Origin of the sequence: Burkholderia sp. Bp8963 (assembly GCF_003854275.1) — a bacterium.
Taxonomy (GTDB): Bacteria; Pseudomonadota; Gammaproteobacteria; order Burkholderiales; family Burkholderiaceae; genus Burkholderia.
Genome location: NZ_QTQP01000020.1, coordinates 57,539 through 113,959, shown reverse-complemented (window position 1 = coordinate 113,959; position 56,421 = coordinate 57,539). Strand labels below are relative to the sequence as shown.

56 protein-coding genes, 1 tRNA gene and 1 pseudogene (2 of these 58 only partly in view) are annotated in these 56,421 nt (G+C 67.3%); 29 read left to right on the top strand and 29 right to left on the bottom strand.

The window, feature by feature from the left end; genetic code table 11:
- On the bottom strand, positions 1–1,523 hold the 5' portion of the coding sequence (locus DID96_RS18760; protein ID WP_124600772.1) for a GMC family oxidoreductase. The gene continues 115 nt to the left of window position 1, outside the view; 1,523 of the gene's 1,638 nt are visible here — the first part of the coding sequence; its start codon is at positions 1,521–1,523; the stop codon falls past the left edge of the window.
- A gap of 233 nt (positions 1,524–1,756) precedes the next feature.
- Here DID96_RS18760 and DID96_RS18755 point away from each other — a divergent pair, with 233 nt between their 5' ends.
- Both DID96_RS18755 and DID96_RS18750 read left to right on the top strand, forming a co-directional pair.
- Entirely contained in the window at positions 1,757–2,305 is a 549-nt protein-coding gene (locus DID96_RS18755) for a hypothetical protein (RefSeq protein WP_124600771.1), read from the top strand.
- Positions 2,306–2,344: 39 nt separating this feature from the next.
- Positions 2,345–3,763: a coniferyl aldehyde dehydrogenase gene (locus DID96_RS18750; protein ID WP_124600770.1), complete on the top strand. Its 1,419-nt coding sequence runs from the start codon at positions 2,345–2,347 to the stop codon at positions 3,761–3,763.
- Positions 3,764–3,835: 72 nt separating this feature from the next.
- On the opposite strand, the gene DID96_RS18745 is transcribed toward DID96_RS18750, so the two are convergent.
- Both DID96_RS18745 and DID96_RS18740 read right to left on the bottom strand, forming a co-directional pair.
- On the bottom strand, positions 3,836–4,867 hold the full coding sequence (locus DID96_RS18745; protein ID WP_409333790.1) for a serine/threonine protein kinase: 1,032 nt from the start codon (positions 4,865–4,867) through the stop codon (positions 3,836–3,838).
- Positions 4,868–4,898: 31 nt separating this feature from the next.
- Positions 4,899–5,111, bottom strand: coding sequence for a hypothetical protein (locus DID96_RS18740; protein ID WP_004198969.1), 213 nt, complete (start codon positions 5,109–5,111; stop codon positions 4,899–4,901).
- Positions 5,112–5,440: 329 nt separating this feature from the next.
- Between DID96_RS18740 and DID96_RS18735 the strand changes: the two genes are divergently transcribed.
- From DID96_RS18735 to DID96_RS18725, 3 genes are all read left to right on the top strand, one after another.
- Positions 5,441–6,757: an MFS transporter gene (locus DID96_RS18735; RefSeq protein WP_409333789.1), complete on the top strand. Its 1,317-nt coding sequence runs from the start codon at positions 5,441–5,443 to the stop codon at positions 6,755–6,757.
- Positions 6,758–7,101: 344 nt separating this feature from the next.
- The gene (locus DID96_RS18730) at positions 7,102–7,968 is read left to right on the top strand and encodes a DMT family transporter (RefSeq protein ID WP_124600767.1); all 867 of its coding nucleotides are present in this window, start codon (positions 7,102–7,104) and stop codon (positions 7,966–7,968) included.
- Between the two features lie 209 nt (positions 7,969–8,177).
- Entirely contained in the window at positions 8,178–8,363 is a 186-nt protein-coding gene (locus DID96_RS18725) for a hypothetical protein (protein WP_124600766.1), read from the top strand.
- A 99-nt stretch (positions 8,364–8,462) separates the two neighbouring features.
- Here DID96_RS18725 and mgrA read toward each other — a convergent pair whose 3' ends face one another.
- Complete coding sequence (gene mgrA / locus DID96_RS18720; protein ID WP_124600765.1) at positions 8,463–9,506, bottom strand: L-glyceraldehyde 3-phosphate reductase; 1,044 nt, start codon at positions 9,504–9,506, stop codon at positions 8,463–8,465.
- Positions 9,507–9,684: 178 nt separating this feature from the next.
- Between mgrA and DID96_RS18715 the strand changes: the two genes are divergently transcribed.
- Positions 9,685–9,891, top strand: a complete 207-nt coding sequence (locus tag DID96_RS18715; RefSeq protein WP_124600764.1) for a DUF3185 family protein — start codon at positions 9,685–9,687, stop codon at positions 9,889–9,891.
- Between the two features lie 123 nt (positions 9,892–10,014).
- Here the strand turns inward: DID96_RS18715 and DID96_RS18710 are convergent, their stop codons facing one another.
- Positions 10,015–10,785 carry a phytanoyl-CoA dioxygenase family protein gene (locus tag DID96_RS18710; protein WP_124600763.1) on the bottom strand — a complete coding sequence of 257 codons (771 nt, stop codon included), beginning with the start codon at positions 10,783–10,785 and terminating at the stop codon, positions 10,015–10,017.
- A 354-nt stretch (positions 10,786–11,139) separates the two neighbouring features.
- Here DID96_RS18710 and DID96_RS18705 point away from each other — a divergent pair, with 354 nt between their 5' ends.
- Positions 11,140–11,481 carry a hypothetical protein gene (locus tag DID96_RS18705; protein ID WP_124600762.1) on the top strand — a complete coding sequence of 114 codons (342 nt, stop codon included), beginning with the start codon at positions 11,140–11,142 and terminating at the stop codon, positions 11,479–11,481.
- A 111-nt stretch (positions 11,482–11,592) separates the two neighbouring features.
- Here DID96_RS18705 and metK read toward each other — a convergent pair whose 3' ends face one another.
- Positions 11,593–12,780 (bottom strand): methionine adenosyltransferase, encoded by a 1,188-nt coding sequence (gene metK, locus DID96_RS18700; RefSeq protein WP_124600761.1) that lies wholly within the window; start codon positions 12,778–12,780, stop codon positions 11,593–11,595.
- Positions 12,781–13,047: 267 nt separating this feature from the next.
- On the opposite strand from metK, the gene DID96_RS18695 reads away from it, so the two are divergent.
- Positions 13,048–13,932, top strand: a complete 885-nt coding sequence (locus tag DID96_RS18695) for a lipid A biosynthesis lauroyl acyltransferase (RefSeq protein WP_124600760.1) — start codon at positions 13,048–13,050, stop codon at positions 13,930–13,932.
- A gap of 46 nt (positions 13,933–13,978) precedes the next feature.
- Here the strand turns inward: DID96_RS18695 and DID96_RS18690 are convergent, their stop codons facing one another.
- Complete coding sequence (locus DID96_RS18690) at positions 13,979–14,281, bottom strand: HigA family addiction module antitoxin (RefSeq protein ID WP_124600759.1); 303 nt, start codon at positions 14,279–14,281, stop codon at positions 13,979–13,981.
- Between the two features lie 14 nt (positions 14,282–14,295).
- Positions 14,296–14,574 (bottom strand): type II toxin-antitoxin system RelE/ParE family toxin, encoded by a 279-nt coding sequence (locus DID96_RS18685; RefSeq protein ID WP_124600758.1) that lies wholly within the window; start codon positions 14,572–14,574, stop codon positions 14,296–14,298.
- Between the two features lie 352 nt (positions 14,575–14,926).
- Here DID96_RS18685 and dapF point away from each other — a divergent pair, with 352 nt between their 5' ends.
- The 8 genes from dapF to hslU all read left to right on the top strand — a co-directional run bounded on the left by dapF (position 14,927) and on the right by hslU (position 23,046).
- Positions 14,927–15,811 (top strand): diaminopimelate epimerase, encoded by an 885-nt coding sequence (dapF, locus tag DID96_RS18680; protein WP_124600757.1) that lies wholly within the window; start codon positions 14,927–14,929, stop codon positions 15,809–15,811.
- A gap of 34 nt (positions 15,812–15,845) precedes the next feature.
- Positions 15,846–16,568 carry a DUF484 family protein gene (locus tag DID96_RS18675; protein WP_124600756.1) on the top strand — a complete coding sequence of 241 codons (723 nt, stop codon included), beginning with the start codon at positions 15,846–15,848 and terminating at the stop codon, positions 16,566–16,568.
- Positions 16,569–16,585: 17 nt separating this feature from the next.
- Entirely contained in the window at positions 16,586–17,506 is a 921-nt protein-coding gene (gene xerC, locus DID96_RS18670; protein ID WP_124600755.1) for a tyrosine recombinase XerC, read from the top strand.
- Between the two features lie 81 nt (positions 17,507–17,587).
- Entirely contained in the window at positions 17,588–18,796 is a 1,209-nt protein-coding gene (locus tag DID96_RS18665; RefSeq protein WP_124600754.1) for a class I SAM-dependent rRNA methyltransferase, read from the top strand.
- Positions 18,797–18,907: 111 nt separating this feature from the next.
- On the top strand, positions 18,908–20,056 hold the full coding sequence (locus DID96_RS18660; protein WP_124600753.1) for a GTP-binding protein: 1,149 nt from the start codon (positions 18,908–18,910) through the stop codon (positions 20,054–20,056).
- Positions 20,057–20,501: 445 nt separating this feature from the next.
- Entirely contained in the window at positions 20,502–20,918 is a 417-nt protein-coding gene (dksA, locus tag DID96_RS18650) for an RNA polymerase-binding protein DksA (protein WP_124600752.1), read from the top strand.
- 237 nt (positions 20,919–21,155) lie between these two features.
- Positions 21,156–21,692 carry an ATP-dependent protease subunit HslV gene (hslV, locus tag DID96_RS18645; protein WP_124600751.1) on the top strand — a complete coding sequence of 179 codons (537 nt, stop codon included), beginning with the start codon at positions 21,156–21,158 and terminating at the stop codon, positions 21,690–21,692.
- Positions 21,693–21,702: 10 nt separating this feature from the next.
- Positions 21,703–23,046, top strand: coding sequence for an ATP-dependent protease ATPase subunit HslU (gene hslU / locus DID96_RS18640; protein ID WP_124600750.1), 1,344 nt, complete (start codon positions 21,703–21,705; stop codon positions 23,044–23,046).
- 110 nt (positions 23,047–23,156) lie between these two features.
- Here the strand turns inward: hslU and DID96_RS18635 are convergent, their stop codons facing one another.
- The 3 genes from DID96_RS18635 to DID96_RS18625 all read right to left on the bottom strand — a co-directional run bounded on the left by DID96_RS18635 (position 23,157) and on the right by DID96_RS18625 (position 25,407).
- Positions 23,157–23,699, bottom strand: coding sequence for a response regulator transcription factor (locus DID96_RS18635; protein ID WP_124600749.1), 543 nt, complete (start codon positions 23,697–23,699; stop codon positions 23,157–23,159).
- A gap of 13 nt (positions 23,700–23,712) precedes the next feature.
- Positions 23,713–25,092: an ATP-binding protein gene (locus DID96_RS18630; protein WP_124600748.1), complete on the bottom strand. Its 1,380-nt coding sequence runs from the start codon at positions 25,090–25,092 to the stop codon at positions 23,713–23,715.
- A 93-nt stretch (positions 25,093–25,185) separates the two neighbouring features.
- On the bottom strand, positions 25,186–25,407 hold the full coding sequence (locus DID96_RS18625) for a cysteine-rich CWC family protein (protein WP_124600747.1): 222 nt from the start codon (positions 25,405–25,407) through the stop codon (positions 25,186–25,188).
- A gap of 171 nt (positions 25,408–25,578) precedes the next feature.
- Between DID96_RS18625 and argB the strand changes: the two genes are divergently transcribed.
- The 7 genes from argB to DID96_RS18580 all read left to right on the top strand — a co-directional run bounded on the left by argB (position 25,579) and on the right by DID96_RS18580 (position 32,512).
- Positions 25,579–26,478, top strand: a complete 900-nt coding sequence (gene argB, locus DID96_RS18615; protein ID WP_124600746.1) for an acetylglutamate kinase — start codon at positions 25,579–25,581, stop codon at positions 26,476–26,478.
- Entirely contained in the window at positions 26,475–27,266 is a 792-nt protein-coding gene (locus tag DID96_RS18610) for a pyrimidine 5'-nucleotidase (protein ID WP_124600745.1), read from the top strand. The genes argB and DID96_RS18610 overlap by 4 nt, the downstream gene beginning before the upstream one ends.
- On the top strand, positions 27,233–27,907 hold the full coding sequence (gene slmA, locus DID96_RS18605; protein ID WP_124600744.1) for a nucleoid occlusion factor SlmA: 675 nt from the start codon (positions 27,233–27,235) through the stop codon (positions 27,905–27,907). Before DID96_RS18610 ends, slmA begins: the two co-directional genes overlap by 34 nt.
- A gap of 291 nt (positions 27,908–28,198) precedes the next feature.
- A complete protein-coding gene (locus DID96_RS18595) occupies positions 28,199–29,344 on the top strand; it encodes a homoserine O-acetyltransferase (protein ID WP_124600743.1) in 1,146 nt (381 codons plus the stop codon).
- A complete protein-coding gene (metW, locus tag DID96_RS18590; RefSeq protein WP_124600742.1) occupies positions 29,341–29,949 on the top strand; it encodes a methionine biosynthesis protein MetW in 609 nt (202 codons plus the stop codon). The genes DID96_RS18595 and metW overlap by 4 nt, the downstream gene beginning before the upstream one ends.
- A gap of 162 nt (positions 29,950–30,111) precedes the next feature.
- Entirely contained in the window at positions 30,112–31,425 is a 1,314-nt protein-coding gene (locus DID96_RS18585; RefSeq protein WP_124600741.1) for an AmpG family muropeptide MFS transporter, read from the top strand.
- On the top strand, positions 31,415–32,512 hold the full coding sequence (locus DID96_RS18580) for a M48 family metallopeptidase (RefSeq protein ID WP_124600740.1): 1,098 nt from the start codon (positions 31,415–31,417) through the stop codon (positions 32,510–32,512). The genes DID96_RS18585 and DID96_RS18580 overlap by 11 nt, the downstream gene beginning before the upstream one ends.
- 1 nt (position 32,513) lies before the next feature.
- Here DID96_RS18580 and DID96_RS18575 read toward each other — a convergent pair.
- Positions 32,514–32,819, bottom strand: a pseudogene (locus DID96_RS18575) (AraC family transcriptional regulator); the annotation flags it as partial.
- Between the two features lie 215 nt (positions 32,820–33,034).
- On the opposite strand from DID96_RS18575, the gene DID96_RS18570 reads away from it, so the two are divergent.
- Entirely contained in the window at positions 33,035–34,093 is a 1,059-nt protein-coding gene (locus tag DID96_RS18570) for an NAD(P)-dependent alcohol dehydrogenase (protein WP_124600739.1), read from the top strand.
- A gap of 109 nt (positions 34,094–34,202) precedes the next feature.
- Here the strand turns inward: DID96_RS18570 and DID96_RS18565 are convergent, their stop codons facing one another.
- From DID96_RS18565 to gatC, 5 genes are all read right to left on the bottom strand, one after another.
- A complete protein-coding gene (locus DID96_RS18565) occupies positions 34,203–34,973 on the bottom strand; it encodes an exodeoxyribonuclease III (RefSeq protein WP_124600738.1) in 771 nt (256 codons plus the stop codon).
- A 102-nt stretch (positions 34,974–35,075) separates the two neighbouring features.
- Positions 35,076–35,915 (bottom strand): PPK2 family polyphosphate kinase, encoded by an 840-nt coding sequence (locus tag DID96_RS18560; RefSeq protein ID WP_124600737.1) that lies wholly within the window; start codon positions 35,913–35,915, stop codon positions 35,076–35,078.
- 112 nt (positions 35,916–36,027) lie between these two features.
- Positions 36,028–37,500 (bottom strand): Asp-tRNA(Asn)/Glu-tRNA(Gln) amidotransferase subunit GatB, encoded by a 1,473-nt coding sequence (gene gatB, locus DID96_RS18555; RefSeq protein WP_124600736.1) that lies wholly within the window; start codon positions 37,498–37,500, stop codon positions 36,028–36,030.
- A gap of 4 nt (positions 37,501–37,504) precedes the next feature.
- Positions 37,505–38,995, bottom strand: coding sequence for an Asp-tRNA(Asn)/Glu-tRNA(Gln) amidotransferase subunit GatA (gene gatA / locus DID96_RS18550; RefSeq protein ID WP_124600735.1), 1,491 nt, complete (start codon positions 38,993–38,995; stop codon positions 37,505–37,507).
- A gap of 68 nt (positions 38,996–39,063) precedes the next feature.
- A complete protein-coding gene (gatC, locus tag DID96_RS18545; RefSeq protein ID WP_124600734.1) occupies positions 39,064–39,363 on the bottom strand; it encodes an Asp-tRNA(Asn)/Glu-tRNA(Gln) amidotransferase subunit GatC in 300 nt (99 codons plus the stop codon).
- A gap of 366 nt (positions 39,364–39,729) precedes the next feature.
- Between gatC and DID96_RS18540 the strand changes: the two genes are divergently transcribed.
- The 5 genes from DID96_RS18540 (at position 39,730) to rodA (ending at position 46,100) form a co-directional block, all read left to right on the top strand.
- The gene (locus DID96_RS18540) at positions 39,730–40,773 is read left to right on the top strand and encodes a rod shape-determining protein (protein ID WP_004189550.1); all 1,044 of its coding nucleotides are present in this window, start codon (positions 39,730–39,732) and stop codon (positions 40,771–40,773) included.
- 125 nt (positions 40,774–40,898) lie between these two features.
- On the top strand, positions 40,899–41,999 hold the full coding sequence (gene mreC, locus DID96_RS18535; protein ID WP_124600733.1) for a rod shape-determining protein MreC: 1,101 nt from the start codon (positions 40,899–40,901) through the stop codon (positions 41,997–41,999).
- Entirely contained in the window at positions 41,996–42,508 is a 513-nt protein-coding gene (gene mreD, locus DID96_RS18530; RefSeq protein WP_124600732.1) for a rod shape-determining protein MreD, read from the top strand. The genes mreC and mreD overlap by 4 nt, the downstream gene beginning before the upstream one ends.
- Positions 42,509–42,636: 128 nt before the next feature.
- On the top strand, positions 42,637–44,940 hold the full coding sequence (mrdA, locus tag DID96_RS18525) for a penicillin-binding protein 2 (protein WP_124600731.1): 2,304 nt from the start codon (positions 42,637–42,639) through the stop codon (positions 44,938–44,940).
- 11 nt (positions 44,941–44,951) lie between these two features.
- Entirely contained in the window at positions 44,952–46,100 is a 1,149-nt protein-coding gene (gene rodA, locus DID96_RS18520; RefSeq protein ID WP_124600730.1) for a rod shape-determining protein RodA, read from the top strand.
- Between the two features lie 44 nt (positions 46,101–46,144).
- On the opposite strand, the gene DID96_RS18515 is transcribed toward rodA, so the two are convergent.
- From DID96_RS18515 to htpX, 12 genes are all read right to left on the bottom strand, one after another.
- Positions 46,145–46,933 (bottom strand): tetratricopeptide repeat protein, encoded by a 789-nt coding sequence (locus DID96_RS18515; protein WP_124600729.1) that lies wholly within the window; start codon positions 46,931–46,933, stop codon positions 46,145–46,147.
- Complete coding sequence (locus DID96_RS18510) at positions 46,930–47,715, bottom strand: HpcH/HpaI aldolase/citrate lyase family protein (RefSeq protein WP_124600728.1); 786 nt, start codon at positions 47,713–47,715, stop codon at positions 46,930–46,932. Before DID96_RS18510 ends, DID96_RS18515 begins: the two co-directional genes overlap by 4 nt.
- Before the next feature lie 380 nt (positions 47,716–48,095).
- On the bottom strand, positions 48,096–48,548 hold the full coding sequence (gene queD / locus DID96_RS18505; protein WP_124600727.1) for a 6-carboxytetrahydropterin synthase QueD: 453 nt from the start codon (positions 48,546–48,548) through the stop codon (positions 48,096–48,098).
- 18 nt (positions 48,549–48,566) lie between these two features.
- Positions 48,567–49,199, bottom strand: coding sequence for a 7-carboxy-7-deazaguanine synthase (gene queE / locus DID96_RS18500; RefSeq protein WP_124600726.1), 633 nt, complete (start codon positions 49,197–49,199; stop codon positions 48,567–48,569).
- A 70-nt stretch (positions 49,200–49,269) separates the two neighbouring features.
- Entirely contained in the window at positions 49,270–50,004 is a 735-nt protein-coding gene (gene queC, locus DID96_RS18495) for a 7-cyano-7-deazaguanine synthase QueC (protein ID WP_124600725.1), read from the bottom strand.
- A 346-nt stretch (positions 50,005–50,350) separates the two neighbouring features.
- Positions 50,351–50,662: a hypothetical protein gene (locus tag DID96_RS18490; protein WP_124600724.1), complete on the bottom strand. Its 312-nt coding sequence runs from the start codon at positions 50,660–50,662 to the stop codon at positions 50,351–50,353.
- A 110-nt stretch (positions 50,663–50,772) separates the two neighbouring features.
- Positions 50,773–50,848 (bottom strand) — tRNA-Phe (locus tag DID96_RS18485).
- A 61-nt stretch (positions 50,849–50,909) separates the two neighbouring features.
- Positions 50,910–51,599 carry a response regulator transcription factor EsaR gene (gene esaR, locus DID96_RS18480; RefSeq protein WP_124600723.1) on the bottom strand — a complete coding sequence of 230 codons (690 nt, stop codon included), beginning with the start codon at positions 51,597–51,599 and terminating at the stop codon, positions 50,910–50,912.
- A complete protein-coding gene (esaS, locus tag DID96_RS18475) occupies positions 51,600–54,053 on the bottom strand; it encodes a sensor histidine kinase EsaS (protein ID WP_124600722.1) in 2,454 nt (817 codons plus the stop codon). It abuts the gene before it with no gap.
- Complete coding sequence (locus tag DID96_RS18470) at positions 54,043–54,633, bottom strand: DUF4390 domain-containing protein (protein ID WP_124600721.1); 591 nt, start codon at positions 54,631–54,633, stop codon at positions 54,043–54,045. The genes esaS and DID96_RS18470 overlap by 11 nt, the downstream gene beginning before the upstream one ends.
- Positions 54,630–56,033 carry a 16S rRNA (cytosine(967)-C(5))-methyltransferase RsmB gene (gene rsmB, locus DID96_RS18465; RefSeq protein ID WP_124600720.1) on the bottom strand — a complete coding sequence of 468 codons (1,404 nt, stop codon included), beginning with the start codon at positions 56,031–56,033 and terminating at the stop codon, positions 54,630–54,632. Before rsmB ends, DID96_RS18470 begins: the two co-directional genes overlap by 4 nt.
- A 212-nt stretch (positions 56,034–56,245) precedes the next feature.
- Positions 56,246–56,421 carry the 3' portion of a zinc metalloprotease HtpX gene (gene htpX / locus DID96_RS18460; protein ID WP_124600719.1) on the bottom strand. 682 nt of this gene lie beyond the right edge of the window, so the window shows 176 of its 858 coding nt (coding positions 683–858); the start codon falls outside the window, past its right edge; the stop codon is at positions 56,246–56,248.

The following is a 56,421-nucleotide window of genomic DNA, read 5'->3' as shown; positions in this document are numbered from 1 at the left end:
CCGACCAGCGTCGGCATCACTGACGCATCCACCACGCGCAGCCCTTCGACGCCCCGCACGCGCAACTGCGGATCGACGATCGCGCGCGCATCCGTGCCCATCCGGCAGGTGCCGACCGGGTGATAGATCGTGTCGGCATGCTGAACGATCGTCGCGCGCAGCTCGGCTTCCGACTGGTCCGCCCGCGTGTACAGCTCGCGCCCGCCCTGCGACGCGAGCGGCGCCTGCGACAGGATCCGCCGCATCGCGTGCGCGCCGCGCACGAGCAGGTCGAGATCGCGCGCATCGCTGAAGAAGCGCGGATCGATCAACGGCGCATCGCGCGTGTCGCCGCTCGCGAGCGTCACCGTGCCGCGGCTGAACGGCCGCAGCGCGCACACGTGCAGCGAATAGCCGAAGCCCCAGTGCATCTTGCGGTTGTGATCGTCGACGAGCGCCGTGCAGAAATGCAGCTGCAGGTCCGGCCGGTCGAGCGACGGGTCGCTCTTGATGAAGCCGCCCGCCTCCGCGACGTTGCTCGTCATCATCCCGGTGCGGCTCGAGAAGTAGCGCGCGAGCGCGGGCGTCATCTTCGCGATCCCGCGCACGCAGACGCCGACCAGCTCCGACGAATTCACGCGCGTGTTGATGATGAAGTCGATATGGTCGATCAGGTTCGTGCCGACGTCCGGCGCGTCCTGCACGACCGCGATCCCGTGCCGGCGCAGCTGCTCGGCCGGGCCGATGCCCGAGCACATCAGCAGTTGCGGCGAATTGAACGCGCCGCCCGACACGATCACTTCCGCGCGCGCGCCGAGCGTCTCGACGCGCCCGTTGCGCGACACCACGACGCCGATCGCGCGCTTGCCGTCGAAGCCGACGCGCAGCACCGTCGCATCGGTCATCACATGCAGGTTCGGCCGGTTGCGGCCGTAGATGTACGCGCGCGCGACACTGCAGCGCGAGCCGTCGCGATGCGTGACCTGGTAGAAGCCGACGCCTTCCTGCGTCGCGCCGTTGAAATCGTCGTTGAGCGGATAGCCGGCTGCGTGCGCGGCCTGGATGAATCGTTCGGAGAACGGATTGCGAAAGCGCAGATCGGACACCGTGAGCGGACCGTCCGCGCCATGCCACGCATTCGCGCCGCGCTGATTGCCTTCCGCGCGCCGGAAGTACGGCAGCACGTCCTGCCAGCCCCAGCCTGTCGCGCCGAGTTCCGCCCATTCGTCGTAGTCGCGCGGATGGCCGCGCGTGTAGATCATCGCGTTGATCGCACTCGAGCCGCCCATCCCGCGCCCGCGCGGCTGGTAGCCGCGGCGGCCGCCGAGGCCCGGCTGCGGCACGGTCTCGTAGCCGTAGTTGGTGCCGAGCCTGAACGGCACGAGCGCCGCAATGCCGACCGGCATGTTGACGAGCAGGTTGCGCTCCGTGTGCGAACCCGCCTCGATCAGCGCGATGGTCGCGTCGGGGCACGCGTCGGCGAGCCGGCCCGCGAGACTCGCGCCGCCGGATCCCGCCCCGACGATGATGTAGTCGTATTGCATGCATGTCTCCTTCATGTCATGAAGGGCGCCCGGCGCTGCCGCGCGGCCCGAGTCACGTCTTCTGTCTTCTAGTGTTCGCGCATTGTAGGAATGGCTGCCGCGCGCGCGGCGCGCCGATTCGAGAGCGATTCCTCTAAACGTGCGCGTGAACTAAATTTAAGATGCGTGGATTCGCTTGGCGCGACGCAGCCGGCCGCCAGAAGCCGATCTGTCGCGAAATGGGAGAGACACTGATGCAGCGACACGTTCTGCAGGCCGTGTGCCGACCGGGTTTTCCGGCCACCTCGTCCTTGCCCCGCATTTTGTTTCAAACGACAGCCTGTGCGCGCACACGCGCAGCGACGCGCGCGACGCGCGGCAATCGAACGGCGCGGGCCGCCCCCGCGCGTTTGGAACGCATGCCGGCGGCATCTTCCGGCTGGCCGCCGATCGCGCCTGTCGCGGCCGCAAGCGTCCGGCAATGCAGCGTGCCCGTGCATGCGGCGCGGTCCGCCGCGCCGTTTCGCGTGATCGTTTCGTGCACCCCATCACGGCGCGACCGCGCATCGCGCGCCGCTTCCCGCGACGTTTTCGTGTGCGTAAACCGTCGCGCGGATGCGACGCCCGGATGTGACCGGCACGCGACGGCCGATGCGACGGGCGACTCGACGGGCGACGCGATCCCGCGCGACGCCATGACCACCGCCTTGCCCCACGCCATACAGGATGCCGCCTCGAACGGCGGCACGCCGCCCAACCCGAACCGCCAAGCCGCGCTCGTCGAGCGGGCGCTTGCGGCCTGATTGCTGGCCGATGCGCCACGCTCAACCGGAGAAGACGCCATGAAGAACGATCTGCCTGAACTTGCCGCCCTGACGTCGTTGCTGAACGAGCAGCGCGCCGCCTACCTGCGCGCGCCGTATCCCGACTGGGAAGCGCGCGCGAAGCACCTGCGCGCGCTGCGCACGATGCTGATCGACAACGCCGACGCGCTCGCCGACGCGATCAGCGCGGACTTCGGCCATCGCGCGAAGCAAGAGGTGCTGCTGTCGGAAATCTGGATGGCGAAGGAAGAGATCGACGACGCGCTGAAGCACGGCAAGCGCTGGATGAAGCCGATCCGCAAGCCGATGAACAAGTGGATGCATCCCGCGCGCGCGCAGGTGATTCCGCAGCCACTCGGCGTGGTCGGGATCGTCGTGCCGTGGAACTATCCGGTGCTGCTCGCGGCCGGCCCGCTGATCTGCGCACTCGCGGCCGGCAACCGCGCGATCGTCAAGATGTCCGAACTGACGCCGCGCACGTCCGCGCTGTTCGAGCAACTGATCGCGAACACTTTCTCGCGCGATCACGTCGCGGTCGTGAACGGCGATGCGGAAATCGGCGCCGCGTTCAGCACGCTGCCGTTCGACCATCTGCTGTTTACCGGTTCGACGCAGGTCGGCCGGCACGTGATGCGCGCGGCGGCCGACAACCTCACGCCCGTCACGCTCGAACTCGGCGGCAAGTCGCCCGCGATCGTCGGGCCGAATGCGCGCTTCGACGCGGCGGTCGACGCGATCGTCGCGGGCAAGACGCTGAACGCGGGCCAGACCTGCATCGCGCCCGACTACGTGCTGCTGCCGCGCGGCATGGAAGGCGCGTTCATCGAGCGCGCGCGGGTGCGGCTCGCGAAGATGTATCCGGATTTCGCGCACAACGCCGACTACACGACGATCGTGTCCGACCGCCATTTCGCGCGGTTGCAGCAGCTTGCAAGCGACGCGCAGGCGGCCGGCGCGCAGCTGTATCCGCTTGCCGACGCGTCGTCCGATCCCGCGTCGCGCCGCTTCGTGCCGTGCGCGGTCACGCACGTGAACGCGGGATCGCAGCTGATGCAGGAAGAGATCTTCGGGCCGTTGCTGCCGCTCGTGCCGTACGAACGGCTCGACGAGGCGATCGCGTACGTGAATGCGCGACCGCGGCCGCTCGCGCTCTACCTGTTCGACGAAGACGGCGGCACGGTCGATCGCGTGATGCGCGAGACCGTGTCGGGCGGCGTGTCGGTCAACGAGACGCTGATGCACATCGCGTGCGGCAGCCTGCCGTTCGGCGGCGTCGGCGCGAGCGGGATGGGCGCGTATCACGGCCACGACGGCTTCGTGACGTTCTCGAAGATGAAGCCGGTGCTGACGCAGGCGCGCCTCAATGCGCGCAACCTGCTCGCGCCGCCGTACGGCAAGCGCTTCGCCGCGCTGATCAAGCTGATGCTGAAGTTCTGATGCGGGGCAAAGCGGGCCGCGTGCCCGCTTTGCGGACGTCTGCCGGCGCACGGCCGCGCCGGCGCGCATCCGTCACACGGGCCAGAGCGGCCCTTCCTGCATCGCGCCGATCTGCTCGCGCAACTCGAGCACGCGCGCTTCCCAGTAACGATGGGTGTTGAACCACGGGAACGCGGCGGGAAACGCGGGATCGTTCCAGCGCCGTGCGAGCCAGGCCGCGTAGTGAATCAGCCGCAGCGTGCGCAGCGCTTCGATCAGGTGCAGCTCGCGCGGCTCGAATTCGCAGAAATCCTCGTAACCGGCGAGCAAGTCCGCGAGCGCACGCGACGCGCCCGCGCGATCGCCGGGCAGCAACAGCCACAGATCCTGGATCGCGGGCGCCATCCGGCTGTCGTCGAAATCGACGAAGTGCGGCCCCGCATCGGTCCACAGCACGTTGCTCGGATGGCAGTCGCCGTGCGCGCGCAGCAGGCGGATCTCGCCCGCGCGTTCGAACGCGGCCTCGACGCCTTCGAGCGCGAGCGTGACCGCTGCCTCATATGCAGGCCGTACGTCGTCCGGAATGAAATCGTGCGCGAGCAGGTAGTCGCGCGGCTCGTAGCCGAACGTGCGGATGTCGAGCACGGGCCGGGCCGTGTACGGCTCGGTCGCGCCGACGGCGTGGATGCGGCCGATGAAGCGGCCGAGCCATTCGAGCGTGTCGCTGCGGTCGAGATCGGGCGCGCGGCCGCCGCGGCGCTCGAAGATCGAGAAGCGGAAGCCGTCGTACGCATGCAGCGTGCGGCCGTCGAACGCGCGCGCGGGCACCGCCGGAATCTCGCACGCGACGAGTTCGGCGACGAATGCGTGTTCTTCGAGGATCGCATCGTCCGACCAGCGTGCGGGACGATAGAACTTCGCGACGATCGGCGGGCCGTCTTCGATGCCGACCTGGTAGACGCGGTTTTCGTAGCTGTTGAGGGCGAGCAGGCGCCCGTCGGTACGCAGACCGGCCGGCATCAGCACGCTGTCGAGCGCATCGAGCACGCATTCGGGCGTGAGGCCGGCAAACGGCGGCCCGGCCGGGGAGGCTGCAGCGGAGGTGACTTCGTTCATGCCCCGCATTGTGCCGCCAGCCGGGCCGAAAGACGAGCGCTCAATGCAGCGCCGCGCCAGCCGGCAATACGGATTCGCCGGTGTCGATCAGGTCCTCGAGAAAGAACGGCTCGGTGTTGAGTTCCTTCGACTCGCCCGGTACCCCCGCGTACCAGGTCACCATCGCCATGTCGCCCAGGATGCGCTGGACGATGCCGCGTGCGCCCTTCGGCACCGCGATATGGGTAGTGCAGACAATCGACCCGACATGCATGATGTTTCCCCACTCTTGATTCTTGAAACCCGGCCAAGCAGCACGGCCGGCAAATGCACGACACGCGCGCCGCCTGCCTGGCGGCCGCGCGTATCCCATTGTTCCCGGTTTATCGAAGCGCGAAAAGAAGAAGAAGCGGGTAAAGTGCCGCGAATTCGTCGAATGTCTCCAATCAACCACTGCGCCGCCCGCGCAGTTGCACGGGCGACACCCCCATCATACCCTGTCGAATGTGACCGTCCGCCGAACCGGGCCGACCGGCTTCGGCGCACGCGATTTCCGCAACCGGCGTATCGTTGGCCTTTTGCCGTGTTGCCTGGAGATTTTGCGTGACCGTTCGTTCCGGCACGACATCGCCCACCCCGCCCGCAGTTGCCCCCTCAATCGCCCCCTCAATGGCCCCCTCAATGGCCCCCGAAGTTACCCCCGACATTGCCCCCACTTCCGGCATCTATCTCGAGCGCGGTTCGCGCAACTACTGGCGTGCGAGCCTCGCGCTGCTGTTCGCGGGCTACGCGACGTTCTCGCTGCTGTACTACGTGCAGCCGCTGTTGCCGGAATTCTCGAATACGTTCGGCGTAAGCCCCGCGCAGAGCAGCCTCGCGCTGTCGTTCTCGACCGCCGCGCTCGCGCTCGCCGTGTTCGTCGCGGGCGTCGTGTCCGAAGGACTGAGCCGCCACCGGCTGATGACCGCATCGCTGGCGCTTGCGTCGCTGCTCACGATCGTCGCCGCGTGCGCGCCGCACTGGCACCAGATGCTCGTGCTGCGCACGCTCACCGGGCTCGCGCTCGGCGGCGTGCCGGCGGTCGGCATGGCCTATCTCGCCGAGGAAGTGCATCCGGACGGACTCGGCCTCGCGATGGGCCTTTATGTCGGTGGCAACGCACTCGGCGGAATGGCCGGACGCGTGATCGCCGGCGTGCTCGCCGACCTGTTCACGTGGCGCATCGCGGTCGGCACGATCGGCGTGCTCGGGCTCGCGTCGGCGCTCGCGTTCCGTGCGCTGCTGCCGCCGTCGCGCCACTTCACGCCGAGCCGCGGCCTCGGCTTCGCGCAGCATCGCGCGGCGCTCGCGCGACACCTCGCCGGCCGCCGAGAATTGCCGGTACTGTTCGCGCTCGGCTTCCTCCTGATGGGCGGCTTCGTCACGCTGTACAACTACATCGGCTACCGGCTGCTCGCGCCGCCGTATTCGATGAACCAGGCGACGATCGGCGCGATCTTCGTCGTCTACCTGGCCGGCGTCGTCGCGTCGCCGTGGTCCGGTCGCATGGCCGATGCGCTCGGCCGCGGCCGCGTGCTGATCGCCAGCATCTGCATCATGCTGGCGGGCGTCGCGCTGACGCTGCTTCATCCGGTCGCCGCGATCGCACTCGGCATCGCGTGCGTGACGTTCGGGTTCTTCGCCGGCCATTCGATCGCAAGCGGCTGGGTCGGCCGCCTCGCGACGCAAGGCAAGGGCCAGGCCGCCGCGCTGTATCTGCTCTCGTACTATCTCGGCTCGAGCATTGTCGGATCGCTCGGCGGCCGCTTCTGGAGCGCGAGCGGCTGGCCGGGCGTCGCGGGCCTCGTTGCCGCGCTGCTCGCCGCCGGCCTGACCGCAACGCTGTGGCTGCGCGGCCGCGAGCGCACGGGCCACGCATGATGCGTTCGCGCCGGTTGCCACGACAACCGTTCCTGCGTTACCTTTAACGCTCGTTCGCATTCAACCGCATTCCGTGACGATGCCTTTGCTCACGCACCCCGTTTCGATGTCCCGGCCGCCGCTCGACGCGCGGCTGCGGGCGTGCGCGCATCCGTCGGCACCGCCTCCTCCTGTCGATCCGCCGCTCGTCGGCGCGGCGCCGCCTCCTCCGGCGGCGTGCGCCGGCTGACTGCCGGCTCCGTTTTTTCCGCTTCCATTCGCCAGCGTGCCATTCGTGCGTCGTGACGCACGGCACGGTGCGTGCGCGCATGGAACGTCCTTATTCGTTCGACAGGTGGATTCAGATGGTTTCGTTCAAACGCGCGCTCGCCGCGCATGGGGCGACGTCGCTCTTCGTGCTGCTCTGGAGCAGCGGGGCGATCTTCGCCGAACTCGGTCTGCGGCATGCGTCCGCATTCGTCTTCCTCACCGCGCGCTTCGCGCTTGCATCGCTCGTGCTGCTCGCGCTGGCCGCCGCACGCGGGCGCTGGCTGCCCGCGTGCGGTGAGCGGCGCATCGCGGCCGTCACCGGGCTGCTGATGATGGGGGGTTATTCGATCTTCTATCTGCTCGCGCTCGAACGCGGGATCGCGCCCGGCATCCTCGCGACGATCCTCGGCGTGCAGCCGATCCTCACCCTCGCGATCGTCGAGCGGCGCTGGCAGCCCGCACGCGTCGCGGGGCTCGGGCTCGCGCTCGCCGGGCTCGCGCTGATCGTCTGCCGCGGCACCGGCGGCTCGGCCATGCCGGTCGCGGGCATCGCCTGCGCGCTCACCGCGCTCGTCGCGCTGACGGCCGGTGCGCTGCTGCAAAAACGCGTGCGCTCGGCGCCCGCCGACGTGTTGCCGCTGCAGAACGCGATCGGGCTCGCGCTATGCGCGGCGATCCTGCCGTTCCGGCCGATCGCGTTCGAGACGACCTGGGCGTTCGTGGTGCCGCTCCTGTGGCTCGGCATCGTGATCTCGGTCGTCGCGCAGCTGCTGTTCTATCGCCTGATGCAGCGCGGCGATCTCGTCAACGTGACGAGCCTGTTCTATCTCGTGCCCGTCGTCACCGCGCTGATGGATGCCGTCTGGCTCGGCAACCGTCCCGAGCCGCTCGCGCTCGCCGGCATCGGCGCGATCGTCGCGGGGCTCGCGCTCGTGTTTCGCGCGCCCGCTGGGCGCAGTTGACCGGGCGGGCCACCTCGAAAGCAGCGGGAAAGCAATGTGCAAGGATTTCGTCTTGCTCGCGACCGATGTCGGCGTTTCGTCGCGTTTTCCGCTGCTTTTTTAATGGTTCGGATAGCGAAAAGCATGCGGCGTTATCTATACTCGAACTGACCACCCTTCCCACAATCGGGTCGGATCAAGACGAAAATGCCAAGGCATGGGAGACACGCATGACCACCTATTTCACGATCGGTGACTTCATCCTGCTGATTCCGATGGCGCTCGCCGGCGCACTGTTCCTCGGTTCGGTGCCGTGTGCGACCAATTTCCGCCACAACCTGCTGCGCGTGCTGGGCGCGATGCTCGGCGTCGGCGTCGCGTTGCTGCTGGTCGAAGGCCTGCCTGCGCTGATCTAGCGGCGCGTCACGGCGCGCCGTTTCGGCGCAGCGGCAGAACGGCGGAACGGCCGTCAGGCACGATGCGGCGGCCGTATCGCGCGCCGCATCGAATACCGGTCAGATCGCCTGATCGGTGGACGGCTTTTCCCAAAGATTGATGCCGCCTTCCGTTGCGTAACGATCGATCTCGGCGAGCTCCTCGGCCGAGAATTCGAGGTTGCGCAACGCCCCGACGTTTTCGCGCACCTGCTCCGCGCGGCTCGCGCCGATCAGCGCGGACGTCACGCGTCCGTTGCGCAATACCCACGCCAGCGCCATCTGCGCGAGGCTCTGCCCGCGCTGCGCGGCGATTGCGTCGAGCCGGCGCACCTGCTCGAGATTGTCCGCGCTCAGGTGCCCTTCCTGCAGCGAACCGCCGCCCGGCTTGTTTACGCGCGCGTCGGCCGGCACGCCGTTCAGGTATTTCGACGTCAGCAGGCCCTGCGCGAGCGGCGTGAACGCGATGCTGCCGGTGCCGATCGCATCGAGCGTGTCGAGCAGTTCGTGCTCGACCCAGCGGTTCAGCAGGTTGTACGACGGCTGGTGGATCAGCAGCGGCACCTTGTACTCCGCGAGCAGCTTGGCCATTTCACGCGTCTTCGCGGCCGAATACGACGAGATGCCGATGTACAGCGCCTTGCCCTGCTGCACGGCCGATGCGAGCGCGCCGGCCGTTTCCTCGAGCGGCGTATGCGCGTCGAAGCGGTGCGAATAGAAGATGTCGACGTAGTCGAGCCCCATCCGCTGCAGGCTCTGGTCGAGGCTCGCGAGCACGTACTTGCGCGAGCCGCCACCGCTGCCGTACGGCCCCGGCCACATGTCCCAGCCGGCCTTCGTCGAGATCAGCAGCTCGTCGCGATACGGCTTGAAATCCTCCCTGAGCAGCCGGCCGAAGTTGGCTTCTGCGCTGCCGTACGGCGGCCCGTAGTTGTTCGCGAGATCGAAGTGGTTGATGCCGAGATCGAACGCGGTGCGCAGGATCTCGCGCTGCGTCGAAATCGGCGTCGTATCGCCGAAGTTGTGCCACAGGCCGAGCGACAGCGCGGGCAGTTTGAGCCCGGATCTGCCGCAGGTGCGGTATTGCATGCCGGCGTAACGTTCGGAAGCTGCTTCGTAGGCCATGGGTATTCCCGTCAGGACGTCGATGGAGCGCGCCGGTTGCACTCGGGGTGTGCCGGCGGCGAAGGAAGTGCAGGACGGTTATGGTAGCGAACGCGGCGCGCCCGTGCTCGACGATGGACGCGGCCACGACGCTCGCCTACACTGCGGCGTCTCGATTCACCGTTTCAGCGAGGTTGGTATGTCCCGGGTCATCTCGGTTGCGCTGCTCGTCGGCGGCGTCGTGTTGCTGTATTTCGGCGGCCAGTCGTTTCATTCGATCAACGACAATGTGTCGCGCTTCTTCACCGGCTCGCCCGCCACGAAGACGATCCTGCTGATCGCCGGCGGCGGCGTCGCATCGCTGATCGGCCTGATCGGCCTCTCGATGCCTGGCGGCAAGCGCTGACCTTATCCGGCGGGTCGATGTGTCGATGTGTCGATGTGTCGATGCGTCTCGGCAGCCGCCGCGGCCCCGCCGATGCAGGCTTGCAGCAGCCGCCGGAAAGCGGCGCTCAGGTACTGAACGGCGTCAGAACGGCACTTCCGGCTTCGCCGCCGAACGCGTACCCGGAACCGGCCGGTTGCTTTCGCCGTGGTACGTGAACACGAGCGAGAACTTCACCTGATCCGACAGGTTCTGGCCTGCCGAATGCAGCGTGTTGCAGTGAAAGAACACGACGTCGCCCGTGTTCAGCGGCGGGCACGTCGCCGCATCGATCATCTTCCTGTTCTCCGCGAGATCGCCGCGGAAGAACTTCGCGTCGTCGAACGCTTCCGGCCCGAATTCCGCGGTATGCGAGCCCGGCACCAGCCACAGCGCACCGTTTTCGTTGGTTTCCGGCCCCAGCGCGACCCACGCCGACACCATGTCGGCCCGCTCGAACGCCCAGTAGCGGAAATCCCGGTGCCAGCCCGTCAGGCTGCCGTACGCGGGATGCTTCGTCATCATGCAGTTGTGATGCGCGCGCGACAGCACGGGCCGTTCGCCGAAATATTCACGCATCCACGCGCTGATCTCCGGCGCTGTCGCGCGCTCGGCGAATGCCGGATCGCGCTCATACGCGTCGAGCAGGCGCCGCACCGTGTGGCCGCCGGGCGCATGCTTCGACTCGGGCGCGCCCGGATAACGCAGATCGGCCTCGAACTCGATCGGCTGCGCCGCCTCCTGCAACTGACGCTCGGCAATGCGCTTCAGTGCCGCGCACTCGTCCGCGCCGACGAGGCCGCGGGCGATGACGAAGCCGCGTTCGCGCAGTTCCGCAACCTGCGCGCGAATCGATTCCGACTGCAATGAAGACATGGGACGCTCGATGTATTTTTTGTGAATGTTCCGATTGTAAAACGGCGCCGGATGGCGCGCGAAGCACCAATGTCGTGCGCAGGGAAATGCACGCCGGCGATTTGATCCTGCGCAAGGGAACTGTGCGCCGCCGCGCGTGCCTCAGCGACAGGCGGTATATAACCGAGGCCTTGTCGCACAAGGGTTATCCGCGACTTTTGCCCGTCACGAAAGCGCTGTAGCCTGTCGCGGCCTGTCAGTTCTGGCGGGCGCGGCGCGCAACGAGATTGGGTACCATGCGTTGCGCCATCCGAGGCCGTTACATACCAGTGCGCTCGCCAAGGGCGCCATCATTTCGAGCAAAGCATCGTTCACATGCCATTCCGTCTGACTTCCCGTCTCAGCCGCGCTGCGAAGCGCGTCGTGCCGTCCGCTCCCCTTCGCCCGCTGCGCCATCACCGCGCACGTGCGCAGGCGCTCGCCGAGCAGACACAGCCGCACGCCCGGTTCGACGGCATCCGCGCGTGGTTCCACGCGTTCTTCTCGATGGTGAGCACGCAGGCGTTCGCACGCCGCGCCGGCCTGCGCTCGCTGCTGCAGAAACCGTCGTCGCTGCGCGCGCTCGCGCTGCGCCGCGCGAACGGCCCGCAGCGCCGGATCAACCGCCCGCGGCGGCTCGCGGCCAGCGATGGCTGGTTCGCGTTCGCGGCACGCTGATCGCGCGGCGGGCAAGCCCGCTACGCGACGCCCGCGCGCTGCCATGGGCGGCACGCGCGGCAATAAAAAACCCCGGCATGGCCGGGGTTTTTTGTTTCGTGTGACGAACGCTTACGCGACGCGCACTGCCGGCTCCACGCCAGCCGCTTCGGCCAGCACAAGCGCCTTGTCGGTCGCTTCCCACGAGAATTCCGGCTCTTCGCGGCCGAAGTGGCCGTAGGCAGCCGTCTTCTCGTAGATCGGGCGCAGCAGGTCGAGCATCTTGATGATGCCCTTCGGACGCAGGTCGAAGTGTTCGCGGACGAGTTGCGTGATCGTCGCGTCCGACACGCGGCCCGTGCCGAACGTGTTGACCATCACCGAGGTCGGCTCGGCGACGCCGATCGCGTACGACACCTGGATCAGCGCGCGCGACGCGAGGCCGGCCGCGACGATGTTCTTCGCGACGTAGCGGCCTGCATAGGCAGCCGAACGGTCGACCTTCGACGGATCCTTGCCCGAGAACGCGCCGCCGCCGTGCGGCGCAGCGCCGCCGTACGTATCGACGATGATCTTGCGGCCGGTCAGGCCGCAGTCGCCCTGCGGGCCGCCGATCACGAACCGGCCGGTCGGGTTCACGAGGAACTTGATGTCGCCCTTGATCAGGTCGGCCGGCAGCGTCGGCTTGATGATTTCCTCGATCACGGCCTCGCGCAGCGCGGACAGTTCGATGTCCGGCGCGTGCTGGGTCGACAGCACGACGGTGTCGATCGAGTGCGGCTTGCCGTCGACGTAGCGGACCGTCACCTGCGACTTCGCGTCCGGACGCAGCCACGGCAGGCGGCCGTCGCGGCGCAGGCTGGCCTGGCGCTCGACGAGACGGTGCGACAGATAGATCGGCAGCGGCATCAGTTCCGGCGTTTCGTCGCACGCGTAACCGAACATCAGGCCCTGGTCGCCCGCGCCCTGATCGAGGTTGTCGTCGTGCGCGCGGTCGACGCCCTGCGCGATGTCCGGCGACTGCTTGTCGTACGCGACGAGCACCGCGCAGCCCTTGTAGTCGATGCCGTAGTCGGTGTTGTCGTAGCCGATGCGCTTGATCGTGTCGCGCGCGATCTGGATGTAGTCGATGTTGGCCGTCGTGGTGATTTCACCGGCCAGCACGACGAGACCCGTGTTGCACAGCGTTTCGGCCGCAACGCGGGAATATTTGTCCTGCTCGAGGATGGCGTCGAGAATCGCGTCCGAGATTTGGTCCGCGACCTTGTCCGGATGGCCTTCGGAGACGGATTCGGACGTGAAGAGATAATCGTTAGCCACTTTGTTCAGGCTCCTTGTTGGTTACGGTTGGTTTCACGTAGCCAGCTTCGGTTAGCCTGAAGCGGCGACGCTTTAGCGGATTACCAGTACCGGGGCGGCGCGCTTCGCGCCAACCGGCTTCGCCCCGCAAGTTGTCAGTTAACTCGGCGAAGCCCGTATTATAGCGGCTTTCCAGAATTGTCACAGAGTGCCGCCCGTGCTGCATTTTTCGCTGCCCCTCACCCCTGCTCGCCACATGCCGGCTCGCCCGATCCACGGAGGTTCCGCATGCTAGGCCGCCTCGGCACGTCTCTCGCCATCGGCTTCCTGAAGCTGCTCGCGCGCCTGCCTTATGGCTTGACCGCCCGGTTCGGCGACGGGCTCGGCTGGTTGCTCTATCAGATCCCCAGCGGGCGAAAGCGCATCGTACACACCAATCTGAAGCTCTGCTTCCCCGACTGGAGCGACGCACGCCGCGAGGAAGTCGCCGGGCTGCATTTCCGCCATGCGATTCGCAGCTACGTCGAGCGCAGCTATCAGTGGTTTGCGTCGGAAGAAACCTACCGCAAGCTGTTCACGGTCGACAGCCAGGTCGATCTCACCGACCCCGACATGCCGCCGACCCTGCTGCTCGGTTTCCACTTCGTCGGTATCGAAGCCGGCTCGATGGCGATCAATCTGGCGCTCGGCCGCACCTGCGGTTCGCTGTACACGCCGATGAAGAACCCGGAGATCGAGGCTGCGGCCAGGGCCGGCCGCAGCCGCTTCGGCGCGGAGCTGGCAAGCCGGGCCGACAGTGCGCGCGTGGTGCTGCGCTGGCTGCGCGACCGCAAGCCGGTGATGCTCGGCGCCGACATGGACTACGGGATGCGCAATTCGACCTTCGTACCGTTCTTCGGCGTGCCGGCCTGCACGCTGACGGCCGTCGGCCGCTTCGCACAGGTCGGCCACGCGCAGGTCCTGCCGTTCATCGGCGAGGTGCTGCCGAACTACAAGGGTTACCGGCTGAAGGTGTTCAAGCCGTGGGCCGATTACCCGACCGGCGACGACGATCTCGACGCACGCCGGATGAACGAATTCCTCGAGGAACAGATTCCGCTGATGCCCGAGCAGTATTATTGGGTCCACAAGCGTTTCAAGACCCGCCCGCCGGGCGAGCCGAGCCTGTACTAGCACGCATTGGCCGGCGTACGCCGGCCGCGGCGCCTGTCGCGGCGAATCAAGTCCGCGCGTGGGCCCGAACCACCTTCGGCATGCCCTTCGCGCGCGCTTGCCAGAGATCGTACGCAGCCTGCTGCGCGAGCCACAGATCCGCGCGCCCGCCGTTTTCCTCGCCGAGCCACCCTTCGATGCGCAGCGCCATTTCCGGCGAAATACCGGCGTGGCCGTTCAGCACGCGGGATAGCGCCGCGCGCGTCACGCCAAGCTGCGCCGCAGCCTCGGTGACGGTCAGGCCGAGCGCCGGCAGCACGTCGTCGCGCAGCGTTTCGCCCGGATGCGGCGGGTTGAAGATGCGTGTCATGCGTCTGAATGACCTCAGTGATAATCCTGGTAGTCGACCAGCACGGCGTCGGGCCCTTCGAACCGGAACGTCAAGCGCCAGTTGCCGTTCACGCTGATCGCGTAGTACCCGACCAGCGCACCCTCGAGCCGGTGGAAGCGCCAGCCCGGCACGTTCATGTCCAGCGGCGTGCTCGCCACGTCGAGCCGGGCAAGCTGGCGCCGCAACTTCGGCGCATGATCGGGCCGGATGCCCGCCTTGCTCCCGCTCAGAAAAAACGCTTCCAGTCCCTTGTGCTGCCATGACTTGATCATGGACCTCCTACACTCGAGTTGCGGTGGCCGTCGGCCTCGCCTGTATAGCGTATAGCCACACTATACGTCTCACCTGGTTGAACTGTCAAATGGCGTGGAATCGGCTTCGAATCGACGCGTGCAAACAGCCTAAGATCGGCGCACACGCCGTCACAAGCCGGCCGATCGGCCAGCGCGACACCTTCGCCGGACTTCCCGCACGCTCGCGCACCCCGTCCGCACGGGACGGCCGTGACGGCTGCATGTATCATTCGCGGTTGAGATCAGCACGACGAACCCGCCCGCCCGGCAACGCGCCGCGACGCGCCCGCCGCGCTGAGCCCCCTCTATTTGCAATGGAATTCCGGGACCAGTGAAGCTTTCGTTCACCAAGATGCACGGCGCCGGCAACGACTTCGTCGTGCTCGACGGCTACTCCCGCGCGCTGCCGCCGCTCACCGAAGCGCAGGTGCGCGCGCTCGCCAACCGCCATTTCGGGATCGGCGCCGACCAGTTGCTGGTCGTCGAGAAACCGACCGTCGACGGCGCGGATTTCAAGTACCGGATCTTCAATTGCGACGGCGGCGAGGTCGAACACTGCGGCAACGGCGCGCGCTGCTTCGTCAAGTTCGTGGTCGACCGGCATCTGACCGACAAGCGCAGCGTGCGCGTCGAAGTGATGAAGGGCCTGATCACGCTGACGATGCAGGAGAACGGCGAGGTCGTCGTCGACATGGGCGCGCCCGTGTTCGCGCCGGACCTCGTGCCGTTCGACACGGCCGGTCCAGGCGCGGCGGGCCTCGAAGGCCGCCAGGACGGCCGCGACACGTTGTGGCCGCTCGACGTGAACGGCGAGACGCGCTGGATCTCGACCGTGTCGATGGGCAACCCGCACGCGGTGCAGGTGGTCGACGACGCCGAAGCGTATCCGGTGCTCGCCGAAGGCCCGCTGATCGAACGTCACGTGCGCTTTCCGCAGCGGGTCAACGCCGGCTTCATGCAGATCGTGTCGCCCCACGAGGTGAAGCTGCGCGTCTACGAGCGCGGCGCGGGCGAGACGCTCGCGTGCGGCACCGGCGCATGCGCGGCGGTCGCGGCCGGCATCCGGCGCGGCCTGCTCGAAACGCCTGTCACGGTGCACACCCACGGCGGCACGCTGACGATCAGCTGGGACGGCGCACGCGACGAGTCCGCGCCGATGATGATGGCGGGCCCCGCCGCAACCGTCTTCGAAGGCGAGATCGACCTGGCCGTCTGACCCTTTCCTTGTCCTGATTGAACGCTCCCGTCAAATGAACGATCGCGAAGTCGCCGACTACCTGCTCGCCAACCCCGAATTCTTCGCGCGGCACGCCGAACTGCTCGCCACGATCCGGCTCGCGAACCCGCACGGCAAGGCGGCAATCTCGCTGCAGGAACGGCAGATGGAGATGCTGCGCGACAAGAACAAGCATCTCGAGCGCCGGCTTGCCGAACTCGTGCGCTACGGCCACGAGAACGACAGCCTGTCCGCGAAATTCAGCCGCTGGACCGCGCGCGTAATCGCCGAGCGCGATCCGTACGCGCTGCCGCGCACGATCGCCGACGGCCTCGCCGACGTGTTCGACGTGCCGCAGACCGCGCTGCGCGTGTGGGACGTCGCCGACACCTACTCGCAGGCCGACTTCGCGCGCCAGGTCGGCGAAGAGGTGCGCCTGTTCACGAACGGGCTCGCGACGCCGTACTGCGGCGCGAACACGGGCTTCGAGGCCGCGCAGTGGCTCGCGCCCGCGGTTGCCGCGTCCGCGAATGCGACGGACGGCGGTGATGGGGCCCCGTCCGGCGACGGCTCGGCCACGTCGGTCGCGCTGCTCGCGCTGCGCGCGCCGCTGGCCGCCCCTGACGCACCCGCGTTCGGGCTGCTCGTGCTCGGCTCGCCGGACCCGCGCCGCTTCCACGACGGGATGGCGACCGATTTCCTCGCGCAGATCGCGACGCTCGCGAGCGCCGCGCTGACGCGCCTGCTGCCGCACTGATTCGCACGCCGCACCACATGACCGACGATCCGATCGCCGCGTACCTGTCGAACCTGAAGCACGTCAGGAAGCTGTCGGATCACACGCTGCGCGCTTACACGCACGAACTCGACGAGCTGAAGAAGCTCGCCGCGGGCCGCCCGCTCGAGACGCTGGCCGCGGCCGACGTGCGCGGCGCGGTCGCCCGCGCGCATGCGGGCGGGCTCTCCGCGCGCTCGATCTCGCACCGGCTGTCCGCGTGGCGTGCGTTCTACCGCTGGCTCGCCCAGCGCGTCGAGCTGCCCGCGAACCCGGTCGCCGCGGTGCGCGCGCCGAAGCGCGCGAAGACGTTGCCGAAGGCGCTGTCGGTCGACGACGCATCGGCGCTGATGGACGCGCCGCTGCCCGCCACGACCGAAGGCATCCGCGACCACGCGATCCTCGAGCTGTTCTACTCGTCCGGCCTGCGCCTCGCCGAGTTGATCGGGCTCGATGTCAGGTACACGGAGGCCGATGGCTACCGCTCGGCCGGCTGGCTCGACCTCGCCGAAGCCGAGGTGACCGTGCTCGGCAAGGGCAACAAGGAACGCAAGGTGCCGGTCGGCCGCAAGGCGATCGATGCGCTGAACGCATGGCTCGCGGTGCGTGGCGAGTTCGTGAAGCACGACCCGCATCCGCTGTTCCTGTCGGTTCGCGGCAACCGGATGTCGCCGGGCGTCGTGCGCGAGCGCGTGAAGCGCGCGGCGCTCTCTGCAGGCATTCCGGCGCACGTCCATCCGCACGTGCTGCGCCACTCGTTCGCGACGCACGTGCTGCAGTCGAGCGGCGACCTGCGCGCGGTGCAGGAGCTGCTCGGCCACGCGAGCGTCGCCGCGACGCAGGTGTATACGTCGCTCGACTTCCAGCACCTCGCGAAAATTTACGACAGCGCGCACCCGCGCGCGAAGAAGCGCGACTGACGCGCGCGTTTTCCGTTTTTACCCGCCGCGCCCGATGACCGGACGAAGTCCTCGCGGGACGCGGCCCATTTCGATCAAGCCATGCAAACCGTCACACTCAAACCGTCGAAGGACAAATCGCTGCTGCGCCGTCATCCGTGGATCTACGCGAACGCGATCGACCGCGTCGACGGCAAGCCCGCACCCGGCGCGACCGTCATCGTGCGTGCGCACGACGGCCGCTTCCTCGCGCGCGGCGCGTACAGCCCGCAATCGCAGATTCGCGTGCGCGTGTGGAGCTTCGACGAGAACGAACCGATCGACCACGCGTTCTTCAAGCGGCGCGTGCAGCGCGCGGTTGCGCATCGCAACACGATGGTCTCGGGCACGGGCGCGGTGCGGCTCGTGTTCGGCGAGGCGGACGGGCTGCCGGGGCTGATCGTCGATTACTACGTCGAAGACTCTGGCGGCGAATCGCCGCGCGGCCAGCTCGTCTGCCAGTTCATGGCGACCGGCGTCGAAGCGTGGAAGGACGCGATCGTCGCGGCGCTCACCGGCGCGACCGGCTGCCCGAACGTGTACGAACGCTCGGACGTATCGATCCGCGACAAGGAAGGCCTCGAGCAGACGACCGGCGTGCTCGCGGGCGACGCGCCGCCCGCGACGCTGATCGCGAACGAGAACGGCGTGCGCTACCACGTCGACGTGCCGAACGGCCACAAGACCGGCTTCTACATCGACCAGCGCGACAACCGCGCGCTCGTCACGCAGTACGCGAACGAGCGCGACGTGCTGAACTGCTTCTGCTACACGGGCGGCTTCTCGCTCGCGGCGCTGAAGGGGGGTGCGAAACGCGTCGTGTCGATCGATTCGTCGGGCGACGCGCTCGCGCTCGCGCAGCAGAACGTCACCGCGAACGGCTTCGACCCGGCGCGCGCGACCTGGCTCGACGCCGATGCGTTCAAGACGCTGCGCCGCCTCGTCGACGAAGGCGAGCGTTTCGACCTGATCGTGCTCGACCCGCCGAAGTTCGCGCCGACCCGCGACAGCGTCGACCGCGCCGCGCGCGCGTACAAGGACATCAACCTGAGCGGCTTCAAGCTGCTGCGTCCGGGCGGCCTGCTGTTCACCTACTCGTGCTCGGGTGCGATCGACATGGACCTGTTCCAGAAGATCGTCGCGGGCGCGGCCGCCGACGCGAAGGTCGACGCGCGCATCCTGAAGCGGCTCGGCGCAGGCGTCGATCACCCGCTGCTGTCCGCGTTCCCGGAAGGCGAATATTTGAAGGGCCTGCTGTTGCAAATCGTCTGATCGCCCCGATCTTCGCGGGCAGCCGTCCGCCGGCCCCTCTTTGCCCGGCGAACGATCAGCACGCCCGCCCGTCGTCCGGACGACGGGCGGGGGCTTGACAGATATGTTTCAATGAATGGTTGTGCGCCCGGCTACCTGGGCGCGACGCACATCCTGGTTTTGACCCCGATTCACGAACCACAGGCGACCGACATGGCCACTCCCGTCACCATCCTCACCGGCTTCCTCGGCAGCGGCAAGACGACGCTGCTCAAGCGCATCCTGAACGAACAGCACGGCATGAAGATCGCCGTGATCGAGAACGAGTTCGGCGAGGAGAACATCGACAACGAGATCCTCGTGCAGGATACGAACGAGCAGATCATCCAGATGAGCAACGGCTGCATCTGCTGCACGATTCGCGGCGACCTCGCACGCGCGCTCGGCGATCTGGCCGCGAAGAAGCGCGACGGCAAGCTCGACTTCGACCGCATCGTGATCGAGACGACCGGCCTCGCGAACCCGGGCCCGGTCGCGCAGACGTTCTTCATCGACAGCGAGATCGCCGACGACTTCCTGCTCGACGCAGTCATCACGCTCGTCGACGCGAAGCACGCGGATGCGCAACTCGACGAGCACGAAGTCGTGCAGCGCCAGGTCGGCTTCGCCGATCGGCTGTTCATCACGAAATCGGATCTCGTCGACGACCAGACCGTTGCCGATCTGAAGCATCGCCTCGTGCACATGAACCCGCGGGCGGCGATCAAGGTCGTGAACTTCGGCGACGCGGACATCAAGGAAATCTTCGACCTGCGCGGCTTCAACCTGAACGCGAAGCTCGAGATCGATCCCGACTTCCTCGCGGAAGACGAGCACGCGCATCACGGCCACGATCATGACCACGCGCATTGCGACCACGATCACGGCCATTGCGATCACGACCACGATCACGCGCACGGCCATCACCACCACGCGCACCACGACGACAAGATCAAGTCGTTCGTATACCGCAACGATCGCCCGTTCGATCCGAACAAGCTCGAGGATTTCCTCGGCGGGATCCTGCAGATCTACGGCGAGCGGATGCTGCGCTACAAGGGCGTGCTGTACATGAAGGGCGTCGACCGCAAGGTCGTGTTCCAGGGCGTGCACCAGATGATGGGTAGCGACCTCGCCGCGAAGTGGCTGCCGATCGAGAAGAAGACCAACAAGATGGTGTTCATCGGCGTCGACCTGCCGCAGGACCTGATCACGGACGGCCTCGACGCCTGCCTCGCCTGACGGTACCGGAGGCGGCGCAGCGCCGCCTCCGGCAAGGGTTTTGGCGTCATCGCTTTTTCGCGGTTTGCGCGTTATATTTTAAAGATATTGGCGCTGCCGACGGGGATCGACCCGATACGGCGCAGTCTTGCGATTCAGTTACAATACGTGCCCGCTGGAGCACGGGCAATGACAGGCCCGGTTCTTGCAGAACGAAAACCCGGGAATCGCAAACGTGCCGGATCGCGTGTCCTCCACCCGACCGCGACCGATGCGACCTGCCGCGCAGCACACCGGTTCGCCGCGCGCACGTCGACGCCAGGCCTATCCTGGTATTTGAGAACCGGTTTTCCAGAGGCTTTCGGCCCCGCAGCGGCAAATCGCAAATGATTGCAAGCGCAGTTGCGGGTAATCCCAAAGTGCAGGCAATATCTCGTGATTTGCCGCACATTGAAGAAGCAAGCAGATGACGAAGAAACTCTTGACCGAAGCCGAAATCCTGAAGATGAGCGACAAGGATTACATGAATGAGGATCAGCTCGCCTTCTTCAAAGCTCGGCTCGAACAATTGCAGTCGGAAATTCTCCACAACGCCGGCCAGACGACCGAGAACCTGCGCGAAACCGTGATCGTCCCCGATCCCGCCGACCGCGCGACGATCGAGGAAGAGCACGCGCTCGAACTGCGCACGCGCGACCGCGAGCGCAAGCTCCTCAAGAAGGTTCAGCAGTCGCTCGCCCGGATCGAATCCGGTGATTACGGCTGGTGCGAGGAAACCGGCGAACCGATCGGCATTCCGCGCCTGCTTGCGCGGCCGACCGCCACGCTGTCGCTCGAGGCGCAGGAGCGCCGCGAACTGCGCCAGAAGCTGTTCGGCGACTGAGCAGCCGGCGTTCCGCCCAGACACGCTGCTTCACGAAAGCGCGCGGCCTCCCGCGCGCTTTTTGTTTTTCGAAGGCCGCCTGCCGTTTTTCCGGCAGCGCTCCCGCCTCCCTCTTGATATCCCGGCGCGCGCCCTAAAATGAATCCAATGCGTGCCGGGCCGCTCCCCGGCGCACCGCGATTCATGCGGCGGCGCAGCGCGCCGCCGCCTCTTCCCCGTTTTTCTCAAGGAACGCAGATGGAGCAATTTCACGGCACGACCATCGTTTCGGTCCGGCGCGGCGACAAGGTCGCGCTCGGCGGCGACGGCCAGGTGACGCTCGGCAACATCGTCATGAAGGGTGGCGCGCGGAAAGTGCGGCGGATCTACAACAACCAGGTGCTGGTCGGCTTCGCGGGCGGCACCGCCGATGCGTTCTCGCTGCTCGACCGCTTCGAGGCGAAGCTCGAGAAGCACCAGGGCAACCTGACCCGCGCGGCCGTCGAACTCGCGAAGGACTGGCGCACCGACCGGATGCTGCGCCGCCTCGAGGCGATGCTGATCACGGCCGACGCGACCACGACGCTCGTCATCACCGGCAACGGCGACGTGCTCGATCCGGAAGGCGGGATCTGCGCGATCGGCTCCGGCGGCGCGTACGCGCAGGCCGCGGCTCGCGCGCTCGCCGAGAACACGGCGCTGTCGCCGCGCGAGATCGTCGAGAAGTCGCTCGAAATCGCCGGCGACATGTGCATCTATACGAACCACAACCGCGTCATCGAAACGATCGAGTAAGGAACGAAACATGAGCACCATGACCCCTGCCGAGATCGTCTCGGAACTCGACAAGCACATCATCGGCCAGGACAACGCGAAGAAGGCGGTCGCCGTCGCGCTGCGCAACCGCTGGCGCCGCCAGCAGGTTGCCGATCCGCTGCGCCAGGAAATCACGCCGAAGAACATCCTGATGATCGGGCCGACGGGCGTCGGCAAGACCGAGATCGCGCGGCGTCTGGCCAAGCTCGCCGATGCGCCGTTCATCAAGATCGAAGCGACCAAGTTCACCGAAGTCGGCTACGTCGGCCGCGACGTCGACAGCATCGTGCGCGACCTGATCGAGATCTCGGTCAAGCAGACGCGCGAAGCCGAGATGCGCAAGGTGCGCAGCAAGGCGACCGACCAGGCCGAGGACCGCATCCTCGACATCCTGCTGCCGCAGCCGCGCGCGGTGGGCTTCGGCGCGAATGCCGAGCACGCGAACGACGACAACAACGCGACGCGCCAGACGTTCCGCAAGCGCCTTCGCGAAGGCCAGCTCGACGACAAGGAAATCGAGCTCGACCTCGAGCAGCCGACGATCGGCATGGACATCATGGCGCCGCCCGGGATGGAAGAGATGACCGAGCAGATCCGCTCGATGTTCTCGAACCTCGGCAGCGGCAAGAAGCAGCGCCGCAAGGTGAAGATCAGCGAAGCACTGAAGCTGCTGACCGACGAGGAAGCGGCGAAGATGCTGAACGAAGAGGAAGTGAAGACGAAGGCCGTGCAGAACGTCGAGCAGAACGGCATCGTGTTCCTCGACGAGATCGACAAGATCACGTCGCGCAACAACGAGGGCAGCGGCGGCGAAGTGTCGCGCCAGGGCGTGCAGCGCGACCTGCTGCCGCTCGTCGAAGGCACGACGATCAACACGAAGTACGGGATGGTGAAGACCGACCACGTCCTGTTCATCGCGAGCGGCGCGTTCCATCTCGCGAAGCCGAGCGACCTGATTCCCGAACTGCAGGGGCGCTTCCCGATCCGCGTCGAGCTCGATTCGCTGTCGGTGAAGGATTTCGAGGCGATTCTCGTCGCGACCGACGCGAGCCTCGTCAAGCAGTATCAGGCGCTCCTCGCGACCGAGGACGTGCAGCTCGAGTTCGCCGACGACGGGATCCGCCGTCTTGCGGAGATCGCCTATGCGGTCAACGAGAAGACCGAGAACATCGGCGCGCGGCGTCTTTATACGGTGATCGAGAAGCTGCTCGAGGAAGTGTCGTTCGCGGCCGGCAACCACGCCGGCGAGCGCGTGACGATCGACGCGAAGTACGTCGAGCGTGCGCTCGGCGAAGTGTCGCAGGACGAGGATCTGTCGCGCTACGTGCTGTAACGCGTACGCAGTCCGAATGGAACACGGGCGGCTCCGGCGGGGCCGCCCGTTTTTTCATGCGCGGGCGGGCGGCGCCTTGCCGCCCCGTCCCTCAGCAACGCGGCGCGGGCTTACTGGCGCACCGGCTTCTTCGCGAGCTTGCGCTGCAGCGTGCGGCGGTGCATGTTCAGCGCGCGCGCGGTCGCCGAGATGTTGTTGTTGTTTTCCGCGAGCACGCGCTGGATGTGCTCCCATTCGAGCCGGTCGACCGACAGCACGACCGGATTCTCGAGCGCCTCGTCCGCCTGCACCTCGGTCGCGTTGGTCTGCAGCGCGGCCAGGATCGATTCGACGTTCGCCGGTTTCGCGAGGTAATTGTCCGCGCCGTCCTTCACCGCCTGCACGGCGGTCGCGATGCTCGCATAGCCCGTCAGCACGAGGATCCGCGCGTCCGGCTGCAGGTCGCAGAGCGGCGCGATCAGGCTCAGGCCCGAATCCTCGCCGAGATGCAGGTCGACGGTGATGAACTGGAACTTGCCGCCGGCGGCGAGCTTGAGCGCCGTGTCCTTGTCGTGCGCCTGCTGGACCGCATAGCCGCGGCGCTCGAGGCCGCGCGCGAGCGTCCCCGCAAACACCTCGTTATCGTCGATCACCAGGAAGTTGTTGTCGCTCATGTGGTTTCTCCGTCTACGTGTTGGGTGTGGCGGCGGGCGACGCCGCATGACGCACGACCGGCAGGCGCAGCACGGCCCGCGTGCCTCGCCCGGAGGAAGTCCCTGCGGGACGACCCGCGGCGGCGCCGTTCGTGCCATTCGTGACATGTGCACCGTTCGGACGCCCGGCCGCATGGCCCGCCGAACGCGCCGTCACGTCGGACAGCTCGACCACGCCGCCGAGCCGAGCCGCCGCGCTGAACGCAAGATACAGCCCGACGCCATGCCCGCCCTGCGTGCTGTCGACCGGCATCGCGCCGAGCGATTCGCGCAACGCGGCCGGGATGCCCGGGCCATCGTCGCATACTTCGAATTCGATTTCGTCGTCCGCGCGGTCGTGCACGACCTTCGCGGCGAGCGTCACGCGATGCGGGCTCGCGCGCGCGGCGTTGTCGAGCAGGATCGTCAGGATCTGGCCCGCGGCGACCGGATCGTCGAGCGCGACGCCCGCCGGCCGCGCGCCGAGCAGTTCGAACTGCACGTGCGGATGCCGCAGGCGCCAGTGCTCGACGAACGTGTCGAGCCAGTCGTCCACCGGCTGGCGGCTCGCCGGCGCACTCGCGCGGCTGCGCAGTCGCGCGAGCGCCGACGTGCAGAGCGACATCTGCTCGTCCAGCACCTTCAGGTCGGCCTCGTAGCGCGCGAGCCCCGCGTCGGTGCGCGCGGCGTCGCGCAATTCCTCGGTCAGCATCGCGATCGTCGACAGCGGCGTGCCCATCTCGTGCGCGACGGTCGCGGCCTGCACGCCGAGCGCGACCGCCCGCTCGTCGCGCAACAGGTGTTGCTGCGCCTCGCCGAGCGCCGCGTCGCGCTGGCGCAGCGCATTCGACATGCGCGCGACGAACCATGCAATCAGCCCGACGCTGACCATGAAGTTCGCCCACATGCCGGTGCGGTAGTAGTCGAACAGGTTCGCCGGGTTGTCCATGTTGAGCGGCACCGAATCGAAGCCGAGCGACGCGTAGCACGCGACCGCGAACGCCGCGAGCCAGATCATCAGGTGCCACGGCAGCACCGCCGCCGCGATCGCGAGCGACGGCAGGTACAGCGACACGAACGGGTTGGTCGTGCCGCCCGACAGGAACAGCAGCGCCGACAGCGCGCCGAGGTCGACCCACAGCTGGCCGAGCAGCTCGAAATTGGTCTCGGGCCGCGCGCGCAGTACGCGCACCCAGGTCAGCGCGTTGAACACGATTTCGAGCGCGATGACCATCAGCATCGCCGGTAACGGCAGATGCACGCCGAAATAGGTCTGGACGACGCCGATCGTCACGAGCTGGCCAATGATCGCAAGATTGCGCAGCCAGAACAGGTGGCTCAGGTTGACCCGGCCGGTGGTGGTGATTCGTTGCATCCGCGCAGTTTACCCGTTTAGCCGATGGTGCCCCAAACAGAGGGCCAGACCGCATGCGCGCGGCGCCCTGCCGGGGCGTCGCGGCGCTGCCGGTCAGCCGCCCGCTGCGACGCGCCGGGCCGTCTCGTCGGCGAGGCATTCCGGGCACAGGCAGCGCGCGCCGAGCGCCGGCTGCGCGCCGTCGGGCAGCCCGGGCATCGACGCGCACCAGCAGTCGAATGGCTGCGTGTGCGCGCCGCAGTCGAAACCGCGCCCGCAGCGCGGGCAGCGCGCGCGTCGCGGGTCGGAACGGCGATCGGTGGCGGATACGGTCATCGGGCGTCGGCCAAGGGCGGGCGCGGCGGCGCCCAACGGGACAAGCATAGCGCGGCGGCCGGATTTTGCATGTCGGCCGACTGGCCGATGGCGCCCAAAATCCCGATGCTGCGCTGCGCCACTCCTGTACAATTCGCCCTGTTTCAACCGTTCCCAGCCAGAGCCGCCGCCATGTCCGAGCCCATCGACCTCTCGCAGATCGCCCCCACGTTGAAAGCAGAAATCCTCGCGGAGGCGCTACCGTACATCCGCCGCTACCACGGCAAGACCGTGGTCATCAAATACGGCGGCAACGCGATGACGGAAGAGCGGCTCAAGCAAGGCTTCGCGCGCGACGTGATCCTGCTGAAGCTGGTCGGCATCAACCCGGTGATCGTCCACGGCGGCGGCCCGCAGATCGACACGGCGCTGAAGAAGATCGGCAAGCAGGGCACCTTCATCCAGGGCATGCGCGTCACCGACGAAGAAACGATGGAAGTCGTCGAGTGGGTGCTGGGTGGCGAAGTGCAGCAGGACATCGTGATGCTGATCAACCACTTCGGCGGCCACGCGGTCGGCCTGACGGGCAAGGACGGCGGCCTGATCCACGCGCGCAAGCTGCTGATGCCGGACCGCGACAATCCGGGCCAGTACGTCGACATCGGCCAGGTCGGCGAGGTCGAGGCGATCAACCCGGCGGTCGTGAAGGCGCTGCAGGACGACGCGTTCATCCCGGTGATCTCGCCGATCGGCTTCGGCGAGGATGGCCTCTCGTACAACATCAACGCGGATCTCGTCGCCGGCAAGCTCGCCACGGTGCTGAACGCCGAGAAGCTGCTGATGATGACCAACATCCCCGGCGTGATGGACAAGGACGGCAACCTGCTGACCGACCTGTCCGCGCGCGAGATCGACGCGCTGTTCGAGGACGGCACGATCTCCGGCGGCATGCTGCCGAAGATCTCGTCGGCGCTCGACGCCGCGAAGAGCGGCGTGAAGTCGGTGCACATCGTCGACGGCCGCATCGAGCACTCGGTGCTGCTGGAAATCCTGACCGAGCAGCCGTTCGGCACGATGATCCGCTCGCATTGAGCACCCGCCGCCAGACCGCCACCCCTGACCTGCCGGCCGCCATGCGGCGCCGGCGCGTATCGCGCAACCGGCCCCGCGCCGGCGCGCCGGTGTGGCTGTTCGATCTCGACAATACCCTTCACCACGCATCGCACGCGATCTTCCCGGAGATCAACCGCGCGATGACGCAGTACATCATCGACGCGCTCCAGGTCGAGCGCGCCGAAGCCGACCGCCTGCGCAACGGCTACACGAAGCGCTACGGCGCGGCGCTCCTCGGCCTCACGCGCCACCATCCGATCGATCCGCACGACTTCCTGCGCGTCGTCCACACGTTCCCCGACCTGCCCGCGATGCTGCGCGCCGAGCGCGGCCTCGCACGGATCGTCGCCGCGCTGCCCGGCCGCAAGTTCGTGCTGACCAATGCGCCGGAAAACTACGCGCGCGCGGTGCTGCGCGAGCTGCGAATCGAGCGGCTGTTCGAGCGCGTGATCGCGATCGAGCACATGCGCGACCGCCGCACGTGGCGCGCGAAACCCGATCACACGATGCTGCGCCGCACGCTGCGCAGCGCCAACGCGCGGCTCGCCGACGCGATCCTCGTCGAGGATACGCGCGGCCACCTGAAGCGCTACAAGCGCCTCGGCATCGGCACCGTGTGGATCACCGGCCACCTGCCGGGCCACCTGCCGAATACCGGCCGTCCGCACTATGTCGACCAACGCATTCGTTCGTTAAAATCGCTGCGACTGGGCACTCGATCGGGGCGACAGAAATGCAGCCGACTCACCCGCAGGACCAAGCGGTAACAGACGACCAGGCAACACCCACCCGCACCCGCGTGCGCCCGAAACCGGGCGAGCGCCGCGTGCACATCCTGCAGGCGCTCGCGACGATGCTCGAGGCGCCGAAACCCGAGAAGATCACCACGGCCGCGCTCGCGGCCCGGCTCGACGTGTCGGAAGCCGCGCTGTACCGGCACTTCGCGAGCAAGGCGAAGATGTACGAAGGGCTGATCGAGTTCATCGAGGAGACCTTCTTCGGCCTCGTCAACCAGATCGTCGCGAAAGAGCCGAACGGCGTGCTGCAGGCCCGCGCGATCGCGCTGATGATGCTCAACTTTGCCACGAAGAACCCCGGCATGACCCGCGTGCTGACCGGCGAAGCGCTCGTCGGCGAGCACGAGCGCCTCGCCGAGCGCGTGAACCAGTTGCTCGACCGCATCGAGGCGACGCTCAAGCAATGCCTGCGGGTTGCGCGGATGGAAGCGAACGCGCAGCCGGATGGCGCGGCCGCCGTCGCGGCGCTGCCTGCCGACTACGATCCGGCCGCGCGCGCGAGCCTGCTCGTCAGCTACGTGATCGGACGCTGGCATCGCTTCACGAAAAGCGGTTTCCAGAAACCGCCCGGCGAGCAGGCCGACGCACATTTGCGGCTGATCCTGCAGTGATGGGCGATTCGGGCGCGGTTCAAGCGTGATTCAAGTGCGGGGCCGGCATGCCGCCGAATCCGCCCCGCCCGGAAATTCCGCTATACTCTGCCGACTGCCGCCACCTGGCGGCATGTCGGAAGCGCGCCGATTTGCTGACTCGATTGCGGGCGCGCGAACCGGCCGGGGCCTTGATTTGTCTTTGTCCCGGCGGGTTCACTATAAATGCGGCTAAAGAGGTCGTCAGCCGCGCATCTTTGCCTCCGCGCATCGCCGACACCATTTAGCCGCCCAGTGAATAAGGCGGAACGAATGGAATCGATCGGCATCGTCGCTCCACAGACCATGCATTTCGCCGAACCGCTGCGCTTGCAAAGCGGCAGCGTGATCGGCAACTATCAGCTCGTCGTCGAGACGTACGGCGAGCTCAACGCCGCGCGCTCGAACGCGGTGCTCGTCTGCCACGCGCTCAACGCGTCGCATCACGTCGCCGGCGTCTACGCGGACGATCCGCGCAGCACCGGCTGGTGGGACAACATGGTCGGCCCGGGCAAGCCGCTCGACACCAACCGCTTCTTCGTGATCGGCATCAACAACTTCGGCTCGTGCTTCGGCTCGACCGGCCCGATGAGCATCGATCCGTCGACCGGCAAGCCATACGGTGCGCGCTTTCCGGTCGTCACCGTCGAGGACTGGGTGCACGCGCAGGCGCGCGTCGCCGACGCGTTCGGCATCGAGCGCTTCGCCGCGGTGATGGGCGGCAGCCTCGGCGGCATGCAGGCGCTCGCGTGGAGCCTGATGTATCCGGAGCGCGTCGCGCACTGCATCGACATCGCGTCGACGCCGAAGCTGTCCGCGCAGAACATCGCGTTCAACGAGGTCGCGCGCTCGGCGATCCTGTCCGACCCGGACTTCCACGGCGGCGACTACTACGCGCACGGCGTGAAGCCGAAGCGCGGCCTGCGCGTCGCGCGGATGATCGGCCACATCACGTACCTGTCCGACGACGACATGGCCGAGAAATTCGGCCGCGCGCTGCGCCGCGCCGACGGCGCGCTCGACGCGTACAACTTCAGCTTCGACGTCGAGTTCGAGGTCGAGTCGTACCTGCGCTACCAGGGCGACAAGTTCGCCGACTACTTCGACGCGAACACCTACCTGCTGATCACGCGCGCGCTCGACTACTTCGACCCGGCGAAGGCGTTCGACGGCAACCTGACGGCCGCGCTCGCGCACACGCAGGCGAAATACCTGATCGCGAGCTTCTCGACCGACTGGCGCTTCGCGCCCGCACGCTCGCGCGAGATCGTGAAGGCGCTGCTCGACAACAAGCGTACGGTGAGCTACGCGGAGATCGATGCGCCGCACGGCCACGACGCGTTCCTGCTCGACGACGCGCGCTACCACAACCTGATCCGCGCGTATTACGAACGAATCGCCAACGAGGTGGGCGTATGAACCAGCAAGCGCTGAATTCCCTGTCCGCGCGCGCGGACTTCCGCGCGATCGCCCGCTGGGTCGAACCGCGCGCCACCGTGCTCGACCTCGGCTGCGGCGACGGCTCGCTGCTGTCGCTGCTGATGAAGGAGCTGGACGTCACCGGCTACGGCATCGAGCTGAACGACGCGGGCGTGCTCGCGAGCGCGAAGAACGGCATCAACGTGATCCAGCAGAATCTCGAGGACGGCCTGCGCCTGTTCGAGGACCACAGCTTCGATTTCGCGATCCTGTCGCAAACTTTGCAGACGATCCACCAGACCGCCGCGATCCTGCGCGAAACGGCGCGGGTTGGCCGCGAATGCATCGTGTCGTTCCCGAACTTCGGCTACTGGGCGCACCGGCTGTCGGTGCTGCGCGGCCGGATGCCGGTGTCGAAGTCGCTGCCGTACCAGTGGCACAACACGCCGAACGTCCGGGTGCTGACGATCAAGGATTTCGAGGCGCTCGCGCCCGAGGTCGGCGTGACGATTCTCGACCGCATCGTGCTGCACGAAGGCCAGCCGATTCGATGGGGAGAGAACTGGCGTGGTAGTCTTGCTGTCTACCGCGTCAAGCGCCGCTGAGCCGGGGGACCGTTGACGAACGGTCCGGCCGGGTCAGGTCCGGCCGGGTGAGGCGCCGCCAGGCAGCCGGCCCGTGCCGCGCGGGCGGCCGCCATGCCGCGCCGCCCACGCCACTGCGTGCGCCGCCGCCACCATAACGTCAACGCTACCCTGTTCCAGTACATGTCAAAAACGCCACACGAGGCGCCCGCACTCACCGCTCACGAGGATCACCCCGGCTGGCGAGCCTTCCTGAACACGCACATGCTGATCTGCGTGTTTCTCGGCTTCACGTCGGGTCTGCCCCTCTTCTCGCTCGTCTATCTCGTGCAGGCCTGGCTGCGCTCGGAGGGCGTCGACCTGAAGGCGATCGGCCTGTTCGCGCTGATCCAGTTTCCCTATACGTGGAAATTCCTGTGGGCGCCGCTGATGGACCGCTACGTGCCGCGCCTGCCCGGCTGGCGGCCGGGCCGCCGGCGCGGCTGGATGCTGTTCACGCAGCTCCTCGTCGCGGGTGCGATTGCCGCGCTCGGCGTCGTGTCGCCGCGCGACTCGATCTGGACGGTTGCCGCGCTCACCACGCTCGTCGCGTTCTTCGGCGCGAGCGCCGACATCGTGATCGACGCGTATCGCCGCGAACTGCTGCGCGACACCGAGCAGGGCCTCGGCAACGCGGTGCATGTGAACGCGTACAAGATCGCCGCGCTGATCCCCGGTTCGCTGTCGCTGATCCTGTCCGACCACCTGCCGTGGAGCGGCGTGTTCGCGTTCACCGCCGCGTTCATGCTGCCGGGCATCGTGATGACGCTGCTCGTGCGCGAGCCGGAGGTGGCCGGCACGCCGCCGCGCAACCTGCGCGACGCGGTGATCCTGCCGTTCCGCGAATTCATCCTGCGCGACGGCTGGGCCGGCGCGCTGCTCGTGATCGCGTTCATCTTCCTGTTCAAGCTCGGCGACACGATGGCGACCACGCTGTCCACGTCGTTCTTCCTCGACATCGGTTTCAACAAGACGCAGATCGGCGTGATCGCGAAGACGACCGCGTTCTGGGCGAGCCTCGCGGGCGGCATCATCGGCGGCGTCTGGCTCGTGAAGATCGGCATCGCGCGCGGGCTGTGGATCTTCGGCATCCTGCAGATCGTGTCCACGCTCGGCTTCGCGTGGCTCGCGAAGGCCGGCGCGCAGCCGGCGCTGATGGCCGCCGTCTACGGCTTCGAAACCTTCTCGACGGGCCTCACGCTCGCCGCGTTCACCGCGTACATCGCGAGCACCACCGACCCGCGCTACACCGCGACGCAGTTCGCGCTGTTCACGAGCCTCGCATCGGTGCCGCGTACGCTCGCGTCCGCCGCGAGCGGCTACATCGTCGCGGACCTCGGCTGGTTCAACTATTTTCTGGTGTGCGCGGCGCTCGGCATTCCGGGCATGCTGCTGCTGTTCAAGGTCGCGCCGTGGAACGGCGACGCACGCGACAACGGGGTTGCCCGTGCGCAATGAACGGCTGCGCCGCCTCGCGCATCTGGGCGCGTCGCTGAGCATCGGCGCCGCGGTGCTCGGCGCGGGTCTCGCGCGCGCGGGCGACACGGCGGCCGCGGTAGCGCCCGGCTCGGCCCCGTCGGCCCCGTCGACCACGCCGAACCCGCCGGCCGCGCCCGCGCAGGCCCTCTCCACGCCGTCCACGCCGTCCACGCCATCTGCCTTGCCGCCGCCGCCCGCCGCCGCCGAGCCACCCCAGCCGACGGGCGCGGCCGCACCGGCGAAGGCGTACACGCCGACACCGCAGCAAGTCCGCTTCGGCAACGCGATCGCGTTCCGCACGCTGATTCCGTCGCAACTGCTCGAGCAGCTGACCGCGAGCGAATACGCGCAGATCGTGCTGGCCGCCGGGCAGGCCGACCGGCTGCTCCCGGCGAACCAGCCGCGCGTGAAACGTCTGCGCGCGATCGTCGCGAAGCTCGCGCCGTATTCGGTGAAATGGAATGACCGGGTCAAGACGTGGTCGTGGGACGTCAACGCGATCCGCTCGCGCGACATCCGTCTGTCGTGCCTGCCGGGAGGCAAGATCCTCGTCTACGAAGGGATGCTCGACCGCGTCCGGCTGAACGACGACGAGCTCGGCGTGCTGCTCGCGCACGGCATCGCGCACGCATTGCGCGAGCATGCGCGCGGCAATTTCAGCGATCCGTCGCAGACGTCGCTGCGCGCGGCGTCGCTGCCGCCGCTGTTCGGTGTCGGCGATCCGCTGCCGCAGCAGCTGAACCTCGGCGAGCGCCTGCAGACGCTGCGCTACGACCCAACCGACGAGACCGAAGCCGACGTGATCGGCGGCGACATCGCCGCGCGCGCCGGCTTCGACCCGCGTGCCGCGATCACGCTGTGGGACAAGCTCGCGGTCGCGACACGCGCGAACAAGGCGACCGGCTACATCTACGCGCATCCGTACAGCGCAGCGCGCCGCCAGGACCTGCTGAACCGCCTGCCGGACCTGTTGCCGCTCTATGCGAAGGCGACGGCCAAGCGCGTCGACACGCTGCCCGACTACGCGGGAATCAGCGCGCAGCGGCGCAAGGTCGCGCGGCGCTGAACTGCGACGCGCTCGCGAACGTCTCGCATTCGAACGGCAGCGGCACCGACAGCACGAGATATTGCTGCGCGTCGTAGATGAACGACTGGTCGCCGAGATAGCCGTGCTTGCGGCCCTGGCAGACGACGACGATGCTCGGCTCGTACAGCACCGGCATGCACGGCACCGGCTGGTTTGCGCGGATGAAGCGCACGCCTTCGACGTCCGCCGGCGTCATGCCTGCGTTCGGCGCGAGGCGTCCGAGCAGGTCGACCATGCGGCGCTGCACGCGGTCGCCCGTGTCGGCAAAAAGGGGCTGGAAACTCATCGGCGCGCTCCGGTCCGGCAAGAGAAACAGGCTTGCAATGTAGCACTTAGGCGCTGTTTTAGCGGGTCGTTGGCCGCACTTCGAGAGAAATAGGCAAATCTTCGAGACCTTCAGGTATTTCGCGCCGATGCTGCGCTCCGTACGATGGCGTCCTGTCTCGCCGCGCCGCCACATGGCGCGACGGCTTTGACTTTTTGCCGAACCAGGAGCCCCGCATGAGCACAACCTATGCCTTTGCCGCGACCGACGCCCAGTCGCCGCTCGCCCCGTTCGAATTCCAGCCGCGCGCGCTGCGCGACCTCGACGTGCAGATCGAGATCCTGTATTGCGGCGTCTGCCACTCGGATCTCCATCAGGCCCGCAACGAATGGCGGAACACGATCTATCCGGTCGTGCCCGGCCATGAGATCGTCGGCCGCGTGAGCGCGACCGGCCCGCAGGTGTCGCGCTTCAAGGTCGGCGAGCTGGTCGGCGTCGGCTGCCTCGTCGATTCGTGCCGCACCTGCCCGAGCTGCGCGGAACGGCTCGAGCAGTATTGCGAGAACGGCTTCGTCGGCACCTACAACGGCCGCGACCGCGTGAGCGGCGACGTCACGTACGGCGGCTATTCGACGCAGATCGTCGTCGACGAGGCGTTCGTGCTGCGTGTGCCGGACACGCTCGACCCGGCCGGCGCCGCGCCGCTGCTGTGCGCGGGGATCACCACGTATTCGCCGCTGCGCCAGTGGAACGTCGGCCCCGGCAAGAAGGTCGGCATCGTCGGGCTCGGCGGCCTCGGCCATATGGGCGTGAAGCTCGCGCGCGCGATGGGGGCGCACGTCGTACTGTTCACGACGTCGCCGTCGAAAGTCGACGACGGCAAGCGGCTCGGCGCGCATGAAGTGGTGATCTCGAAGGATGAAGCGCAGATGAACGCGCACCTGAACAGCTTCGACTTCATCCTGAACACGGTTGCCGCGCAGCACGACCTGAACCCGTTCCTGCATCTGCTGAAGCGCGACGGCACGATGACGCTCGTGGGCGCGCCGGAGCACGACCATCCGTCGCCGCAGGTGTTCAACCTGATCTTCAAGCGCCGCCGTCTCGCGGGCTCGCTGATCGGCGGGATCGCCGAGACGCAGGAAATGCTCGATTTCTGCGCGGAGCACGGGATCACGTCGGATATCGAAACGATTCCGATGCAGCAGATCAACGCCGCTTACGAGCGGATGCTGAAGAGCGACGTGAAGTACCGGTTCGTGATCGACATGGCGTCGATCAAGCCGCAGCACTGAGCGCAGCGCGACGCACGGCGGCGCACGCTCCCGCCGTGCAAAGCAGAACGGGCCGCGATATTCGCGGCCCGTTCTGCCTGCAGCCCTGCTTTACCCTGCTTTGCCCTGCTTACTTGTAGTCGTAATCGACCGTCAGCGGCGCATGGTCGCTGAACTTGATGTCGCGGAAGATCGACGTTTGCTTCGCGGTGCTCGCGATGCCCGGCGTCGCGATCTGGTAATCGATCCGCCACCCGACGTTCTTCGCATACGCCTGGCCGCGATTGCTCCACCATGTGTACTGCTCGGGGCGCTGATCGAGCGTGCGGAACACGTCGACATAGCCGACGTCGTCGAACAGCTTCGTCAGCCACGCGCGCTCTTCCGGCAGGCAGCCCGAGTTCTTCTGGTTGCTCTTCCAGTTCTTGATGTCGATTTCCTTGTGGACGATGTTCACGTCGCCGCACAGGATCACTTCGCGCTTCTTCTTCAGCGCGGCGAGGTGCGGCATGAACTCGTCCATGAAGCGGTACTTCGCCTGCTGGCGCTCGTCGCCGCTCGAGCCGGACGGCACGTACACCGACACGACCGACAGCTTGCCGTAACGCGCCTCGACGTAGCGCCCTTCCGAATCGAATTCGCTGCTGCCGAAACCGATGATCACGTCATCGGGTTCGTGGCGGCTGTACAGGCCCGCGCCGCTGTAGCCCTTCTTCTCGGCGTGGTGGAAATAGCTCTTGAAGCCGTGCGGCTCGACGAATTCGGCCGGCAGGTCGTCGGCCGATACCTTGATCTCCTGCACGCACACGCAATCGGCATTCTGTTCGCCGAGCCAGTCGAAGAAGCCTTTCTTCGCGGCGGAGCGGATGCCGTTCAGGTTGGCGGTTATCACACGCATCATGTCGGGTTTCCGTTCTGGGTTCTCAGGTTCATATCGTAGCGCGTGTAGCGCGTGGCCGGCCGTCTCGCCGGCCACACCACGCGATCCTGCGCCATGCCGCGCCTAGCGGATCTTCACGCCTTCCAGCTCCGGCTTCGCCGGCGGGAATTCGAGCTTCATGTCGGTCAGCGTGCGCAGCAGCAGCTCGGCGATCATCACGTTGCGGTGCGTCTTCGAGTTCGCCGGAATCACGTACCACGGCGCATGCTCGGCCGACGTCGCGGCGAGCGCGTCGCGGTACGCGAGCTGGTACGCATCCCAGTGCTTGCGCGCATCGAGATCGGAGATGTCGAACTTCCAGTGCTTGGCCGGATCGTCGACCCGCGCCTGCAGCCGGTCGCGCTGCTCGTCCTTCGAGATGTGCAGGAAGCACTTGACGATCGTCGTGCCGTTTTCGACGAGCATCGTCTCGAAGTCGCGAATCTGCCGGTAGCGGCGCTCGCATTCCTTCTCGTCGATCCCGCCCAGCACGCGCGGCACGAGCACGTCTTCATAGTGGCTGCGGTTGAAGATCGCGAGCTCGCCGGCCGCCGGCACCTGCAAATGCACGCGCCACAGGAAGTCACGCGCGGTCTCGATCGGCGTCGGCGCCTTGAACGACACGACGCGCAGGCCGAGCGGGTCGACCTCGCGGAACACCGCGCGCACCGTGCCGTCCTTGCCGCTCGTGTCCATCCCCTGCAGCACGAGCAGCACGCGCCTCTTCTGCTGCGTGTGCAGCCGTTCCTGCTGCACGTCGAGCGCCATCGAGACCGACGACAGCCGTTCGCGATCGGTTTCCTTCGCACCCGACGAGAACGGCTTCGCGGACGGATCGAACGCGTCGAGCGTGAACGCCGCGGCGTCCTTGTCGCGCGTGTGGTACGGCACCCGGTAGTCGTCGAGCGACGGTTGTTTCGCCATGCGTTCCTCCGTGTGACGGCGCGCACGCGGCGTGCGCACCAGTTGCAACGGGCCGCCCCGAACAGGTTCGGCGGCGGCCCGTCGTCAAGCGCGGTTCAGGCGTGCGCCCGTTTTATCCGAGCTTCTTCTTCAGCAGTTCGTTGACCTGCTGCGGGTTCGCCTTGCCCTTCGTCGCCTTCATCGCCTGCCCGATCAGCGCATTGAACGCCTTCTCCTTGCCCGCGCGGAATTCCTCGACCGACTTCGCGTTCGCCGCGAGCACCTCGTCGATGATCGCTTCGAGCGCACCGGTGTCGGAGATCTGCTTCAGGCCCTTCGAATCGATGATGCGGTCGGCGGCGGCTTCGTCGGTCGCCTTCTCGTCCCAGATCATCGCAAAGATTTCCTTCGCGATCTTGTTCGAGATCGTGCCGTCGGCGATGCGCTGCAGCACCAGCGCGAGCTGCGCGGCCGACACGGGGATCGCGTCGATCTCGATGCCGTCGCGGTTCAGCTGCGACGATACGTCGCCCATCAGCCAGTTCGCGGCGATCTTCGCGTTCGCAGCGCCTGCCTTCGCGACCACCGCCTCGAAGTACGCGGCCATCGCCTTGCTCGACGTCAGCACGCCCGCGTCATAGGCAGACACGCCGTACTGCTCGACGAAGCGCTGCTGCATCGCGACCGGCAGCTCGGGCATCCCGGCCTGCACGCGCTCGACCCAGTCCGCGCCGATCACGAGCGGCATCAGGTCCGGATCGGGGAAGTAGCGGTAGTCGTGCGCGTCTTCCTTGCTGCGCATCGAGCGCGTCTCGCGCTTGTCCGGGTCGTACAGGCGGGTTTCCTGCACGACTTCGCCGCCGTCCTCGATCAGTTCGATCTGGCGGCGCACTTCGTAGTTGATCGCTTCTTCGAGGAAACGGAACGAGTTCAGGTTCTTGATCTCGGCACGCGTGCCGAACTTCTCCTGGCCGACCGGGCGCACCGACACGTTCGCGTCGCAGCGGAACGAGCCTTCCTGCATGTTGCCGTCGCAGATGCCGAGCCACACGACGAGGCCGTGCAGCGCCTTCGCGTATGCGACCGCCTCGGCCGCGCTGCGCATTTCCGGCTCGGTGACGATCTCGAGCAGCGGCGTGCCCGCGCGGTTCAGGTCGATGCCCGTCATGCCCGCGAAGTCTTCGTGCAGCGACTTGCCCGCATCCTCTTCCAGATGCGCGCGGGTCAGGTTGATCGTCTTCGAATACGCGTCCTTGCCGGCCTTTTCATTCGCGGGCACCTGGATCGTGATCTGGCCGCCCTGCACGACCGGAATCTCGTACTGGCTGATCTGATAGCCCTTCGGCAGATCCGGGTAGAAGTAGTTCTTGCGCGCGAAGATGCTGCGCGACGCGATGGTCGAGCCGATCGCGAGGCCGAAGCGGATCGCGCGCTCGACCGCGCCGCGGTTCAGCACCGGCAGCACGCCCGGCAATGCCAGGTCGACCGGGCAGGCCTGCGTGTTCGGGTCCGCGCCGAACTGCGTCGGCGCGCCGGAGAAAATCTTCGAGACGGTCGACAGCTGCGCGTGCGTCTCGAGACCGATAACGACTTCCCATTGAGTCATATGCTTACGCTCCAGCCGGAACTTGCTTGTGCCAGTCGGTCGCGCGCTGGAACGCGTCGGCGACCTGCAGCATCCGGGCTTCGTTGAAATAGTTGCCGATGATCTGCAGGCCGACCGGGCGCTGCGCGTTCGCGCCCGCGCCGAAACCGCACGGCACGCTCATGCCGGGCAGGCCCGCGAGGCTCACCGACAGCGTGTAGATATCCGCGAGATACATCTGCACCGGATCGTCGCCCTTCGCGCCGAGATCCCATGCGACCGTCGGCGACGCCGGGCCCATGATCACGTCGCAAGACTTGAGCGCTTCCTGGAAATCCTGCGCGATGATGCGGCGGATCTTCTGCGCCTGCAGGTAGTACGCGTCGTAATAACCGTGCGACAGCACATACGTGCCGACCAGGATGCGGCGCTTCACCTCGGGCCCGAAGCCCTCGGCGCGCGACTTCTTGTACATGTCGAGCAGGTCGCGGTACTCGGCCGCGCGGTGGCCGTAGCGCACGCCGTCGAAACGCGACAGGTTCGACGATGCCTCGGCCGGCGCGATCACGTAATAAACGGGGATCGACAGCTCGGTCTTCGGCAGCGACACGGGCACGAGCGTCGCGCCGAGCGCTTCATATTCCTTGAGTGCCGCGTCGATCGCCGCGCGCACGTCGTCGGCGAGGCCGGCGCCGAAGTATTCGTTCGGCAGGCCGATGCGCAGGCCCGCGAGCGGCTTGGCCGCGTCGTTGCCCGGCGCCCACGGCTGGCCGAGGTGGCGCGTGAAATCCTCGTCGTCGCGCTCGAGGCTCGTCGAGTCGCGCTCGTCGAAGCCGGCCATCGCGTTGAGCAGCAGCGCGCAGTCGGCGGCGCTCTGGGCCATCGGGCCGCCCTGGTCGAGCGACGACGCGAACGCGATCATCCCGTAGCGCGACACGCGGCCGTAGGTCGGCTTGATGCCCGTCACGCCGGCGAACGATGCGGGCTGGCGGATCGAGCCGCCGGTGTCGGTGCCGGTCGCGGCCGGCGCGATGCGCGCGGCGACGGCGGCCGAGCTGCCGCCCGAGCTGCCGCCCGGCACCGCGTTCGTGTCCCACGGGTTCTTCACGGGGCCGAATGCGGAGTTCTCGTTCGACGAGCCCATCGCGAACTCGTCCATGTTGGTCTTGCCGAGCGTCACCATGCCGGCCGCCGACAGGCGGGCGACCACAGTCGCGTCGAACGGGCTCGCGTAGTTCGCGAGCATCTTCGAGCCGGCGGTCGAGCGCCAGCCGCGCGTGACGAACACGTCCTTGTGCGCGATCGGCAGGCCGGTGAGCGCGCCGCCTGCGCCGCGCGCGAGTTCGGCATCGGCGGCCTTCGCCTGCGCGAGCGTGAGGTCGGCGTCGACATGGACGAACGCATTCAGGTGCTGCGCGGCGTCGATCCGCTTCAGGTAGTGCTGGGCCAGCTCGACGGCCGAGCATTCCTTGGCGGCGAGCGCGGCGCGCAGTTCGGTCAGGCTTTTTGCGTGCATTGAGTGGTTTTCCTGGGAATTCTTGGGCGCGTGCGCGCGACGCGGCACGCACGCTTGTAGTCGAACGCTTACTCGATCACCTTCGGCACGAGGTACAGGCCATCCTGGACGGCCGGTGCCGGACGCTGGTTGTCGTCGCGGTTCACGGCTTCCGTGACGGCGTCGTCGCGCAGGCGCTGCGCGACTTCCTGGATCTGTTCGATCGGGTGGGCGAGCGGCGCGATGCCGGCGGTATCGACTGCCTGCATCTGCTCGACGAGGCCGAAGAATTCATTGAGCTGGCCAAGCATATGCTCGGCGTCGGCGTCGGCCATTTCGAGCCGCGCAAGGTGCGCGATGCGTTTCACATCGGTCAGGGTCAGGGCCATGCGGTCACCGGAAAACAAGGCGGCGCAGCACGCAAAAAGCGGTGCTGCGGCGGGGGTTGGAGGGCGCGATGCCACCCTCAGAAATCAGGGACGAAGCGGCAAAAATACCACCCGTTTCGATTCAAATACCGCGAAATTATAAGGTATCATTACGCGTTCGACCCAACCCGGCAGCCTTTTCCCGCACCGTTTCGCCCCGCTTCGGCAAGCCGTGCGAGCTTCGTGCGATCTCCGGTAGATATCACTCGCAGCTTCGAGCGCCGCGGCGGCCGCTTCCGCCACGATCCGAGGCTGTTATTTTTTCCGCTGCCGCCCTCAAGCGCTGCTCGCCACGCAGGGCCGGCCCAGAGCGAAACAGGATTCTGAATGTTCGGTTTTTTGCGCAGCTATTTCTCCAACGATCTGGCGATCGACCTCGGCACCGCAAACACCCTGATCTACATGCGCGGCAAAGGCATCGTGCTCGATGAGCCGTCCGTCGTGTCGATCCGCCAGGAAGGCGGCCCCAACGGCAAGAAGACGATCCAGGCGGTCGGCAAGGAAGCCAAGCAGATGCTCGGCAAGGTGCCCGGCAACATCGAGGCGATCCGCCCGATGAAGGACGGCGTGATCGCCGACTTCACCGTCACCGAGCAGATGATCAAGCAGTTCATCAAGACGGCCCACGAGTCGCGGATGTTCTCGCCGTCGCCGCGCATCATCATCTGCGTGCCGTGCGGCTCGACCCAGGTCGAGCGCCGCGCGATCAAGGAAGCCGCCCACGGCGCCGGCGCGTCGCAGGTCTACCTGATCGAGGAGCCGATGGCGGCCGCGATCGGCGCGGGCCTGCCGGTGTCGGAAGCGACGGGCTCGATGGTCGTCGACATCGGCGGCGGCACGACGGAAGTCGGCGTGATCTCGCTCGGCGGCATCGTCTACAAGGGTTCGGTGCGCGTCGGCGGCGACAAGTTCGACGAGGCGATCGTCAACTACATCCGCCGCAACTACGGGATGCTGATCGGCGAACAGACCGCCGAGGCGATCAAGAAGGAAATCGGCTCCGCGTTCCCGGGCTCCGAAGTCAAGGAAATGGAAGTGAAGGGCCGGAACCTGTCGGAAGGCATTCCGCGCAGCTTCACGATCTCCAGCAACGAAATCCTCGAAGCGCTGACCGATCCGCTGAACCAGATCGTGTCGTCGGTGAAGATCGCGCTCGAACAGACCCCGCCGGAACTCGGCGCGGACATCGCGGAACGCGGGATGATGCTGACGGGCGGCGGCGCGCTGCTGCGCGACCTCGACCGCCTGCTCGCGGAAGAAACCGGCCTGCCGGTGCTCGTCGCCGAAGATCCGCTCACCTGCGTGGTGCGCGGCTCGGGCATGGCACTCGAGCGCATGGACAAGCTGGGCAGCATCTTCTCGTACGAGTGATCGTCTAGGCAGTTCCCCGATATGGCGCACCTTCGGCGTGGCCGGCTCGCTCGCTCAGATCGAACCGCCGCGCCGTTTGCGCGTCTGAGCATCATTTAACCGATCACACGCGCCCGGCGCCGACCATGGAATACAGTCCGCCGCCCCTCTTCAAGCAAGGCCCTCCCGCGCTCGCGCGGCTCATCTTCTTCGTCGCCGTCGCGATCGCACTGCTCGTGTCGGATGCGCGCTTCAACACGCTCGAGATCGTCCGCGGGGTGCTCGGCACCGTGCTGTATCCGCTGCAGCGCGCGGCGCTCGTGCCGCGCGACCTGTTCATGGGCGCGGCCGACATCGCCGCGACCGGTGCGACGCTGCGCCACGAGAACGAACAGCTGCGCGCGCGCAACCTGCAACTGTCGACCCAGGCCAACCAGGCCGCCGTGCTCGTGCAGGAGAACACGCACCTGCGCGCGGTGCTCGAACTGCGCCAGCACATCGCGACGCAGGCGACGCCCGTCGAGATCCAGTACGACACGAGCGACCCGTTCACGCAGAAGATCGTGATCGGACACGGTTCGCAACAAGGCATCCAGCACGGCGCGCCCGTCGTCAGCGAAGACGGCGTGGTCGGCCAGGTCACGCGCGTGTTCCCGCTGCAGGCCGAAGTCACGCTGATCACCGACCGTGATCTCGCGATTCCGGTCCAGGTGCTGCGCACCGGCCTGCGCAGCGTGATCTACGGCACGCCGAAGGGCGATTCGCTCGACCTGCGCTTCGTGCCGACGAGCGCCGACGTCGTCGCCGGCGACGAGCTCGTGACGAGCGGCCTCGACGGCGTCTATCCGCCGGGCCTGCCGGTCGCGAAGGTCGTGCGCGTCGACAAGCTCGCCGACACCGCGTTTGCGCGCGTAACGTGCGCGCCGGTCGCGGCCGTGCGGGGCGCGCGGCAGATGCTGGTGCTGCATTACCAGAACGACATTCCGCCGCGCCCGGCCGAGCCGGACCCGGCCGCCGACAAGAATGCGAAGGGCGGCAAGAAGGGCGCGAAGCCCGCCGCGAAAGCGACCGACAAGGCGGCTGACAAGGCCGCCGACGCAGGCGCAAAGCCGACCGCTATGAAGCCTGACGCAAAGCCTGACGCGAAGCCGGGCGCAAAGCCGGCGCCCGCCGCGAATGACGCGCCGGCCCAACCCGCCGCCGCACCCGCGAAGCCCGCGGCTGGGCAATCAGGAGCCCAGCGATGAACCGCCCGCAATACATCCTGCAGCCGGTCAACCCGTACTTCATCGTCTTCAGCCTCGCCGCCGCGTTCCTGCTGAATTTGATGCCGTGGGGCCGCCTGCCCGGCGTGCCCGACTTCGTCGCGCTCGTGCTGCTGTTCTGGAACATTCACCAGCCGCGCAAGGTCGGGATGGGCGTCGCGTTCGCGCTCGGCATCCTGATGGACGTGCACGATGCGGGCCTGCTCGGCGAGCATGCGCTCGCGTACACGCTGCTGTCGTACGGCGCGATCACGATCCACCGCCGCGTGCTGTGGATGCCGATCGGCGTGCAGGTGCTGTATGTAACGCCGCTGCTCGTCGCCGCGCAGCTCGTGCCGTTCGTGATCCGCCTGCTGATGGGCGCCGCGTTTCCCGGCTGGCGCTACCTGGTCGACGGCTTCGTCGAAGCCGCGCTGTGGCCCGTCGCGAGCCACCTGCTGCTGATGCCGCAGCGCCGTCCGGTCGATCCGGACGACACGCGCCCGATCTGAGCCGCGCCCGCGCCGCCAGGACCGAGCCTTGAACACCCGCCGCCCGTTCGCCCGCCACGCGCCGCGTCACGGGCAGGCGCCACGCCCGCGCACGCTCGCCGCGCACGGGTCCGATCGACAGTAATCGCATGACCGAATTCAACGACACCCAACAGCAGCTCTCGAAGTTTCGCCTCCGCGTCGCGGCGGCGGGCGTGTTCGTGTTCGTCTGCTTCGGGCTGCTCGCGAGCCGCTTCTTCTACCTGCAGCTGTTTCAGCATGGCAAGTACGCACTGCAGGCCGAGGAAAACCGTATTTCGGTCGCGCCGATCGTGCCGAACCGCGGCATCATCACCGACCGTAACGGCGTCGTGCTCGCGAAGAACTACTCCGCGTACACGCTCGAGATCACGCCGTCGAAGCTCGACGATACGCTCGACAACACGATCGACAAGCTGTCCGCGATCGTCCAGATCGACGCGCGCGACCGCCGCCGCTTCAAGAAGCTGCAGGAAGACTCGAAGAACTTCGAGAGCCTGCCGATCCGCACCCGCCTCACCGACGACGAAGTCGCGCGCTTCACCGCGCAGCGCTTCCGCTTCCCGGGCGTCGACGTGCGCGCGCGGCTGTTCCGCCAGTACCCGCTCGGCACGACCGCCGCGCACGTGATCGGCTACATCGGCCGCATCTCGAAGCGCGACCAGGACAAGATCGACGCGATGAGCGACGACAACGACAGCGATCAGGAACATTACGATCCGCGCCGCGACGCGAACAACTACAAGGGCACCGACTACATCGGCAAGATCGGCGTCGAGCAGAGCTATGAAACCGAGCTGCACGGCCTGACCGGCTTCGAGGAAGTCGAGGTGACGGCAGGCGGGCGGCCCGTGCGCACGCTGTCGCGCACGCAGGCGACGCCCGGCAACAACCTCGTGCTGTCGCTCGACATCGGGCTGCAGCAGGTCGCCGAGCAGGCGTTCGCCGGCAAGCGCGGCGCGCTCGTCGCGATCGAGCCGAAGACGGGCGACGTGCTCGCGTTCGTGTCGTCGCCGAGCTTCGACCCGAACTCGTTCGTCGACGGCATCGACCAGCAGACCTGGGACGAGCTGAACAACTCGGCCGACAAGCCGCTCTTGAACCGCCCGCTGCACGGCACCTACCCGCCGGGCTCGACCTACAAGCCGTTCATGGCGCTCGCGGGCCTGGCGCTCGGCAAGCGCACGCCGGGCTGGGGCATCCAGGATCCCGGCTACTTCACGTTCGGCGGCCATACGTTCCGCAACGACGTGCGTTCGGGCCAGGGTTTCGTCGACATGAACAAGGCGATCATGGTGTCGAACGACACCTACTTCTACATGCTCGCGCGCGACCTCGGCGTGAACGCGATCGCAAGCTTCATGAAGCCGTTCGGCTTCGGCCAGATCACCGGCATCGACATCCAGGGCGAGGCGCGCGGGATCCTGCCGTCGCCGGACTGGAAGCGCAAGACCTTCAAGAAGGCCGCGCAGCAGAAGTGGTTCGACGGCGAGACGATCAGCCTCGGGATCGGCCAGGGCTACAACTCGTTCACGATCCTGCAGCTCGCGCACGCGACCGCGACGCTCGCGAACAACGGCGTCGTGATGAAGCCGCACCTCGTGAAGGAGGTCGAGGATCCGATCTCGCGCGGGCGCCACCTCACGGTGCCGAAGGAAAGCGACGTGATCCCGCTCAAGCAGTCGGACATCGACGTCGTGAAGCGCGGGATGGAAAACGTGATCGAGAACCCGTCCGGCACCGCGTACAAGGTGTTCCAGGGCGCGCGGTATCTCGCCGCCGGCAAGACCGGTACCGCGCAGGTGTTCTCGCTGCAGGGCGGCAACTACAAGGGCCACCTGCTCGCCGAGCATCTGCGCGACCACGCGCTGTTCATCGCGTACGCACCCGTCGACCAGCCGAAGATCGCGCTCGCGCTGATCGTCGAGAACGGCGGCTGGGGCGCTCAGTCCGCGGGCCCGATCGCGCGCCGCGTGCTCGACTACTACCTTGTCGAGCGCCAGAACCCGCAGAACGAGGCGGCCGCCGTCGCGGCCGCCGCGTCGGCGACCGAGCCGATCAACGCGCCGGTGATCGGCGATGCGGCCAGGGCCATCACCGTCGCGGCCGGCTTCAAGGCGCTGCCGCAGCCGGTCGTGCCGACCGCGGCGAGCGCGGCGGATGCGGCGTCGGCAGCTTCAGGCGCTTCGGCGCCGGCTGTTCCCGCCGCATCGGGCGCGAATGCCGCCGAGGTTTCCGCGCCTGTCGTGGCCAGCGCCGCGGCACCGGTCGCCGCGAGCATGCCGCCGTTCCGGCGCATGCCGCACCGGCCGCACAAGCCGGCCGGCGGCGCGCAACCGCTCGCCGCCGCGCCGCGCAACGACAACCGTGCGACGTCCGCCGTGAAAGCGGCAGACGCCGGCACCGCTCATTAACGGAGATAGGCATGCAATTCGACAAGCGCGCCTGGCTCGACAAGATCAAGCAGATGTTCGCGGGCTTCGACCGCCCGCTCGCCCTCATCGTGTTCCTGCTGATGTGCGTCGGCATCGTCACGCTGTACAGCGCGAGCATCGACATGCCGGGCCGGGTCGAGGACCAGTTGCGCAACATCCTGCTGACGTTCGTGCTGATGTGGGTGATCGCCAACATCCCGCCGACGACGCTGATGCGCTTCGCGGTCCCGCTCTATACGTTCGGCGTCACGCTATTGGTCGCGGTCGCGCTGTTCGGGATGACCAAGAAGGGCGCGAAGCGCTGGCTGAACGTCGGCGTCGTGATCCAGCCGTCGGAGATCCTGAAGATCGCGACGCCGCTGATGCTCGCCTGGTACTACCAGCGGCGCGAAGGCGGCGTGCGCTGGTACGACTTCGTCGCCGCGTTCGGCATTCTGCTCGTGCCGGTCGGGCTGATCGCGAAACAGCCGGACCTCGGCACCGGCCTGCTCGTGTTCGCGGCGGGCTTCTTCGTGATCTATCTCGCGGGCCTGTCGTTCAAGCTGATCGTGCCGGTGCTGGTCGCCGGCGTGATCGCGGTCGGCTCGATCGCGGTGTTCGAGGAACGGATCTGCCAGCCGGAAGTGCAGTGGCCGCTGATGCACGACTACCAGAAGCACCGCGTCTGCACGCTGCTCGACCCGACGTCCGACCCGCTCGGCAAGGGCTTCCACACGATCCAGGCGGTGATCGCGATCGGCTCGGGCGGCGCGCTCGGCAAGGGCTACCTGAAGGGCACGCAGGCGCACCTCGAATTCATTCCGGAAAAGCACACCGACTTCATCTTCGCGGTGTTCTCCGAGGAATGGGGTCTTGCCGGCGGCCTCGTGCTGCTAACGCTGTACATGGCGCTGATCGCGCGCGGGCTGTACATCGCCGCGCAGGGCGCGACGCTGTTCGGCCGGCTGCTCGCCGGTTCGCTCACGCTCGCGTTCTTCGTCTATGCGTTCGTCAACATCGGGATGGTGAGCGGCGTGCTGCCGGTCGTCGGCGTGCCGCTGCCGTTCATGAGCTACGGCGGCACCGCGCTCGCGACGCTCGGCGTCGCGATCGGGATGATCATGAGCGTCGGCCGGCAGCGGCGGCTGATGAAGAGCTGATCCTCACGGAAAATCAACGCAGCGGCGCCTCGTGCGCCGCTTTGTTATTGTGGCGGCGCCGCGCCGGCGCCGCTCGCCGGGCCCTGCGCCTTCACGCGTTCGCTAAGTTCCTTGAACTTGAGTCCCGCCGTCTCGTCGCCCTGCGCGGCCGCGGCGGCGTAATACGCACGCGCGATGTTCAGGTTCTGCTCGACGCCGTCGCCGCCGCGTTCGTAGAACGATGCGGTCACGTACTGCGCGGTCGGCTCGCCCGCGTCCGCGGCCTGCTTGTACCAGACGAACGCCTGGCGGTTGTCGCGCGGCGTCCCTCGTCCGTCGAGGAACTGGTTCGCGAGCGACAGTTCGGCCTGCACGTGGCCCTGCCGCGCCGCCTTCAGGAACCAGCGATGCGCTTCGGCGGGATTGCGCGCGACGAACTCGCCGTCGTCGAGCATCCGGCCGTATACGTACTGCGCATGCGACATGTTCGCGTCCGCTGCGCGGCGCAGCCAGCGCAAGCCCTCGTCGACGTTCACCGTGACGCCCTCGCCCGTCAGCAGCATCATCGCGTAATTGAATTCCGCCAGACGGTCGCCGCGCTCGGCCGCGTCGTGGAACTGCACGAGCGCGGCCCGGAAGTTGCCCGCGTTGTAGTCGGCGATCGCGGACTGCGTCTCGCGCGCCGGATCCGGCTTCGCGCGGGAATTCTGCGTACTCTGTGTGCTCTGTGCGCTCTGCGTACCCTGCGCACCTGCCGCGCAGCAGGCGGCCCACAGGCCGAGTGCCGCAGTGCCTGCCCGCAGCGCGCGTATGTGCGTGCGCGGCCCGCCACACGCACCGTCGATGCCGTTCATGACCTGACCTCCTGCAACGCCTGCCGCGTCGCGCGCAGCAGCCAGCTCACGTCGGCGGACAGCGAGATCATCCGGTAGCCGGCCTCGCGATACTGCCGCGCGGTCGCCGTGTCCGCCGCGAAAATGCCGACCGCGACGCCCGCCTGCCGGCCCGCGGCAAGCACGCGCGCCATCGCGGATTCGACATCCGGATGCCGGATGTCGCCGAGATGGCCGAGGCTCGCCGCCAGATCGGCCGGGCCGACGAACAGGCAGTCGATGCCTGGCGTCGTGGCGATCCGCTCCACGTCGTCGACGCCGCGCGCCGATTCGATCTGCACGATCACCGCGACCTGCGCGTTCGCGGTCTGCAGGTAATCGCGCCGCATCCCGAACGCCGCCGCCCGCACCATCCCCGCGACGCCGCGCAGCCCGTCCGGCGATTCCGGCGACGGATAGCGCGTGAGCCGCACCGCGTGCGCCGCGTCGTCGACGGTCTCGATGCTCGGGAACATCAGCGTGCGCGCGCCCGCATCGAGCGCGCGCTTCACGAGCCACGGCTCGCGCGCCGGCACGCGCACGACCGGTTCGCTCGGCAGGTGCGCCGCGGCGAGCGCCCGCAGTTGCGACGCGACGTCGTGACTGTCGTTCGGCGCGTGCTCCATGTCGATGCAGAGCCAGTCGTAGCCGGCATGTGCGAGCGCTTCGGCGGCGGCGTCACTCGCGAGCGTCAGCCACAGGCCGTATAGCGGGTCTTTGCCGTCGTGCAGGCGTTGTTTGAGGGAATTGGTGAGCGTGCTCATCGAAACGGCCTCCTGAACGGAACGGCAATCGAAAGGGACAAGCAACAGGCGGGGCGCGACGCGCCGGGCGGCGCCGGGCAGTCGAAATATGGCGGCGATGCCGTACCGGGCCCTCGAACGTCAGTCGGCCGTGGGCGGCCGATCTGACAGCGCGACCCACGCGACCCGCGCATGGGCGCGTTTTGCGAAGCCACGCAACGATCATAGCGCGGCGTCACGCGGAATGTGGGAACGGATGGGTGGCCGGGTCGGAACAGATTACGGCCTCGCTATGCAGTGGCGGGCCGGCGCGGACTACGGCTGCGGTGCGCTGTGGCGGGCCGGCGCGGCGGCCGGCGAGGCTGCCGCGGGGCGGCCGCGAGGCCGCCGGGAAGGCGAGGTCAGCGGGCGGGCTCGCGCTCGACGTCGGCCCAGCAGTTCGGGGTTTCGTACAGGCGCACGCGCTCGAGGCGCAGGTTGATGCCGTAGTGCGCGTCGTAGACATTCGCGAGGATGTCGAACGCGATCGCCGCGAGGTTCTCGACGGTCGGGATCCGGTCGATCACGACGGTCTTGTGGTCGGCCATCTGCTCGAGGAACGAGCGCACGACCTCGTCGCGCGCATAGACGAGAAACGCATGATCCCACTTGCTGACCAGATGCTCCATCGCGAGCGCTTTCACGTCGGCGAAATCCATCACCATGCCGCGGTCGGGCGCCCCCTCGGTATCGACGAGATCGCCGCGCAGCGTGATTTCGAGCACGTAGCGATGGCCGTGCAGGTTCCTGCACTGGCTGCGGTGATCGGGGATGCGGTGGCCCGCGTCGAATTCGAGTTTTCGGGTAATCAGCACGATGTCAAAAGCCGTGGCTCAGGGAATGTTCAGATATTTGTGGGTCTGCATCGACAGCCGCCACTGCGGATGGCGCTTGCACCAGTCGATCGCGAGCTTCGTGTTGAGATCGCGCGACGGGCCGTCCATCGGCTGGACGAGGTAATAGTCGAAGTCGAGCTTCGCGTAGTCGGCGAGCCGCTGGTTGTCCTGCGGGATCACGACCTTCAGCTCGTTGCCCTTCGTGACCACGAGCGGCGCGTCGGCCTTCGGGCTCACGCAGATCCAGTCGATCGACTCGAGCACCGGCAGCGAACCGTTGGTCTCGATCGCGATCTCGAAGCCTTGCCCGTGCAGCGCGTCGACGAGCGGCTGGTCGAGCTGCAGCATCGGCTCGCCGCCCGTGCAGACGACGAAGCGGTGCGCCTCGCCATCCGGCCACAGGCTCGCGACCTGCGCGGCGAGTGCCTCGGCGTCCTTGAACTTGCCGCCGTTCTCGCCGTCGGTGCCGACGAAATCGGTATCGCAGAAGCGGCACACGGCCTCCTCGCGGTCTTCTTCGCGGCCCGACCACAGATTGCAGCCGGCGAACCGGCAGAACACGGCCGGCCGGCCCGCGTTCGCGCCCTCGCCCTGCAACGTGTAGAAAATTTCCTTGACCGCGTAAGTCATCGTTCCTGGTCCGGCTCGCGCCGTGCGTTGTCGATCAGTTCATCCATTGTGCGCCGTGGCCGCGCACGCGTCACAGCGGCGCTTCGGTCACCCGCTCGCCCTTCAGGTAGGCCTCGTAGCCGCGCTTGCGCAGCTTGCAGGCCGGGCATTCGCCACAGCCGAAACCCCAGTCGTGCAGCTCGGCGCGCTCGCCGACGTAGCACGTATGCGTCTCGACGCGGATCAGCTCGACGAGCGCCGGGCCGCCGAGCTGCTCGGCGAGCTGCCAGGTCTGCGCCTTGTCGAGCCACATCAGCGGCGTCTCGAGCACGATGCGCGTGTCCATGCCGAGATTCAGCGCGACCTGCAGCGCCTTCATCGTGTCGTCGCGGCAGTCCGGATAGCCGGAGAAGTCGGTTTCGCACATCCCGCCGACCAGCACGCGCAGCCCGCGGCGGTAGGCGATCGCCGCGGCGATCGTCATGAACAGCAGGTTGCGGCCCGGCACGAACGTGTTCGGCAGCCCGTTCGCCGACGTCTCGATCTCGATCGCGCGCGTCATCGCCGTATCGCTGATCGAGCCGAGCACCGACAGGTCGATCATGTGATCGTCGCCGAGCCGGTCCGCCCACGCGGGGAACTGGTACTTCAGCGCTTCGCGCACGCCGTCACGACACTCCAGCTCGACGCGATGACGCTGGCCGTAGTCGAAGCCGAGCGTCTCGACCGTCTGGTAGCGTTCGAGCGCCCAGGCCACGCACGTGGTCGAGTCCTGCCCGCCGGAAAACAACACGAGCGCGCCGTCTTTAGCGTCTGTCCGAATCACCGTGATACTCCGTGAATGTGTAGGCTCGCGTCGCGCTGCGCGCTGGCGACCAGCTGTCGCCTGGCGACCCGACGCGGCCGGCTGCACCGGCTCGACCAGTATAGGCGGGGCCGCTCGCGTCGAAGACGACGGGACGCTTATACTGCGCATCGCGCGGCATCGGCACCAGGCACCGTGACGGGAATTCGGCGCGCGCTGCCATGAAACGGCTAACTCGTTGAACGGCAAAGGATATTATCACGCGATCCGAAATGCCGCCGGGCACACCACACCCGACACAAGCGAAAAACCCCAAGAATCTGACGATCCTTGGGGTTGATCCTGCCAACCCGCAACTCTACCACATTCAGTGGGACGGAGCCGGCTGACCCGCGTTGGCTTCGGCCTCGGCCCAGCCCCACGGCTCGACCAGCGCGTTCGACTCGATCCCCCAGCAGGGCACCTGTTCATACCGCCACGATCGCGGAACCGGATCGCGATAATCCGCCTCGATTGCGAGAAACCGGTCGATGAAGCCATTCACTGCATCGACCTTGAGACAGCGCACATCGAGTGTTGCGTGCAGGCCGATGCCGCGCGAATAGTCCCGATGCAAGGTCCACTCCTCGAAAACCGCGATTTCTCCGCAATCGGCAACTGGCTGAAGTTGCGCCCGCACCCATTCGATGCCAGTACGGGATGCGCGCCGAATCGGGAAACACTGCACATGGCTCGAAATGCACGCCACAAACGAAAACGCCCAACCTGGAGAGGTTGGGCGTCTAATTCTGGTGGCCTGGGACGGAATCGAACCATCGACACGCGGATTTTCAATCCGCTGCTCTACCAACTGAGCTACCGGGCCAACGAAGAAGAGAAAGTATATCCAGCCATCGAGGGTTGTGCAAGGGTTTTCGTGAAATTTATTACACGGCCCCTTCCGACGGCTTCTTGCCGAGTTCGACACCGAGCTGCTTGAGCTTGCGGTACAGGTGCGTGCGCTCGAGGCCCGTCTTCTCGGCAACGCGCGTCATGCTGCCGTTCTCGCGTGCGAGGTGATACTCGAAGTACGCGCGCTCGAATGCATCGCGCGCCTCGCGCAACGGGATGTCGAACGGAATCGCCGCCGTCTGCCCGGACAGACCGAGCGCCGTAGCCATGTCGTCGCCGAGCGTCGGCAGCGCCGCCGCGGACGCGACCGATGCCGGCCCCGTGGCCGGCTTCGACGACGCGTTGACGGTCACCGGCGCCGCGCCGCGCGCGAGCCCGTGCTCGACCGCCTTCAGAAGTTTCTGCAACGCGATGGGCTTCTCGAGGAAATCGAGCGCGCCGATCTTCGTCGCCTCGACGGCCGTGTCGATCGTCGCGTGCCCGGACATCATGATCACGGGCATCGTCAGCAGACCCTGCGCCGCCCACTCCTTGAGCAACGTCACGCCGTCGGTATCGGGCATCCAGATATCGAGCAGCACGAGATCGGGCGCCTGATCGAGGCGGTACTCACGCGCGGCCTGCGCGTTCTCCGCCGCCTCGACGACATGTCCTTCGTCGCTGAGGATCTCCGAGAGCAATTCCCGGATGCCCATTTCATCATCTACCACCAGGATGGTTGCCATTTACGCTGCCTTTGTCTGCACACTTGCTTTTGTCTTTGCCGGGGCCGGCCGTCCGGGGGCCGTCCCTGCGGGGGCCGCCCCGTCCCGCGCGCCATGCTCGGCGTCCGGCGCATCGCTCGCCAGCTGCAGGAACAGGATCGACACCTGCGCACCCTCGACGGTCTCGCCGTGCATGCGATTGCGCAGATCGATCCGCGCGCCGTGCTCGTCGACGATTTTCTTGACCGTGGCCAAGCCGAGGCCCGTGCCCTTCGCCTTCGTCGTCACGTAAGGCTCGAACGCGCGGGTCAGGATCCGCGCCGGAAAGCCGGGCCCGTTGTCGGACACGGTAAGACGGACCGCGACGCGCGTTTTGCCCTCGGCGTCGGGATCGCCATATTCTACTGTCTTGGTTTCGATCACCACACGCGGTTGCGCGACTTCAGCGACCGAATCCTGCGCATTCTGCAGCAGGTTGTGGATCACCTGACGCAACTGCGTCGCGTCGCCGCGAATCACCGGCAGCGGCGCGAGCTCGACGACGATCGGGCTCTTGCCTTCGCCGACGCCGTACAGCCCGAGCACCTCGCTCACCAGTTCGTTCAACTGCAGGCTCGCGAGCACCGCGGGCGGCGTGCGCGCATATTCGCGGAAATCGTCGACCATCCGCTTCATCGCCGCGACCTGGTTGACGATCATCGTCGCGCCGCGCTTCAGCACGTCGGCGTCGGACGGCGCGAGCTTGTCGGTGAGCTTCATCTGCAGCCGCTCGGCCGACAGCTGGATCGGCGTCAGCGGGTTCTTGATCTCGTGCGCGAGCCGGCGCGCGACTTCGCCCCACGCAACCGAGCGCTGCGCGGAGATCACGTCGGAGATGTCGTCGAACACGACGACATAGCCGGACGTCTGCGCATCGTCCACCTGCCCGTCCGCTTGCCCGTCCACCGTCGACACGAGACGCGTGCCGCGCACGAGCAGCGTCAGCGGATCGATTTCGCCCGGCACTTCGACCGCGAACTGCTGCTGCCAGTGGCCGCGATCGCCGCTGCCATCGTCGGATGCCGCCTCGCGATCGGCGAACGCCTTGCGCACCATCGCGCCGAATTCCGCGACGACGCCGATCTGGTCGAGCGTCGTGCCGATCAGCGAATTGAACGGCTGCCGGAAAATCCGCTCGGCGCCGCGGTTTGCGGTCGTCAGCCGGAACTGGCGGTCGAGCACGAACACGCCCGCGGTCAGGTTCGCGAGGATGCTCTCGAGATACGTCTTCGAATGCTCGAGCGCGACCCGGTTCTTCTCGACCGCGAGCCGCGCCTCGGACAACTGGCGCGTCATCGCGTTGAACGACTGCGTGAGGAAGCCGAGCTCGTCGCGCGTCTTGATCTCGCGCTTCGGCGTGTAGTCGCCTTCGGTGACCTCCTTCGTTCCCTGCGCAAGCAGGAACAGCGGCCGCGCGAGCTGCTGGCCGAGCGCGAGCGCGAGCATCATCGCGATGAAGGTCGCGAGGAACAGCGCGAGCGTCAGCGTGCCGATGTACATCTTGCGCAGGCCCGTGCGGCCGAGCGACTTCTCCTGGTATTCGCGATACGCGCGCTGCACGGCGTCCGCGTTGTGCGCGAGCGTCGGCGGCACCGGCTGCGTGAGCTGCAGGAAGCGTTCGGCCGGCTGCAGCAGCGACATCGTCGCATCGGGAATCGGCCGCACGACGCGCAAGCGCAGCGCGCCCTTCGCGCCGTGCGCATGGGGATCGCCGTCGACCTCGCCCTCGATCGCCGCGTACACGCCGCGTTCGCGCGCCTGGTTCAGCATCAGCGGGGTCGGCAGGTCATCGGGGATCAGCGCGGCGAAATTGCCTGACGCCTGCGCGACGATGTGCAGGTCGGGCGCCGCGCCCGAACCGCTGCGGCCAGGCTCGACGATCGTCGCGTCCTGCACGCCGAACTGGTCGCGCAGGCGCAGCAGCGTCAGCGTCGTGCCGTTCGTGTTGGTATCGGCGCTCGCGAGCTGGTCGGACATCAGCCGCGCTTTCGTCTGCAGGTCGGACAGCGATGCGTCGAGCATCCCGCGGCCGAGGTTGAGGCCGGCGGTCAGCGCAGTCTCGACGTTCACGTCGAACCACGATTCGATGCTGCGCGACACGAACTGGTACGACACGATGTAGATGATGCCGCCCGGCACCACGCCGACGAGTGCGAAGAACACCGCGAGCTTCGCGAGCAGCCGCGTGCCGAATTTGCCCTTCCTGAGGCGCACGACGATCATCCCGATCAGGCCGAGCACGACGAGCAGGAACACGAGCGCGACGACGATGTTCGTCGCGTACAGCCACGAGTAGTAGCGGTCGAAGAATTCGGTGTTCGCGCTTGCAGCGGCGAGCAGCACGAGCAGCAGCAGCGCGGTGAGCGCGACGGTCGAGACGATCACGCGAACGAGGAGGCTCTTCCCGCTGGCCGCGCGGCGCACTTTATTTAGCACGTTCGGCCACCGTGAAGGTAAAGCGCTTCCAGTCCGACGCGAGCGCCCAGTCGCGGTTGTTGACCGCGTCGACCTGGAACGGCTTCGGCATCAGCGCCGTATCGAGCTGCATCCGCACCGAGGCCGTATAAGTCTCGCCCTGGTGCACCTGGTTGCGGTCGATCACGTGCCACGATGTGATGTGCTTGACGACCGCAAGCGCGTCCTTCAGCGTCGCGAAGCCGAGTTGCAGCCCCCCCGTCGACACGCGGTATTCGCGTGTGAGCGGCTGGAACGACAGGCGGATCGTCTGCGACACCGACACCGGCTGCTCGTCGAACCAGTACCAGCGCGCGCGGCTCAGCTCGAAGTCGGTCGTGAAGTAAAGCGGAATGCCCTTGTTGACGGCGTCCTCGAGGTTCGCGTTCAGGTCGAAGTCGAAGCGGGCGTCGAGGCTCCAGCCGCTGCCGTCGGCTTGCAGCGACGCACGCTGCACGGCGATCGATTCGGCGCGTGCCGGCATCGCGAAGGCCAGGCACAGCGTCAGCGCGACCATCAGCACGGTCGCGAGCCGGAGTGGAAAAAGGCGTTTGATCGTCACCGTTTCTGAAACCGCGCGTAGAAAAATCCGTCGTGATCGGTGGTCGGGTCGAGTGCGCTCGCGGCCGAACCGTCCTGCGCTCCGCCCGGCACGGCGCGCGGCAGCAGCTGGCCGGGCGCGTCCAATCGTACCGCATCTTCACAGGCCGCTTCAAACCAGCGCGCCTGCTGCTCGCCTTCTTCCGGGAAGATCGAGCACGTGACGTAAAGCAGTTCGCCGCCCGGCTTCACGAGCGGCCACAGCGCCGACAGGATGCGGCGCTGCTCGGCGACGAGCGCCGGGATGTCGGCTGCACGGCGCAGCCAGCGAATGTCGGGATGACGGCGCACGATACCGGATGCCGAGCAAGGCACGTCGGCGAGAATGCGGTCGAACGGCCGGCCGTCGTGCCAGTCGCCGGGCGCGCCCGCATCGCCGACACGCACGTCCGCGACGAGCGACAGGCGCGCGAGATTCTCGCCGATGCGCGCTGCGCGGGTCGCGTCGCTTTCGAGCGCAACGACCTCCGCGTCGGCAAGCTCGAGTATGTGCCCGGTCTTGCCGCCGGGCGCCGCGCACGCGTCGAGCACACGCATCCCGTCGGCCGCGCCGAGCCACTCGGCAGCGAGCTGCGCGCCGGCGTCCTGCACCGACACGACGCCGTCGGCAAAGCCCGGGATGCGATCGACCGGCAGCGCCGACGCGAGCCGCACCGCGTGCTTGCCGATCGCGGCCGCGTCGATCCCGTGCGTGCGCAGCGTATCGAGGTACGCGTCGACCGTCGCGCGGCGTGCGTTCACGCGCAACGTGAGCGGGCCGGGACGGTCGCCGGCTGCAAGCATCGCCTGCCAGTCGTCGGACCATGCGGCCTTCACCGCGTCGACCCACCATGTACGGTAGTTCCAGCGCGCGACCGGATCGTCCTGCATCGCCGCGACGAGCGTCGCGCGTTCACGCAGGAAGCGCCGCAACACCGCGTTGACCATCCCCTTGGCGAACACGAACTCGCGGCGCGCGCCGATTGCGGTCACGGCCTGGTCGACGACGGTGAATGCCGGGTACGCGGCCGTGTCGGCATCGTCGAGCAGCAGCGCGATCGCGCAGGTGAGCACGCCATGAATATGCGCGGGCGGCGCCTTGCTGACGAGTCGGCCGATCAGCCAGTCGGCGCTGCCGAGGCGCCGCATCGTCCGGTACGCGACATCCTGTGTCGCGCCGCGCGCAAGCGCCTGCGCGCCGGACGCCATGCCCGCGAACACCGTCGCCAGCGCCCCCGGCAGCGCGGTGCCGCGGCGCACCGCGTCGACCGCCTGCGCCGCCGCGTCGAGCGCAAAGCCGAGCGAATCGGGCGCGACGTGCAACGCGGGCAGGTGAGCCGGACGGCTGGACGATGATTTGGCGGAGGAGCGGGTTCGTGTCATTGGAGCGAAGCGTCGGCAAGCGGCGGGGGGCGCGGCTGACGGCTCACTCAAGGCAAGGCCCGGCCGCCGCGATCCCAAACCGGGCATTGTAGCGTGTGACCATGCGCCCCTCTTTTCGAGACGCAGAAACAGAACACCCCGCAGCACGAAGCATGCGGGGTGGGTCGAGCGTGCGCGACGGTGACGACCACGCACGGTACGACAGGGGGAACTTAGTCGAAGCGCCCCGTCCGCGCCATTTCCATCAGGCGCGCGATGCGCTCCTCGGTGGCCGGGTGCGTCGAGAACAGGTTCTGCAGGCCGCCGCCGTGCAGCGGGTTCATGATCATCATCTGCGCGGTGGCCGGATGCTCCTCGGCCGCCGGGAACGGAATGCCCGCCGCGTAGC

Coding starts and splice junctions, on each gene's coding strand:
- DID96_RS18755 (WP_124600771.1), top strand. CDS start 1,757: ATGCAGCGACACGTTCTGCAGGCCGTGTGCCGACCGGGTTTTCCGGCC.
- DID96_RS18750 (WP_124600770.1), top strand. CDS start 2,345: ATGAAGAACGATCTGCCTGAACTTGCCGCCCTGACGTCGTTGCTGAAC.
- DID96_RS18745 (WP_409333790.1), bottom strand. CDS start 4,867: ATGCGGGGCATGAACGAAGTCACCTCCGCTGCAGCCTCCCCGGCCGGG.
- DID96_RS18740 (WP_004198969.1), bottom strand. CDS start 5,111: ATGCATGTCGGGTCGATTGTCTGCACTACCCATATCGCGGTGCCGAAG.
- DID96_RS18730 (WP_124600767.1), top strand. CDS start 7,102: ATGGTTTCGTTCAAACGCGCGCTCGCCGCGCATGGGGCGACGTCGCTC.
- DID96_RS18725 (WP_124600766.1), top strand. CDS start 8,178: ATGACCACCTATTTCACGATCGGTGACTTCATCCTGCTGATTCCGATG.
- mgrA (WP_124600765.1), bottom strand. CDS start 9,506: ATGGCCTACGAAGCAGCTTCCGAACGTTACGCCGGCATGCAATACCGC.
- DID96_RS18715 (WP_124600764.1), top strand. CDS start 9,685: ATGTCCCGGGTCATCTCGGTTGCGCTGCTCGTCGGCGGCGTCGTGTTG.
- DID96_RS18710 (WP_124600763.1), bottom strand. CDS start 10,785: ATGTCTTCATTGCAGTCGGAATCGATTCGCGCGCAGGTTGCGGAACTG.
- DID96_RS18705 (WP_124600762.1), top strand. CDS start 11,140: ATGCCATTCCGTCTGACTTCCCGTCTCAGCCGCGCTGCGAAGCGCGTC.
- DID96_RS18695 (WP_124600760.1), top strand. CDS start 13,048: ATGCTAGGCCGCCTCGGCACGTCTCTCGCCATCGGCTTCCTGAAGCTG.
- DID96_RS18690 (WP_124600759.1), bottom strand. CDS start 14,281: ATGACACGCATCTTCAACCCGCCGCATCCGGGCGAAACGCTGCGCGAC.
- DID96_RS18685 (WP_124600758.1), bottom strand. CDS start 14,574: ATGATCAAGTCATGGCAGCACAAGGGACTGGAAGCGTTTTTTCTGAGC.
- DID96_RS18675 (WP_124600756.1), top strand. CDS start 15,846: ATGAACGATCGCGAAGTCGCCGACTACCTGCTCGCCAACCCCGAATTC.
- xerC (WP_124600755.1), top strand. CDS start 16,586: ATGACCGACGATCCGATCGCCGCGTACCTGTCGAACCTGAAGCACGTC.
- DID96_RS18665 (WP_124600754.1), top strand. CDS start 17,588: ATGCAAACCGTCACACTCAAACCGTCGAAGGACAAATCGCTGCTGCGC.
- DID96_RS18660 (WP_124600753.1), top strand. CDS start 18,908: ATGAATGGTTGTGCGCCCGGCTACCTGGGCGCGACGCACATCCTGGTT.
- dksA (WP_124600752.1), top strand. CDS start 20,502: ATGACGAAGAAACTCTTGACCGAAGCCGAAATCCTGAAGATGAGCGAC.
- hslV (WP_124600751.1), top strand. CDS start 21,156: ATGGAGCAATTTCACGGCACGACCATCGTTTCGGTCCGGCGCGGCGAC.
- hslU (WP_124600750.1), top strand. CDS start 21,703: ATGAGCACCATGACCCCTGCCGAGATCGTCTCGGAACTCGACAAGCAC.
- DID96_RS18635 (WP_124600749.1), bottom strand. CDS start 23,699: ATGAGCGACAACAACTTCCTGGTGATCGACGATAACGAGGTGTTTGCG.
- DID96_RS18630 (WP_124600748.1), bottom strand. CDS start 25,092: ATGCAACGAATCACCACCACCGGCCGGGTCAACCTGAGCCACCTGTTC.
- DID96_RS18625 (WP_124600747.1), bottom strand. CDS start 25,407: ATGACCGTATCCGCCACCGATCGCCGTTCCGACCCGCGACGCGCGCGC.
- argB (WP_124600746.1), top strand. CDS start 25,579: ATGTCCGAGCCCATCGACCTCTCGCAGATCGCCCCCACGTTGAAAGCA.
- slmA (WP_124600744.1), top strand. CDS start 27,233: ATGCAGCCGACTCACCCGCAGGACCAAGCGGTAACAGACGACCAGGCA.
- DID96_RS18595 (WP_124600743.1), top strand. CDS start 28,199: ATGGAATCGATCGGCATCGTCGCTCCACAGACCATGCATTTCGCCGAA.
- metW (WP_124600742.1), top strand. CDS start 29,341: ATGAACCAGCAAGCGCTGAATTCCCTGTCCGCGCGCGCGGACTTCCGC.
- DID96_RS18585 (WP_124600741.1), top strand. CDS start 30,112: ATGTCAAAAACGCCACACGAGGCGCCCGCACTCACCGCTCACGAGGAT.
- DID96_RS18570 (WP_124600739.1), top strand. CDS start 33,035: ATGAGCACAACCTATGCCTTTGCCGCGACCGACGCCCAGTCGCCGCTC.
- DID96_RS18565 (WP_124600738.1), bottom strand. CDS start 34,973: ATGATGCGTGTGATAACCGCCAACCTGAACGGCATCCGCTCCGCCGCG.
- DID96_RS18560 (WP_124600737.1), bottom strand. CDS start 35,915: ATGGCGAAACAACCGTCGCTCGACGACTACCGGGTGCCGTACCACACG.
- gatB (WP_124600736.1), bottom strand. CDS start 37,500: ATGACTCAATGGGAAGTCGTTATCGGTCTCGAGACGCACGCGCAGCTG.
- gatA (WP_124600735.1), bottom strand. CDS start 38,995: ATGCACGCAAAAAGCCTGACCGAACTGCGCGCCGCGCTCGCCGCCAAG.
- gatC (WP_124600734.1), bottom strand. CDS start 39,363: ATGGCCCTGACCCTGACCGATGTGAAACGCATCGCGCACCTTGCGCGG.
- DID96_RS18540 (WP_004189550.1), top strand. CDS start 39,730: ATGTTCGGTTTTTTGCGCAGCTATTTCTCCAACGATCTGGCGATCGAC.
- mreC (WP_124600733.1), top strand. CDS start 40,899: ATGGAATACAGTCCGCCGCCCCTCTTCAAGCAAGGCCCTCCCGCGCTC.
- mreD (WP_124600732.1), top strand. CDS start 41,996: ATGAACCGCCCGCAATACATCCTGCAGCCGGTCAACCCGTACTTCATC.
- mrdA (WP_124600731.1), top strand. CDS start 42,637: ATGACCGAATTCAACGACACCCAACAGCAGCTCTCGAAGTTTCGCCTC.
- rodA (WP_124600730.1), top strand. CDS start 44,952: ATGCAATTCGACAAGCGCGCCTGGCTCGACAAGATCAAGCAGATGTTC.
- DID96_RS18515 (WP_124600729.1), bottom strand. CDS start 46,933: ATGAACGGCATCGACGGTGCGTGTGGCGGGCCGCGCACGCACATACGC.
- DID96_RS18510 (WP_124600728.1), bottom strand. CDS start 47,715: ATGAGCACGCTCACCAATTCCCTCAAACAACGCCTGCACGACGGCAAA.
- queE (WP_124600726.1), bottom strand. CDS start 49,199: ATGACTTACGCGGTCAAGGAAATTTTCTACACGTTGCAGGGCGAGGGC.
- esaR (WP_124600723.1), bottom strand. CDS start 51,599: ATGGCAACCATCCTGGTGGTAGATGATGAAATGGGCATCCGGGAATTG.
- rsmB (WP_124600720.1), bottom strand. CDS start 56,033: ATGACACGAACCCGCTCCTCCGCCAAATCATCGTCCAGCCGTCCGGCT.